Below are 48397 nucleotides of genomic sequence, written 5' to 3'. Positions count from 1 at the left end.
GAGTACTTGGCTACGAACCAAGGGGTCGTGGGTTCGAATCCTGCCAGCCGCACCAACAACAAGAAGCCCGTTGCTTGAACGAGCTGCCCAAGCCCTCAAAAGGGCCGGCAAACAAGTCGAGCAGCGGGACGCACGTAAAAACGTGATTCAACGTCAGTCAGTGATGACCGGCGTTTTCCAGATGCCCCGCCGGGTGTCGTCGCTTGCAAAAGCTCTCCGGTAAGCTTAGCAAGTTGACTAAAAAGATCGGCTTTAAGTGTTGTAAATACTAAAAAGCAGGTTATACTGGCGGGCTTGAAGCGGCTGTAGCTCAGTTGGATAGAGTACTTGGCTACGAACCAAGGGGTCGTGGGTTCGAATCCTGCCAGCCGCACCAAAACGTAAGAAAGCGGACAACCTTCACGGGTTGTCCGCTTTTTTCATGGCCGCTTCTTTTGCCATGCCCTCCCGATGGCGGATGGCGCGGGACGATAAAGGTCGCCACTCGGGCATCGCCCTTGCTGACCTGCGTTGAACGCTCAACTGCAGGAGTAATGGCGATGAAACAGGTTCAACAGGACGGCAAAGCCGGGTCGGACATCGACGGCATCTACCGGCAATTGAAAAAGGGCCTTGGACGCGAGCTGGTCAACGACGACAACGTGTTCGCGCTCATAGAGCTGGCCTCGCGCGACGGCCAGCAGGTGCTGGAGCAGGAGTTGCGGGAATGGCAGGCGCCATGCGGCACCGGCTCCGACACCAGCCCCGAAGGCCTGCACCACCTCGCCCCCAACCCCGGCTTCAACAAGGCCAACGTCAAGCACTGAAGTCCCGGCCCCGCCGAGCGCGTGCCGGCAGCCGCCGCGCGCGCTCGGGAGTGCCGGGCAAGGGACGCAAAATCGCGCCATGAGCAAGGCATTCACGAAAGAGAGCGACAGCAGCGCCGACGAGGACGACGACCTGGCGCTGCCGCCGCTGCCCGCAGGCGGGCGCAACTACATGACGCCGCAGGGCTACGCGCGGCTGCGCGCCGAGTTGCTGCAGCTCATAGACGAGGAGCGGCCCAAGACGGTGGAAGTCGTCTCCTGGGCCGCCAAGAACGGCGACCGCTCCGAGAACGGCGACTACCTCTACGGCAAGAAGCGGCTGCGCGAGATCGACCGCCGCATCCGCTTCCTGACCAAGCGGCTGGACGTGGCCGAGGTGGCCGACCCGTCCGCGCACCACGGCAGCGACCAGGTGTTCTTCGGCGCCACCGTCACCTACGCCGACGCGCAGGGCGCCGAGCACACCATCACCATCAAGGGCATAGACGAGGTGGACAACCTCAAGGGCGAAGTGAGCTGGATCGCCCCCATCGCCCGCGCGCTGCTCAAGGCCCACGAGGGCGACGAGGTGCAGTTCGTGTCCCCCGGCGGGCTGCAGGTGCTGGAGGTGCTGGAGGTGCGCTACCCGAGGCCGGGCGAGGCCGCGGCGTCCTGAGGCACGGGGGCCGCGCAGGGCGGCACGGTGCAGCGTTGGTGAGCGAGGAGCGCCGCGGGGCAGGGCGCCTCTGTTGAGGGCGCAGCCGGCGGCCCGCCGGCCACCGGCCGCGTCGCTCAGGGCTTGACGCGGTAGGCGCGCAGCACCGAGGGCGCGCGCTTGAGCGTGCGCAGCACGTCGGCCAGGTGCAGCCGGTCGCGCACGCTCAGCAGCAGCCGCATTTCGGCGCTGTCACCGCCGTGTTCCTCGCCCATGTCGATGTGGGTGATGTCGGCCTCGGCCGCGCTCACCGCGGCGGCCACGCGGGCCAGCACGCCCTTGCCGTTGCGCACCAGCACGAGCACCGCGGCCTCGAAGGGCCGCGAGATGTCCTCGGCCCACTCCACCGGCAGCCAGTGCTCGGCGTCGCGCTCGTGCAGCCGCCGCGCCACGGCGCATTCGGCGGTGTGCACGGTCAGCCCTTCGCCGCGGCCCAGGTAGCCGACGATGGAGTCGCCCGGGATGGGGCGGCAGCAGCGCGCGAGCTGCACCGAGGTGCCCTCGTTGCCGTCGATGGTCACGGTGCCGTGTTGGCCGCCGGCCTCCTCGCGGGCGGCAAAGCGGCCCATGGTCAGCGTCACGGCGTCGGGGCGCTGGCCTTGCTCGGCCATGAGCTGCGCCAGCCGCTTGGCCACGATGGTGGCGATCTTCTTGCCCAAGCCGATGTCGGTGAGCAGCTCGGCCGGGCCGCGGTTGCCGCTCCAGCGCGTGAGCGCCTGCCACAGCGCGGCGGTCTGTATGTCGGCGTCCTCGATCTGCGGCAGCTGCAGGCCTTCGGCGCGCAGCGCCTGCGCCAGCAGCTTCTCGCCCAGGGCACGCGACTCCTCCAGCTCCATGTTCTTGAGGTAGTGGCGGATCTTGGAGCGCGCGCGGCCGGTGCGCACGAAGTTCAGCCAGGCCGGATTGGGGCGCGCGCCCGGCGCGGTGACGATCTCCACCACGTCGCCGCTCTTGAGCTCGGTGCGCAGCGCCACGGGCTCGCCGTTGACGGTGGCGGCCACCGTGTGGTCGCCGACGTTGGTGTGGATGGTGTAGGCGAAGTCCACCGGGGTGGCGCCGCGCGGCAGCGCCAGGATCTTGCTCTTGGGCGTGAAGACGTAGACGGCGTCGGGGAACAGGTCGATCTTGACATGCTCCAGGAACTCGCTGGCGTCGCGCGTCTCGTCCTGGATGTCCACCAGCGACTGCAGCCACAGGGCTCCCAGGCGCTGCGCCTCGCCAAGGCCGTTGTCGTCCTTGACCTTGTACATCCAGTGCGCGGCGATGCCGGCCTCGGCCACGGCGTGCATGGGCTCGGTGCGGATCTGAAACTCCACCGCCGTGCCCAGCGGATTGACCAGCGTGGTGTGCAGCGACTGGTAGCCGTTGGCCTTGGGGATGGCGATGTAGTCCTTGAAGCGCCCGGGCACCGGCTTGTAGAGCTGGTGCAGCACGCCCAGCGCGTGGTAGCAGTCGTAAAGCTCGGGCACCACGACGCGGAAGCCGAAGATGTCGTTGACCTGCGCGAAGCCGGTGTGCTTCTCGCGCATCTTCACGTAGATGGAATAGACGGTCTTCTCGCGCCCGGTGATCAGCACCTTGAGCTTGGCCGCGGCGAAGGCCTTTTCGACGTCGCCGCGTATGCGCTCCACGAGGTCGCGCCGGTAGCCGCGCGCGCGCTGCACGGCCTTGGACAGCGCGGCGTGGCGCCAGGGGTGCAGGTACTGGAAGCTGAGCTCCTGCAGCTCGCGGTAGGTCTGGTTCAGGCCCAGGCGGTGGGCGATGGGGGCGTAGATGTCCAGCGTCTCGCGCGCGATGCGCCCGCGCTTGTGCGCGGCCATGGCCCCCATGGTGCGCATGTTGTGCAGCCGGTCGGCGAGCTTGATGAGGATGACGCGCACGTCGCGCGCCATGGCCAGCAGCATCTTGCGGAAGGACTCGGCCTGCGACTCCTCGCGCGTGTTGAACTGCAGCTTGTCGAGCTTGGTCAGCCCGTCCACCAGGTCGGCCGTGGCGGCGCCGAAGCGCTCGATGAGCTCCGGCTTGGTGATGCCGCAGTCCTCCATGGCGTCGTGCATGAGCGCGGCCATGATGGCTTGGGCGTCGAGCTTCCAGTCGGCGCACAGGCCCGCGACGGCGATGGGGTGGGTGATGTAGGGCTCGCCGCTGGCGCGGTACTGGCCCAAGTGGGCCTCGTCGGCGAACTTGTAGGCCTCGCGCACCTTCTTGACGTCGGCCTTGGCGAGGTAGCCCAGCTTGTCGGTGAGGGCGGCGAACGACGCCACCTCCGCCGGCCGCGCGGTGGCCTGAGACGGGATCGACGGAGCGCGCGTGCCCAGGTGCAGCGCGGACGGCAAGAGATCGGCGGCGAAGGAACGGATGCCCATGAGGCGAATTTAGCTTGTCGGCGCCCCCCGCATTCGCGGCAGGCCCAAATGAAAACGTGCGCCCAATGAAAACGGGCGCCTATAGCAGGCGCCCGTGTCAGGCCATGGGTGGTGAAGCCCCGGGGCCGGTCGTCAGACCGGCACCTTGCGCAGCATTTCCAGGCCGACTTCGCCGGCGGCGATTTCGCGCAGCGCCGTCACGCCCGGCTTGTTCTTGCTCTCGATGCGGGGCGCGTGGCCCTGGCTGAGCATGCGCGCACGGTAGGTGGCGGCCAGAACGAGCTGGAAGCGGTTGGGGATCCTGTGGAGGCAGTCTTCGACGGTGATGCGGGCCATGCGGGCTTCTCCTTCAGAACCTTCGGAATAAGGCTCGTGGGCTGTTCAGATGAGGTCCAGCGCGGCGAACACCTGCGACTTGCTGCGCTGCTGTGACGCGTACTTCAGGCGCTGGGAGTGGACGACGGTCTTCAGGTCGAAAAGCGCCGTCTCGAAGAGGGCGTTGATTATAACGTAGTCGAAGTGCCGGGCCTGGGCGACCTCGTGCCGGGCGTTGACCATGCGCTGCGCGATCACGTCCGGCTGGTCCTCGCCGCGGCGCTGCAGCCGCTGGCGCAGTTCCTCCCAGCTCGGCGGCAGGATGAAGATCAGCACCGCGTGCACAAAGAGCTGCTTGATCTGCAGCGCGCCCTGGTAGTCGATCTCCAGCACCACGTCCTCGCCGGCCTGCAGCCGCGTCTCGATGGCGTTGCGCGAGGTGCCGTAGCGGTTGCCGTGCACCTCGGCCCATTCGAAGAAGTCGCCGTGCTCGATCATGGCGTCGAACTGGGCGTTGCTGATGAAGTGGTACTCGCGCCCGTCCTGCTCCTGCCCGCGCGGCGCGCGCGTGGTGTGCGAGACCGAGACGGCCAGGTGCGAGTCCAGTTCCAGCAGCGCCTTGACGAGGCTGGATTTACCAGCACCGCTGGGCGCTGCGACGACGAAAAGATTGCCCGGGGTTTCCATGTTCTTGAGGCTTCCTGTACTGCCGAGCCCGCCGGCTCAGGCGCGTTTCACTCGATGTTCTGCACCTGCTCGCGCATCTGCTCGACGGCGACCTTCATCTCCACCGACACCGCCGTGAGCTCCAGCGCCGCGGACTTCGAGCCCAGCGTGTTGGCCTCGCGGTGCAGCTCCTGGATGAGGAAGTCCAGCCGCTTGCCCAGCTCGCCGCCCTTGGCGAGCAGCCGCTCGATCTCGTCGAGGTGCGCCTTCAGCCGCGACAGCTCCTCGGCCACGTCGATGCGGATGGCGTAGGCCGCCGCCTCGGTGAGCGCGCGCTCGGCCTGCGCCTCGGCGCTCACGGTCGTGCCCGCGCCGGCCGAGGCCAGCGCCTCGCGCCAGCGCTCCAGGAAGCGCTGCTGCTGGCGCTGCACCACCTGCGGCACCAGCGGCTCGGCCTGCGCGGCCAGCTCGCGCAGCCGCTGCACGCGCTCCATCAGGATGGCCACGAGGCGCCCGCCCTCGCGCTCGCGCGCCTCGCGCAGGCCCTCCACGGCGGCGCGGGCCGCCTCCATGGCGATCTCGTCGGGCTGCTCGCTCGTCCCGCCGCTGCGGCACCACTGCAGCACCTCGTGCACCGACAGCGGCGGCGCCTTGGACATCCAGCCCTGCACGGTGCTCTCCAGCCGCGACAGCAGGTGCAGCTGCTGCGGCGTGGGCTGCGGCCAGGCGCCTTCACCGTCGCGCCCGGTGGAGACACGCAACTCGATCTTGCCGCGCTTGAACGTGCCGCTGACCAGCTCGCGCAGGGCCGGCTCCAGCGAGCGCAGTTCGTCGGGCAGGCGCAGGCTCAAGTCCAGGAAACGGCCGTTGACCGAGCGCAGCTCCACGCTGACGCTGCCGCTGACGGCGCCCGATTCCGGATTCGTGGCCCCGCCGGCGCTGGCGCTGGCGTAACCGGTCATGCTGTAAACTGGCATGGCGTTTATCGCATTGCAAAATTCGATTATGTCAAAGCCCAAGCCGGCACCGCTGCCAGCCGGCACCGTGGTGGGCGGCTACCAGATCGTCAAGAGGCTGGCTGCCGGGGGCTTCGGGGTGGTGTACCTCGCCGAGGATGCCCAGCGCCATCTTGTTGCGCTGAAAGAATATTTGCCATCTTCCCTGGCCGAGCGCGCCCCCGGAGAGCTCGCCCCGCGCGTGCGTGCGGACAAGCAGGCCCTCTATCGACTCGGCCTCAAGAGTTTCTTCGAGGAAGGGCGCTCGCTCGCCCAGATCAGCCACCCCAGCGTGGTCTCGGTACTCAATTTCTTCCGGGAAAACGAGACCGTGTACATGGTGATGAACTACCTGCAGGGCGACACGCTGCAGGACTTCATCGTCACCGCGCGCGACCTGAAGCGCGACAAGGTCTTTCGCGAATCCACCATCCGCAGCCTCTTCGACGAGGTGCTGCGCGGACTGCGCATCGTCCACCAGCACAAGATGCTGCACCTGGACATCAAGCCGGCCAACATCTTCATCACCGACGACAACCGCGCCGTGCTGCTGGACTTCGGCGCCGCGCGCGAGGTGCTGGCCAAGGAGGGCGACTTCATCCGCCCCATGTACACCCCCGGCTTCGCCGCGCCGGAGATGTACCGCCGCGACGGCACCCTGGGCCCCTGGACCGACATCTACGCCATAGGCGCCTGCATCTACGCCTGCATGCAGGGCTACCCGCCCAACGACGCGCCGCAGCGCATCGAGAAGGACCGCCTCGCCCTGAGCCTTTCGCGGCTGCGCAACATCTACTCCGACAACCTCATCGAGGTCACGGAATGGTGCATGTCGCTGGACCCGCTGTCGCGCCCGCAAAGCGTTTTCGCGCTGCAAAAGGAGCTCGGCCGCGAGACCGAGCGCCGCTACACCAAGCTCTCCTTCAGCGAGCGGCTGAAGCTGCAGATCGAGAACCTCAAGACCGGGAGCAAGGTGTAAGGGGCGCCGCGCCCGCCGCCTTGCCCGCCCAGCGCCCATGAAGTTCAGCGTCTACCAGCTCAGCCGCCAGGGCGGCCGCGCGCGCAACGAGGACCGCATGGGCTACTGCTACACGCGCGAGGCCGGCCTCTTCGCCCTGGCCGACGGCATGGGCGGCCACCCCGAGGGCGAGGTCGCCGCGCAGCTCTCGCTGCAAACCCTGGCCGGCCTGTTCCAGCGCGAGGCCCAGCCCTGCCTGGCCGACCCGCAGCGCTTCCTGCAGGAGTCGCTGCTCGCGGCCCACCGGCAACTGCTGCGCTACGCCGGCGAGCGCGCGCTGGCCGACACCCCGCGCACCACCATGGTGGCCTGCGTGCTGCAGGGCCGGCATGCGTACTGGGCGCACAGCGGCGACTCCCGGCTGTACCTGCTGCGCGAGGGCCGGCTGCTCTCGCGCACCCGCGACCGCTCCTACGCCGAGCTCGCGCGCACCCTGGAGCCCGCGCGCGAGCCGCGGCGCAACCGCAACGTGCTCTTCACCTGCCTGGGCAGCCCCGGCAAGCCCGTGGTCGACGGCGGCGGCCCGCAGCGGCTGCAGCGCGGCGACCGCGTGCTGCTGTGCTCCGACGGCCTGTGGGGCTGCGTGGAAGACGCCGACATCGCCCAGGCGCTGCAGCCCTCGCAGCCGCTGTCCGAGGCCGTGCCCGCCCTGGTCGAGCGTGCCCTGGCCGTGGCCGGTGCCCGCGCCGACAACGTCACCGCGCTGGCACTGCAGTGGGATGCCGAGGAGGACCCGCTGCACCTGGCCGTGGCCGAAACCGCCGCTCCCGTGCCCTTCGCCTCCACCTTCCAGCCGCCGGACTTCAGCCCAAGCGCGGACGACGGCTTCGACGACGAGGACATCGAGCGCTCCATCCGCGAAATCAACGAAGCCATACGGCGCTCCACGCAGCGCCGCACCAAGTAACCCAACCTTTTTCCGGACCCCCATGACCGCTTTTGAACGCACGCAAGGCCGTGCCGCCGACGCCCTGCGCCCCGTGCGCATCACCCGCCGCTACACCCGCCACGCCGAGGGCAGCGTGCTCGTCGCCTTTGGCGACACGCAGGTGCTGTGCACCGCCTCCGTCGAGGAGCGCGTGCCGCCGCACAAGAAGGGCAGCGGCGAGGGCTGGGTGACGGCCGAGTACGGCATGCTGCCGCGCGCCACCCACACCCGCGGCGCCCGCGAGGCGGCCAAGGGCAAGCAAAGCGGCCGCACGCAGGAGATCCAGCGCCTCATCGGCCGCTCGCTGCGCGCGGTGTTCGACCTGGGCGCCCTGGGCGAGCGCAGCATCCTCATCGACTGCGACGTGTTGCAGGCCGACGGCGGCACCCGCACCGCCGCCATCACCGGCGCCTATGTGGCCGCCGCCGACGCCGTGGGCTGGCTGCTGGGCAAGGGCCTCATCACCCGCTCGCCGCTGCGCGACGCCGTGGCCGCCATCTCCGTGGGCCTGGTCGAAGGCACGCCGCTGCTGGACCTGGAGTACGTCGAGGACGCCGCCTGCGACACCGACATGAACATCGTCATGACCGCCAGCGGCGGCATCGTGGAAGTGCAGGGCACGGCCGAGGGCGCGCCCTTCAGCCGCGAGCAGCTCGACGCGCTGCTGGCCCTGGGCGCCAAGGGCATCGCCGAGCTGGTGGCGCTGCAGCGCCGCGCGCTGGCGGACATCACGGAAGGCGCGGCATGAAGCTCGTCCTCGCCTCCAACAACGCCAAGAAGCTCGCCGAGCTGGGCACGCTCTTCACCGGGCTGCCGGTGGCACTGGTCACGCAGGGCTCGCTGGGCATTGCCGAGGCCGAGGAGCCGCATGTGAGCTTCGTGGAGAACGCGCTGGCCAAGGCGCGCCACGCCGCGCTGGCCGCCGGCGGCCCGGCCATCGCCGACGACTCCGGCCTGTGCGTGGACGCCCTGGGCGGCGCGCCCGGCGTGATCTCCGCGCACTTCGCGCCGCTGCAATTCCCCGCCGGCCTGCCGCGCGAGGAGCAGCGCGCCCAACAGGACGCCGCCAACAACGCGCTGCTGCTGGCCAGGCTGCAAGATGAAGCCAACCGCCGCGCCCGCTTCGTCTGCACGCTGGTGGCGCTGCGCCACGCGCAGGACCCGGAGCCGCTGATCGCCTTCGGCCGCTGGGAAGGCCGCATCCTGGAGCAGCCCGCGGGCGAGGGCGGCTTCGGCTACGACCCGCTGCTCTTCATCCCCGGGCTGGGCCAGGCCGTGGCCCAGCTCGGCGCCGACGTGAAGAACGCGCACAGCCACCGCGCCCTGGCCGCGCGCCAGATGGCCGCGCTCATGCGGGAGGCCTGGCACCTTGGCTGACCAGCAGTCCCCTTCTCCCGGCGGCCCCGGCGCTCCGGCGCCTGTGGCCGTGCCCGTGCGGCTGCTGCGCCCCGGCGCCATCGCGCTGCAGGCGCTGCCGCCGCTGTCGCTGTACGTGCACCTGCCCTGGTGCCTGCGCAAGTGCCCCTACTGCGACTTCAACTCGCACGAGGTGCGCGCGGGCGAAGGCCTGTCGCAGGACACGCAGTCCGCCTACCTCGACGCGCTGATGGCCGACCTGGAGGCCTCGCTGCCGCTGATCTGGGGCCGGCGCGTCTTCAGCATCTTCATTGGCGGCGGCACGCCCAGCCTGTTCGAGCCCGCGTCCATAGACCGGCTGCTGGCCGACATCCGCGCCCGGCTGCCGCTGGAGCCCGGCTGCGAAGTCACGCTGGAGGCCAACCCCGGCACCTTCGAGAAGGACCGCTTCCGCGGTTACCGCGCCGCCGGCGTGACGCGGCTGTCCGTGGGCGTGCAGAGTTTCAGCGATGCCATGCTCCAGGCCGTGGGCCGGGTGCACGACGCCGCGCAGGCGCGCGCGGCGGTGGCGGAGGCGGCTGCCGCCTTCGACACCTTCAACATCGACCTGATGTACGCGCTGCCCGGCCAGAGCCTGGACATGCTGCGCACGGATCTGGACACGGCGCTGTCGTTTGCCCCGCCGCACCTCTCCATCTACCACCTCACGATGGAGCCCAACACGCGCTTCGCGACCAGGCCGCCTGAAGGCTTGCCCGACGACGACCTGGCCGCCGACATGCTGGACCTGCTGGCCGAGCGCACGGCCGAGGCCGGGCTGCAGCGCTACGAGGTCTCGGCCTTCGCGCGCCCCGGCCACCGCTGCGTGCACAACCTGAACTACTGGGAGTTCGGCGACTACCTGGGCATTGGCGCAGGGGCGCACGGGAAGATCAGCTTTCCCGACCGCATCCTGCGCCAGCAGCGCTGGCGCGAGCCGGCCAGCTACATGGCCAAGGCGCGCGAGGGGCAGGCCGTCTCCAACGAGCACACCGTCACGCCCAAGGAGCTGCCCTTCGAGTACGTGCTCAACGCGCTTCGGCTGAAAGAGGGCTTCGAGCTGACGCGCTACAGCGAGCGCACCGGGCAGCCGCTGCAGTCCCTGCAGCGGGCGCTGTCCGAGGGCGAGCGCCGCGGCCTGCTGGAGCGCGAAGGCGACGTGGTGCGCCCCACGGCGCGCGGCTTCGACTTCCTGAGCGATCTGCAGGGGCTGTTCTTGCCGGCGGCTTGAGCCGGCTGGCTGGGCCGCTTGGGCCTGCCCGCCGGTGCGAACGCCGCCGGCGCGGCACGGGCCCCTTGAACACGGTGTTAGACCGTCTAACGCCTGCCGTTGGACGCGGGACAGGCGCCTGGACGCACGGGAGTGGCCTCCCGGCCCGGCGCTGCCGCTTCCCCGCGGCTCGCCTTTTAAACCCGGTGCGTCGGCCCGCTGGAGGTGGCGGCGAGCTGCTCCATCAGCCGCGTGCCGATGCGCGGCAGCGGCAGCACCTCGTTGGCCGCGCCGGCGGCAATGGCCTCGCGCGGCATGCCGAAGACGACGCAGGTCGCCTCGTCCTGGCAGATGTTGTAGGCGCCCGCGTCGCGCATGAGCTTCATGGCGCGCGCGCCGTCGGCGCCCATGCCGGTGAGCATCACGCCGAAGGCGTTGGGCCCGGCCACGCGCGCGGCGGATTCGAACAGCACCTCCACCGAGGGCTTGTGGCGGTTCACCGGCTCGCCGTCGCGCACGCGCGCCACGTAGTTGGCGCCGCTGCGCTCCACGCTCAGGTGCAGCCCGCCCGGCGCCAGGTAGGCGTGGCCGGGCAGCAGGCGTTCGCCGTCGGTGGCTTCGCGCACCGTCAGCCGGCACAGCGTGTTCAGCCGCGCCGCGTAGCTCTTGGTGAAGCCCGGCGGCATGTGCTGCGTGATCAGCACCGCCGGCGAGTCCGGCGGCAGGCTCACCAGCACCTCGCGCGTGGCCTCGGTGCCGCCGGTGGAGGCGCCGATGAAAATGAGCTTTTCCGTGGACAGCCGGCCCAGCGGGCGCGACGGCGCCGCGCTCGGAGCGGGCGCCGCGGCGGCACCGGGCGCCGCCTGCACCGCGGGCTGCAGCCGGCGGTGGATGCGCGAGCGCGCGGCGGCGCGGATCTTGTCGCAGATCTCGTCGGAGAGCTGGCTCAGGCCCTCGGCCACGCCCAAGCGCGGCTTGCTCACGAAGTCCACCGCGCCCAGCTCCAGCGCGCGCATCGTCGCCTCGGCGCCACGCTCGGTCAGCGTGGACACCATCACCACCGGCGTGGGCCGCAGCTTCATCAGCCGCGACAGGAACTCCAGCCCGTCCATGCGCGGCATCTCGATGTCCAGCGTCACCACGTCCGGCGACACCTCGCGTATGAGCTCGCGTGCAGCGAAGGGGTCCGCCGCGGCGCCCACGCACTGCATGTCGGGTTGGCGGTCGATGACGGCCTTGAGCAGCGAGCGCACCAGCGCCGAGTCGTCCACCACCACCACGCGAATTGCTGCCATGTTGTTTCGTCCCTGTCAGAAGAGTTCTATGGAGCCGGCGTCGCTGGGCACCGCCTTGGCCGCCGCGGCGCGCTCCTGCGCCAGCACCTGCTCGCCCACCGCGTTGCTCGCCAGGCGCTTGACCATGGCGCGCCCGCTGTCGGGCTCGAAGCAGACCTTGCGCGGGTACACGTCCAGCACGTCCTGGCTGATCACGGGAATGCGCTCGGTCTTGAGATAGTCCAGGACGAAGCGCGTGTTGCGCTCGCCGACGTTGAGCGTGGTCATGTTGCCCAGCACCGCGCCGCCGCCGAAGACCTTGGCCTCCATCGAGCCGCGCGAGGCACCGCACTTCATCAGCTCGTTGATGAGCAGCTCCATCGCGTACAGCCCGTAGCGCCCGCCGTCGCCCGCGTCCGGCAGCATGAAGTGGTTCATGCCGCCCACGCGGCGGTCGCGGTCCCACAGGCAGGCCGCGATGCACGAGCCCAGCGTGGTCATGATCAGGATGTTCTGGTCATGCACGAAGTACTCGCCCGGCAGCACCTTCACCGCCTCGCGGCGGAAGTGCGCGTCGTAGAAGAAGAAGGAGGCCTCGCCCGGCTTGCGCCGCTGCGCGCGCAGCTCCTCCAGCCGCGCCGTGTTCTGCAGGCTGCCGGATATGGTCTTGAGAGTGCGTACTGCTTGCATCAAACCCGCTCGTAGATGGTCTTGCCGCGCAGCCGGAAGAGCGCGCGCGCGTCGCCGAAGTTCTCGGAATGGCCGACGAACAGCAGCGAGCCGGGCCTCATGGCGCGGTGCAGCCGCTGCAGCACCTGCATCTGGGTCGGGGCGTCGAAGTAAATCATCACGTTGCGGCAGAAGACCACGTCGAACGGCTCGCCCAGATCCCATGTCGGGGTCATGAGGTTGAAAGGGAAAAAGCTCACCAGCCGCGACAGCTCCGGCTTGACCTTCATGCGCCCGGAGTTGGCGCCGGTGCCGCGCAGGAAGTGGCGCTTGAGCCGCTCGGGGCTCAGGCCGCGGGCGCTGGCGTCGTACACGCCGCGCTGCGCCGTGGCCAGCACCTTGGTGTCGATGTCGCTGCAGAGAATGCGCACGCGCTGCGCGTCCGGCGCATGCTCCACCGTCGTCATCGCCAGCGAGTAGGGCTCCTCGCCCGTGGAGGCGGCGCAGCACCAGATGCGCTGGATGTTGCGCTCGCGCCGCTGGAACTCCTCGGCCAGGGCGTGGAAGTGGTGCTCCTCGCGGAAAAAGGCCGTGAGGTTGGTGGTCAGGCAGTTGATGAACTCCTGCCACTCGGACTCGCCGCCGGGCCCGCGCGCGTTCTCCAGCGTCTGCAGGTAGGACGAGAAGCTGCGGTGGCCCGTCTCGCGCAGGCGGCGCGAGAGCCGGCTGTACACCATGGCCTGCTTGCCCTCGTGCAGGCTGATGCCGGCGCGCTGGTAGATCAGCTGCCGCACGCGCTGAAAGTCGGCGCTGCCGAAATCGAATTCGCCTTCAGGCGCAATGGCGACGGGGGAGGAAGCAAGTGTCATCGCAAGGTCAAGGCAATTCCGGGTTTCGCGAGCCGTTGCATTTTGATACCGCAAACCGGCCCAAACGCCGGCCAAACGATGGCGGACTTGTCAAAAGTCAACGGAGCGCTGAATGGCGCGGCACGCGGCCGCTGCCGGCACATGCACGGAGTGCGCACCCCGTCACCGCGTTGATCGGCACAAAGCCGGGACTGTGAAGCGTGGGACGGTGCGGTGGCGCGTTCGCATTTCACGAACGCCATGCCTTGGCGAAGCAAAAACGCCCCGGGCGTGCAGGACGTCCGGGGCGTGCGCGGGAAGGGGACCGGAGGGCGGTCAGTCGCGGAAGTTGTCGAACTTCAGCGGCAGGTCGATGTCCTTGCGCAGCAGCGCCATGGCGGCCTGCAGGTCGTCGCGCTTGGCGCCGGTGACGCGCACGGTGTCGCCCTGGATGGAGGCCTGCACCTTGAGCTTGCTTTGCTTGATGAGCGACTGGATCTTCTTGGCCGTTTCGGCCTCGATGCCGGCCTTGAGCTTGACGAGCTGCTTGAGCTTGTCGCCGCCGATCTTCTCGGGCTTGGCGCTGTCGTCCAGGAAGCGCACGTCCACGGCGCGCTTGGTCAGCTTGGCCAGCAGCACGTCCTTGACCTGGCCGAGCTGGAAGTCGCTGTCGGCAAAGAGCGTGAGCTCCTTGTCCTTGCCCTTGTCGGAAAACTCCACGCGGGCGTCGGAGCCCTTGAAATCGAAGCGGGTGCCGATTTCCTTGTTGGCTTGGTCAAGGGCATTGCGCACCTCGACGATCTCGGGTTGCAGGACGGTGTCGAAACTGGGCATTGGGCTGGGAAAAAGAGGGGATCGGCGAAAATTCTGCCATGCAGCAATCCCTGTCCATTGAATGCGGTCTGAACCTGCGGCCGTACAACAGCTTCGGCCTGCCGGCTCAGGCGCGCCAGCTGGTGCGCATCCGCAGCGACGCCGACGTGCGCCGCGTGCTGGACCACCCCGAGCTCGGCCGCGCCCCAAAGCTGGTGCTGGGCGGCGGCAGCAACCTGGTGCTCACGCGCGACGTGGCCGCGCTGGTGCTCAAGGTCGAGGTGGCGGGCATACGCCTGGTCGAAGAGCGCGAGGACGCCTGGATCGTCGAAGCCGGCGCCGGCGAGAGCTGGCACGCGCTGGTGGAGTGGACGCTGGCGCACGGCCTGCCGGGCCTGGAGAACATGGCGCTCATTCCCGGCACCGTGGGCGCCTCGCCGGTGCAGAACATCGGCGCCTATGGGCTGGAGCTCAAGGACCGCTTCGAGTCGCTGGACGCGGTGGACCTCGTCACCGGCCGCAGCGTCACGCTGGGGGGGCGCGCCTGCCACTTCGGCTACCGCGACAGCGTCTTCAAGCACACCGACTTCGGCGGCCTGGCCGGCAAGAGCCTCATCACCCGCGTGCGCTTCAGGTTGCCCCGCCCCTGGCAGCCGGTGCTGGGCTACGTGGACCTGGAGCGGAAGATGGCCGAGACCGGCGTGCGCGAGCCGATGCCGCAGCAGATCTTCGAGTGGGTGTGCGCCATACGCCGCGCCAAGCTGCCGGACCCGGCCGCGCTGGGCAACGCCGGCAGCTTCTTCAAGAACCCGGTGGTCAGCGCCGAGCAGTGCCGCGACATCATCGGCCGCGACCCGCACATCGTTCACTACCCGCTGGCCGACGGCCGCGTGAAGCTGGCCGCGGGCTGGCTCATAGACGCCTGCGGCTGGAAGGGCAAGAGCATCGGCCGCGCCGGCGTGTACGAGAAGCAGGCGCTGGTGCTGGTCAACCGCGGCGGCGCCAGCGGCGCGGAAGTGCTCACCCTGGCGCGCGCCATCCAGGAAAGCGTCTACGGCCGCTTCGGCATACGGCTGGAGCCGGAGCCGGTGGTGGTGTAGGACGGGCTGCGTTGCTCCATTGAGACAAAGGCCGGCCCCGCGCGTCACGGACGGGGCGCCGCCCTCACGCCGTCACGTCCGGCGCCGCCTCCATCAGCCCGCAGTCCAGCAGCGCCTGGCGCGTGGCCGGCAGCAGGGCGCTCCAGCGCTGCAGCGCGTCCTGCAGCGTCGCGGGCTCGGCGGTGGAGGCGTTCTTCTCCACCTCCACGGCCGCCTGCGCCAGCCCCGGCAGGCCCAGGTTGAGCGCGGCGCCCTTGGCGGCATGCGCGGCCTCGCGCAGCCCCGTGCGCAGCGTCGGCGCCTGCGCGCGTATGGCGTCGGCGGCGGCCAGGTCCACGTCTTGGCCGGCGGCGGCGGCCTCGTCGGCGTCCTGCGCCTGCTGCAGCGAGCGCACCGTGGCGGCGAGCTGCGGCAACTGCACCGCCAGGTCGTCCAGGTAGCGCTGCACCAGCGAGCTGTAGTGCGCGTTGGAGAGCACCTGCGCCACGCCGCAGGCGGTGGCTTCGTCCACCAGCAGGGTGTCCGGCGTTTGGGGGGCAGCGCCGTCCGGGACGGCTTGGGCGGCAGCGCCTTCGGCCGTCGCGCCGGCGCCATTGCGCTCACGCGCCTGGCGGCGCATGACTTGGGCGAGTTGTTGCAGCGTCACGGGCTTGGTCAGTACGTCGTTCATGCCGGCGTTCAGGCAACGCTGGCGGGTTTCGGGCAAGGCGTCTGCAGTGAGCGCCACTATGGGAACCTGACCCGCCGGTGCGGGCAGGGCACGTATGGCCTGCGCGGCGCCCGCGCCATCGAGCACGGGCATGTGCAGGTCCATCAGCACCAGGTCAAAGCGCTGCTCGGCCACCGCCTGCACCGCGTCCACGCCGTTGCGCACGATGCGCGCGCGGTGGCCCAGGCGGTCCAGCAGCGCGGCCAGGTAGCGGCGGTTGATCTCGTGGTCCTCGGCCACCAGCACGCGCAGGCCCGCCACCGGCAGCCGCTCGTCGGCCTCCGGCAGCGGCGGCGCCTGCGCCTCCACCAGCGGCAGCACCAGCGTGAAGGTGCTGCCCGCGCCGGGGCTGCTTTGCACCAGCAGGTCGCCGCCCATGAGCCGCGCCAGGTGGCGGGAAATCTCCAAGCCCAGCCCCGTGCCGCCATGCCGGCGCGGGCCGCCGGCCTGCACGAAGCGCTGGAACAGCCGGCTGAGCGTGTACTCGTCCATGCCGATGCCCGTGTCCGTCACCGCGCACTCCAGCGTGCCGCTGGCGTTGCCCAGGCGCACGTTGAGCGTCACCGAGCCGCTGTCGGTGAACTGGATGGCGTTGTTCATCAGCTTGTTGAGCACCTGCTTGAGCCGCGTGCCGTCCAGCTCCAGCGCCGCGGGCAGCTCCGGCGCCACGTGCACGCGCAGCGCCAGGCCCTTGGCCATGGCGCGCGGGCGCATCACCTGCTCGACCTCCGCCACCATGGGGCGCAGCACCACGGGCTCGCTCAGCAGGGCCAGCGAGCCGGCCTCCAGCTTGGACATGTCCAGGATGTCGTTGAGTATGGACAGCAGGTGGTCCGCCGCCTCGTTGGCCGTGCGCAGGTACTCCTGCTGGCGCGGCTCCAGCGGCGTGTCGCGCAGCAGCGCCAGCATGCCCAGCAGGCCCTGGAAGGGCGTGCGTATCTCGTGGCTCATGTTGGCCAGGAAGGCGCTCTTGGCCTGGCTGGCCGACTCGGACTCCTGGCGCGCCTCGCGCAGCCGCTGCGCCAGCAGCTCCACGCCGGCGCTGCGCTGGTCGAGCTTGTGGCGCTGGCGCAGCAGCGCCAGCGCGCAGGCCAGCGTGCACAGCGCCAGCAGCAGCGTCAGCAGCATGTCCATGCGTGCGTGCTCGGCCACGCCCTCCTGGCGCTGCGCGGTCTGCGCGGCCACCTCGCGGGTGCTGTCGCGCGCCAGCATGCGGGTGGGCTCGTCCAGCGCCTCCAGCTCCTGCTGCAGCGCGCGGTGCGATTCCTCGCTCAGCCGCGCCTTGGGGTTGGCGCCCAAGTAGAGATCGGCGCGCGCCACGAAGTCGCGCACCATGCGCGCGGCGTGCTCCAGCTCGGGGTTGCGCGCCACCAGGCGCTGCGCGTGCTCGTCGTCCAGCAGCGCCACGCGCTGCCCGAAGGCCTCGTAGCGCTGCTGCAGCGAGTCGGCCTCGCGCACCGGCCCGCCGGGCGCGCGCCACTGGCTGCGCAGCTCCAGGTAGTCGCTGCGCAACTGCTGTAGGCCCAGCAGCAGGTAGTCGTCCTTGACGTCGGAGAGCGCTTCCAGGCGCCGCACCTGGCTCCACTGCACCAGGCCCACGCCCATGAGAAAGAGCAGGGCCACGGCCATCCAGCGCAGCAGCCGCGTGCGCTGCACGCTGCGCACGCCGGCGTTCATGAGAGGGCCGCCCGCGGCAGGGGCCGCGGGGCCGGGGACATCCGCCGCGCCGTCGTGGCCGCGGCGGGCAGGGGAAGGCAACTACGCTTGACGGTCAAGGCTCGGGACTCCATGCGCACCGCGCACGTGCACAAACCGGCGGATTATCACCCCCGTGCGCACCCAGCCCCTTGACCCGGCTGGCCGTCCCTGACAAGCGAGCATGCAATGTGCGCCGCGCCACCGGCCCGCCGGCCGGGCGCGGCATGGCGCGCGCTCAGTTGGCTGCTTGGGCCGGCGCGGGCTGCGCCTTGAGCACGCCGTCGGCAATGAGCTTCTTGATCACGGTTTCCTGCATGCCGAAGGCGCGCACGAAGCCTTCCAGCGGCATCACCACCTGCTGCGTGGCCGTGGTGGTGAGCTCCTGCTTGCCGTCCTGGGTGGCGGTGGGCGCCACGGTGCCCAGCTCCAGCCGCACCAGCGCGCCGGTGACGGAGATGTTGAGGATGGTGTCTGCGAAGGTCGTTTGCATGGGCGTGGATAGGCAATGGGTAGGCGCTGCCGGCGTCCGCCCTCCCGGGCGCAGCGGCCGTGCGGCGCAACCATATCGCCCTTGGGTCGCCCCCCGGCCGGCACCGGCCCGCGCGCCGTGACGCTTTGCACACCCGGCACGGGCCGGCTCAGAAGCGCGAATAGGGCTGCTGCAGGAACTCGATCTCCTCGACCGTGGACTCGCGCCCAAGCACCGCGTTGCGGTGCGGGAAGCGGCCGAAGCGCTCGATGATCACGTGGTGCTTGCGCGCCCAGAACTCGAAGTCCGCCGCCGTGGTGTCGCAGCGCGCCAGCGCTTCGAAGAGGCGCAGCCCCTGCGCCTGCGCCGCCAGATCCTCGGCGTGCTCGAAGGGCAGATAGACGAAGACGCGCTGCAGCGGCGCCAGCACCTGGTCCTGGCCCGCGTCCACCAGGGCGCGCGCGCCGGCCAGGGCCAGCGCGTCGCCGGCAAAGGCGCGCGGCGTGTCGCGAAAGACGTTGCGCGTGAACTGGTCCAGCAGCAGCAGCCGCGCCAGCGCGGCCTGGGCGTCGGACTGCCAGCCGTCGAGCTCGCCGCGCAGCGCGGCCTCGATGTAGGCGCCGAAGCGCTTGCGGATTTGCGCGTCGAAGGCGGCGTCCTTGGCGAACCAGCGCTGCTGCGCCTTGAGCGGCGGCGCGCCGAACCAGAACTGCAGGATGTCTTGGGCCGGTGGCGGCAGCGCGCTGGGGTTCATGGTCGCGGCGGGCGGGAAGCAAAGGAGGGCGCCCATTGTGGCGCCGCCCCCGCCGCGGCCAGTCGATGCTCAGGCCGTGAGCTTCACGGGCTCGATCTGCACCGAGCGCTGCCCGTCGCCCACCCAGACGATGCCGTCCTGCACCGTCACCTGCAGGCTCATGCCGCGCTGCGCCAGCGCGGCCAGCGCCTGGCTCTGGTCGGCCGGGATCTGCCACACCGTGATGTTGGACACCCGCGCGAGCTTGCCCTGCAGCGGCGCCCACCACACGGGCGTGGAGGCGGCGTAGCTGATGACCGTCACCCGGTCCGACCGCCCCGCGGCCTTGAGCAGCCGCCGCTCGTCGGGCTGGCCCAGCTCGATCCAGTGCAGCAGTTGCCCGGTGAGGTCCTTGTGCCAGAGCGCGGGCTCGTCCACGTCCGACAGGCCCTTGGTGAATTCGAGCTGGCCGTGGTGGTCGTCGGCGGCCACGTACAGCGCGAAGGCCAGCACGCGCATCATCAGCCGCTCCTCGGTCTCGGACGGGTGGCGGGCCAGCGTGAGGGCGTGGTCGGCGTAGACATGGCGGTCCATGTCGGCCAGCTGCAGCTGGGCCTTGTAGATGGTGGACTTCAGCGCCACGGGCACTCTCCGGCAGGACGGCGGGACATCGGGGAAAACCTTTTCTTCGTTTGCTTAAAGGCAGCGGGGCGGGACTGTGCCACAGCCCAAAATCGCGCACTGGAAGTACCCATGGACCACAGCAGCGCCCCGTTCACCCCCGTCGTCCCCGATGCCCGCCGCCTGGGCCGCCCCCTGGGCGGCTGGCGGCTGCGCTTCTACACCGTCATCTTCGAGGCCGACACGCCGGCCGGGCGGGCCTTCGACCTGGCCCTCATCGCCCTCATCCTGGGCAGCGTCGTCGTGGTCATGCTCGACAGCGTGCCCGCGCTGCGCGCGCGCTTCGGCCTGCTTTTCGACACGCTGGAGTGGGGCTTCACGCTGCTGTTCACGCTGGAGTACGTGGCGCGCCTGAGCTGCGTGCAGCGCCCGCTGCGCTACGCGCGCAGCTTCTTCGGCGTCATCGACCTGCTGGCCATCCTGCCGACCTACCTGTCCTTCCTCGTCCCGGGCCTGCACGCGCTCATGGACGTGCGCGTGCTGCGGCTGTTGCGGCTCTTTCGAATCCTCAAGCTCGGTGCCTACGTGGCCGAGTACGGCGCGCTTGGGCGGGCGCTCATGGCCAGCCGGCGCAAGATCCTGGTGTTCCTGTCCTTCGTGGTCATGGTGGTGGTGGTCATGGGCACGCTGATGTACGTGGTGGAGGGGCCGGCCAACGGCTTCGCCAACATTCCCGTGTCGGTGTACTGGGCCATCACGACCATGACCACCGTGGGCTTTGGCGACATCACGCCCAAGACCGAGCTTGGCCGCCTCATCGCCTCGGTGATGATGCTGCTGGGCTGGGGCACGCTGGCCGTGCCCACGGGCATCGTCAGCGCCGAGTTCACGGCGCGGCGCATCCACGGCCGCCCAAGCACGCGCACCTGCCCAAGCTGCCTGAGCGAGGGCCACGACCCCGAGGCGCGCTTTTGCAGCGACTGCGGCGCGCCGCTGCCGCCCCGCCGCCACGGCGGCTGAGGCCGCGGCGCGCGCGCCCAGGACCGCTTTGCGCCTTCTTTTTCCCGTAGTTCCTTTGTTGAGAGGTTTTCATGCTGGCCCCGCCCTTCACCGATCCCGCCCGGCTCGACGACGTCCTGTGCACGCAGGGCCACGCGGTGCTTTCCCCGCAGGCGCTGCAGGCGCTGCTGCACGTGCAAGCTGGCGCGCTGGGCGACTGGCAGCCCTTCTGGGACCGGCTGCCCCCTGACGCCTACCTGCGCGACGGCGGCCGCTACCGGCGCCGCCGCCACGCCAACTACATCGTGGCCGACGGCCAGGTGCAGCCCGTGCCGCACCGCGCGCACTGGCAGCCCGTCGAATACAACGCGCTGCACGGCGGCATAGAGCGCTGGTTCGAGCCCGTGGAGCCCGCGCTGGAGGCGCAGCCGCTGTGGCAGCCGCTGCTGCTGCTGCTGGCGCAGCGCGCCGACGCGCTGCGCGGCCCGCAGCCTTGGTACGTGGAGGCGCACGTCTTCCGCATAGACACCACCGACGGCATCGGCCGCCCAACCCCCGAGGGTGCGCACCGCGACGGCGTGGACATGGTGGCCGTGCTGCTGGTTGGGCGCGAAGGCATCAAGGGCGGCGAGACGCGCGTCTTCGACGCCAACGGCCCGCAGGGCCTGCGCTTCACCATGAGCGAGCCCGGCACGCTGCTGCTGCTCGACGACACCCGCGTCATCCACGAAACCACCCCCATCCAGCCTACCGGCGAAGCCGGCTGGCGCGACACCCTGGTGGTCACGCTGCGCAGGGGCGGCTTCCAGGGCCCGCAGGACCCGCTGCACCGCTGACCGGGCAGCGCCGGGCGCGGCCCGCCGGGCGGGCCGCGTGTCTTATCGTCACCTCCCGTTGCACGCCGATTGCTGCACTGCGGCAAAGTCGGCGCCCCCTTAGGTTGCCTGGAGCGACATGGATTCCCTCGTCACCGCCCCCTGGGCCTTGCGCCCCGACACGCTGCTGGGCGCCACGCTGGTGCTCATCCTGGCGGCGCTGTTGGGCGAGGGCCTGTGGCGGCTGCTGCACTGGCCGCGGCTCATGGGCTACATCGCCGTGGGTGCCGTGCTGGCCCTCTTCGGCGCGGGCGCGGACGGCAGCGAGACCGCGCTGCGCCTGGTGGTGGACATGGCGCTGGCGCTGCTGCTGTTCGAGGCCGGCGCGCGGCTGAACCTGCGCTGGCTGGTGCGCAACCCGGCGCTGCTGGCCACCAGCGTGCTGGAGTCGCTGCTCACGGCGCTGGCCGTCTACCTCGCCGCGCTGTGGCTGGACGTGGCGCAGCCCGTGGCCGCGGCGCTGGCGCTCATCGCGGTGAGCGTGTCGCCGGCGGTGGTGCAGCGCGTCATCGCCGAAAGCGACGCCGCCGGCCAGGTGACCGAGCGGCTGAGCACGCTCAGCGCCCTCAACACGCTCTATGCGCTGCTGCTGCTCAAGGCCTACAGCGGCGGCCTGCGGCTCTCCGACCCCGGCTGGCAGGACGCGCTGGCGCCCGTGCTGCTTGGGCTGGCCGGCTCCATCGTGCTGGGTGCGCTGCTGGGCTCGGCGCTGGGCCTGATCGCGCGGCGGCTGGACTTGCGCCAGGACAACGCCGTGGCGCTGTTGCTGGGCTGCGTGCTGCTGGCGCTGGCGCTGGCCAAGACGCTGCAGCTCTCCACGCTGCTGGTGCCGCTGCTGGCGGGCATCTGGCTGCGCAACCGCCATCCGCGGCCCTGGGTGTGGCGGCGCCAGTTCGGCAGCGCGGGCGGGGTGCTGGCGCTGGTGCTGTTCGTGGCCGCGGCCTCGGCCTGGTCGCCCGCGGCGCTGCCGGACGCCATGGGCGTCGCCGCCGCGCTGCTGCTGGCGCGCGCGCTGGCCAAGCTCGGCGCCGTGGCGCTGCTGGCCCCGGCCAGCGGCCTGAGCTGGCGCCAGGCCGGCGCGTTGGGCGCGTCGCTGCTGCCCATGTCCGGCACGGCCTGGCTGCTGGCGCTGGACTTCGCCGCGCTGCACCCGGTCAGCGCCTCGCAGCTCATGCCGCTGCTGCTGAGCATGCTGGCGCTGATCGAGCTGCCCGCGCCGCTGGTGCTGCTCTACGGGCTGCGCCTGGCCCACGAGGCCGAGGCGCACGAGCCCGCGCGCTGAGCGCCTGAACCTTCCCGCCTGGTGCACGGCTTGCCGTTGCCAGGCCGTCACTGCCTGCCGGAGACCCGCCATGAGCCTGCCCCCGTTCGCCAGCTCCGAAGCCTTCACGCTCGGCGTGGAGCTGGAGCTGCAAATCGTCAGCCGCCACGACTACGACCTCACCCCCGGCTCCGACGACCTGCTGCGCCTGGTGCAGCGCCACAAGATGGCGGCCGACGTGAAGCCCGAGATCACGAGCAGCATGATCGAGCTCTCCACCGGGGTGTGCCGCGGCTACGGGCAGGTGATGGCCGAGCTGCGCGAAGTGCGCGACGTGCTGGTGGACTGCGCGCAGCAGCAGAACCTGCGCCTGTGCGGCGGGGGCACGCACCCCTTCCAGGACTGGAGCCGCCGGCGCATCTACGACACGCCGCGCTACCGCCAGGTCTCCGAGCTCTACGGCTACCTGAGCAAGCAGTTCACCGTGTTCGGCCAGCACGTGCACATCGGCTGCCCCGGCGCCGACCAGGCGCTGTGGCTGCTGCACGCGCTGCAGCGCTACATCCCGCACGCCATCGCGCTGTCGGCCTCCTCGCCCTACGTGCAGGGCAGCGACACGGGGTTCCAGAGCGCGCGGCTGAACTCGGTGTTCGCCTTTCCGCTGTCCGGCCGCGCCCCGTGGGCGCTGACCTGGGAGGAGTTCAGCACCTACTTCGCCAAGATGCACCGCACCGGCGTGGTCGAGTCCATGAAGGATTTTTATTGGGACATCCGCCCAAAGCCGGAGTACGGAACGATCGAGGTCCGGGTGATGGACACGCCGCTGACCATCGAAAAAGCCGCCGCCATCGCCGCCTACCTGCAGTGCGTGGCGCGGCGCCTGGTGCTGCAGGAGCCCTTCCAGCCCCGCGAGGACGACTACCTCGCCTACACCTACAACCGCTTCCAGGCCTGCCGCTTCGGCCTGGACGGGGAGGTGGTGGATTCGCGCAGCGCCGAGCGGCAATCCATCCGCGCCCAGATCGCGCAGACGCTCAAGGAGATCGAACCGCACGCCGAGGATTTACAAGCCGAGCCCGCGCTGGCGCTGCTGCGCGACATGCTGGGCCGCGACGACGGCGCCGACGCCGCCTGGCTGCGCGCGGTGCAGGCGCACGAGAAATACCTGCCGGAGGTGGTGCGGCGGCAGTGCGTGCGCTTCGAGGGACGGGCGATCTGAGGCGGCGGGCAGGCGTCAGGCCGGGGGCGAGGACAGCGTCTCGCGCCGCGCCAGCGTCGGGAAGAGGCGGAACCACAGTCCCACCACCAGCAGCGTGCCCATGCCGCCCAGGACGACCGAGCCGACCGGGCCGAAGGCGGCGGCCGTGGCGCCGGACTCGAACTCGCCGAGCTGGTTGCTGGCGCCGATGAAGATGGAGTTCACCGCCGCGACGCGGCCGCGCATCTCGTCGGGCGTATCCAGTTGCACGAGGGACTGGCGGATCACCACGCTGATCATGTCCGCGCCACCGGAGACCAGCAGCGCCGCGAAGGACAGCAGGAAGTTGGTGGACCAGCCGAACACCAGCATGCACAGCCCGTAGACGCCCACCGACAGCAGCATGGTGCGGCCCACCCGGCGCTCTATGGGCGTGCGCGTGAGCACCACCGACACCAGCAGCGCGCCGATCGCGGGCGCGCCGCGCAGCAGGCCCAGGCCCCAGGGGCCGGTGTGCAGCACGTCGCGGGCGAAGATGGGCAGCAGCGCCGTGGCGCCGCCCAGCAGCACGGCGAACAGGTCCAGCGACAGCGCGCCCAGGATGGCCTGGCGCTGCCAGATGAAGCGCAGGCCGGCCAGCATGGTGTTCCAGCTTGCGGGCTCGCGGTGCGCGGGCCGCGCCACCGGCGTGATGCGCATCACCAGCACGCAGCCCAGCGCGAAGAGGGCCGCGCACACGCCGTAAACCACCGTGGCGCCGGCCGCGTAGAGAAAGCCGCCCAACGCCGGGCCGGCCACCACCGCCGCCTGCATGGCGCCGGAGCTGAAGGCCAGCGCCCGCGGCAGCACCGCGGCCGGCACCAGCGTGGGGGCCAGCGCCTGCTGCGAAGGCATCTGGAAGGCGCGCGCCACGCCCAGCAGCAGCGACAGGGCCAGGATGAGCTCGCGGCCCACCCAGCCCCCGGCCGTGCCCAGCGCCAGCGCCAGGCCCACCACGAGCTGCAGCGCCATGCAGCCGGCCAGCAGCAGCCGGCGGTCATGGCGGTCCACCACGTGGCCGGCCGGCAGCGTCAGCACCAGCGCCGGGATGAACTGCAAAAGGCCCACCAGGCCCAGGTCCCAGGCGCTGCCGGTGATCTCGTACATCTGCCAGCCCAGCGCCACCATCAGCATCTGCTGCCCGGTGGTGCCGGCCAGCCGCCCCCACCAGAAGCGCATGAAGGACGTGTAGGAGCGCAACGGCGCGTTGGGCTGCGCGGCGGCGGGGGACGTGGGTACGGCGGTCATGGGCAATGCGGCCGGCCGCCGTGGGGGCGGCGGCGGGCCGTGGAAGGCAAGGCGGGAAGGGTTGTTGCGGACGCGCACCGCCGGCGTGTCGGCCGCGATGCCTGCGCCCAAGCAGGGGCATGAGGCGTAACAGCTTACGCGAAGCCGCCCGGCCGGCTAGGGTAGGGGGCATGAAAACGATAAGCGCCGCCGACACCCCCGTGCCCTCCGATTCCGACCTTCCCAAGGCCCCGGCCGAGGCCACGGCCCGGCTGTTCATCGGCTTGTGGCCTGACGACGCGCAGCGCTGGGAAGCGCGCGCGCACCAGCAGTTGTGGCGCTGGCCGCCGCAGGCGCGGCCCACGCCGGCGTCCAAGCTGCACCTGACGCTGCACTTCATCGGCGAGGTGCCGCAGTCGCAGGTGGAGCCGCTGATGCTGGCCATGCCGGCCTCGTTCTCGGCGGCGGAGCTGACGTTCACGCACCCGGCGCTGTGGCGCGGCGGCATTGCCGTGCTGGAGCCGGCCAGCGTGCCGGCGCACCTGCAGTCGCTGCACGCGCAATTGGGGCTGCGGCTGCGGCAGTTGGGCGTGGCGCTGGAGGCCCGGCCCTGGCGTCCGCACCTGACGCTGGCCCGCCAGGCCCAGGGCGCCAAGCCGCCCGTGAACCCGCCGCCGCTGCACTGGCGCTTCGCGCAGCTCGCGCTGGTGCAGTCGGAGGCCGGGTTCTACAAGGTGCTCAGGACGGCGGAGGCGGTGTGAGCGCGCGGCCGCCGTCGGCCACCGGCTGACGGGCTGCCGCCGACGTTCAGCTCCCTCACCCTTCCCTCACATCCGCCACCGGCTGCTCGCCAAAATCCGGCCGGTCCAGGTAGGCCAGCAGCTTGGCTGCCGCCTGCTCGGGGCTGTCCAGCAGCCCCTGCGCGCGCAACTGGACGAAGCGGTCGTGGTCCGGGAAGTGCGCCGGGTCGCCGCCGCGCAACTGCACCTGCATGTCGGTATCGATCACGCCCGGCGCCAGCGACACCACGCGCGTGCCCAGCGGTTTCAGCGCCTCGTCCAGCGCCAGCGCGCGCGTGAAATGGTCCAGCCCCGCCTTGACCGCACAGTAGGGCGCGCTGGCCGCCATGGCGCGGCGGCCCAGGCCGGAGGAAATGCTGAGCACCTTGCGCGCCACGCGCCAGGGCTCGGTGGCGCGCAGGAAGGCGCGCGTGAGCAGCACCGGCGCCTCCAGGCCCACGCGCAGCGCGGCCGAGAGCGTGTCCACGTCCACCTGCTCCACCGGCCCCGGCGGCGTCAGCAGCGCGGCGTTGTTGACGAGCACGGCTTCGGAAAAGCCGCCATCGGCCTGCGCCGCCAGCCAGGATTCCAGCAATCCGGCCACGGCCACGGGCTGGCTCAAATCCTGCGCCCACTGCTCCAGCGCCGCGCCGGCCGCGCGGGGCTCGGACGCCAGCGCCTCGTCCGGCCGGCGCGAGAGCGTGAGCACGTGCGTGTGCTCGCGCTGCAGCAGCGCCACGGCCAGCGCGCGCCCCATGCCGCGCGAAGCGCCGGTGAGGACGACCAGCCGCTTCATGCGCCTGGCTCCTGGTTGAACAGGGAGTGCCCCTGCACCTGCTCGCCGCAGGTGAAGAAGCGCCCGGCGGCGATGTGGTGCAGCGTGCGCAGCGCGTCCAGGGCCGGATCGGCTTCGGCGCCGTCACGGTACTGCCAGCGTCCGCCGGCCCAGGCGCGCGAGTCGGCCTGCGCCGCCACCACCTCGCCGAGGAACAGGTCGTGCTCGGACTGCAGCGCGGGCTGCGGCAGCAGCCGGCATTCCAGCCAGGCCACGCAGCCCGCCACCAGCGGTGCCTCGACCACGTGTCCGGCAAAGCTGCCGACGTTGAACGCCTCGAACTTGTCCACCTCCTCGCCGCTGCACGTGCCCACCGTGTAGGCCAGGTCGACCTGCGCGCGGCAGGGCACGTTGAGCGCGAAGCTGCCCGCGGCCTCGATCAGCTTGCGCGTGTAGGTGCTCTTGTCCAGCACCACCGCGATCTTGGGCGGATTGAAGTCCAGCGGCATGGCCCAGGCGGCGGCCATGAGGTTGCGGCGCCCGCCATGGGCGGCGCTCACGAGCACGGTGGGACCGTGGTTGATCAGGCGATAGGCCTGCGGCAGGGGCACGTCTTGTTTCATGCCGCGATGATGCCCGCGCTCAGAAGGGCGCCGGGCTTTCAAAGCGCATGACCGTGCCGTCGCGCGGGTGCGGCAGCGCCAGCTCGGCCGCGTGCAGCAGCAGCCGCGGCGAGCGCGCGAGCACGTCCGGCGGTGCATACAGCTCGTCGCCGACGATGGGGTGGCCCAGCGAGGCCATGTGCACGCGCAACTGGTGCGAGCGGCCGGTGACGGGCTCCAGCTCCACGCGGGTGGCATCCGCCCCGTGGCCGAGCACGCGCCAGCGCGTGAGCGACGGCTTGCCCTGCACCGGGTCCACCATCTGGCGCGGGCGGTTGGGCCAGTCGCAGCGCAGCGGCAGGCTCACTTCGCCCACGCCGCCGTCCGGCGGCTGCAGGTGCCCGGCCACCACCGCCACGTAGCGCTTGTGCACGCGGCGCTCGGCAAAGGCCATGCTCAGCGCGCGCTGCGCATCGGCACCGCGCCCCATGGCGATGAGGCCGGAGGTGGCCATGTCCAGCCGGTGCACGGTCAGTGCGTCGGGAAACTGTTTTTGCGCCCGCGCCGCCAGGCAATCCGGCTCGGTGCGCCCGGGCACGGCCAATAAGCCGGCGGGTTTATCCAGGACCAGCAAAAACTCGTCAGCAAACAGCAAGGAAATAGTGTCCATCAACCGGCGAGCATAAATGTCGGGCTTTGCCCATCACGACCCGAATGGATGTGTAGAATTGTTACCACAGAATTACCAAGTCCGTTCCTGCTGGTGTGTCCCTTTCCGCCCGCGGTCATTCAACAGAATGTCTTGCGTGGCTGGCCTGGTTTGAATATCCCCCGCTGCGTCCCTTGCGTGTTTCTGTTCCCGCCCGGGTAGTACGCGGGCGGGATTTCGATGTTTTTTCACAAGGTTCAATTGCAATGAGCACTCAGCAAACCGGCATCGTCAAGTGGTTCGACGATGGCAAGGGTTTCGGTTTCATCACCCCGGACGGTGGCGGCAAGGACGTGTTTGCGCATTTCAGCGAAATCCAGTCCGACGGCTTCAAAAGCCTGAAGGAAAACCAGCGCGTGGAATTCGAGCTGCGTGAAGGCCCCAAAGGCCAGCAAGCCGCCAAGATCCGCGCGATGTAATCCGCGCCGAATATCCGGCTCATGAAAAAACGCGGCCCTGGGCCGCGTTTTTCGTTGGGGGAAGGGATGAAGTGCGCCGCTGCCGCGAGGCCTGCACCCGGCTCAGAAGCGGTCCACCAGCCCCGTCTGCTGCGCCGTCTGCGGGTTGGAGCCCGCGTCGCGCACGCGCTGCAGCGCGTCGGCCGTGGGCAGGCCCAGCGCCTTGAGCAGGCAGGCCGCGGCGCTGCCGGTGCGCCCCAGGCCGGCGGCGCAGTGCAGCAGCACCGACTCGCCGGCCAGCAGCGACTGCGCCGCCGCCGCCATGCCGGCGTGGAAGTCGTGCAGGTCCGGCGGCAGGCCGAAGTTGCGCATGGGCAGGTTCAGCCAGCGAAACGGCAGCGTGCCCTGCGCCACGGCCGAGCGGTAGGCGGGCGACAGCGTGGCCAGCTCCTCCATGGGCGCCAGGCACAGCACCAGCGACACCCGGTGCTGCCGCGCCTCGGCCAGGAAGCGCTTGAAGGGCTCGAAGCGCCCGGGCATGGCCGACAGCCAGAGCTGCCCCGGCACGCCCGCGGGCAAGGCCACGCCGCGCAGGGTCACGGCGGCCACGTTGTCCAGCGCCGCCGCCAAGGCCTGCTGCGAGGGCGCCGGCTGGGTGGAGGTAGGGGTGGCGGCTGGAGCGTTCATGGCGTCTCCCGGTGGGTTAGCGCAGCGCTCAGTGCGAGTACTGCTGGATGCCGGCGATGGCCCAATTGCGGCTGCCGTCGGCGGGGCGCACCAGGTGCCAGACCTCGTCGAAGTCCGTCGCCGGGGCGTCGCGGTCCTCGCGGATGAGGCCGCTGTAGCGCACGCTCACCACCTGGCGGTCGGCTTCCTGGGCCCAGTCCACCACCTGCGCGTCCACGCGCACCACGTCGGTGGCCTGCTGCTTGCCGGCGCGATCCTGCAGATCCAGCTTGGCCGAGGCGAACATCTCCGGCGTGGTGAAGCTGCGCAGGTCGTTGAGGTCGCCCGTGTCGTTGGCCGCCTGCATGCGGATGAAGATGGTCTTGGCCACGCGCTCGAAGGCGGCGGCGTCGAAGTCCGCCGGCAGTTGCGGCGCGGCATTCGTCACCAGGGCGCTGTCGGCCGCGGCCGCCGGGGTGTAGGCACTGCCCGGCTGCGCGGTGCTGCCGAAGCTGTCGGCCTGGCGGTTCAGGTTGGTGCCGTAGCCGGGTTGCTGGTTCCAGGGCGTGGAGGCGGCCGTGCCGCCCAGGCCGGCACCCGCGCCCGCACCGGCATAGGCCGGCTGGTTCTTCTTGCCGGCGAAGCGGCTGACCAGGAAGCGGATCAGGAAGATGGCCGCGACGGCCAGCAGCGCCATCATCACGAAGTTGGCCACCGCCTCGCCCATGCCGAAGTGGCTCAGCAGCGCGGCGATGCCCAGGCCGGCGGCCAGGCCGGCGATGGGCCCCAGCCAGTTGCGCTTGGGCGCCGCAGCGGCGGCAGCGGCCGCGCCGGCGGCCGGCGCCGTGGCCTGGCGGCCGGGCTGGGCCTGTTGCGCGGGAGCGGCCGGGCTGGTGGGCGCGGCCTGGTTGGGCGTCTGTTGCGGCGGGGGCGTCTGCGGCGTGCTGCGCGCCGGCAGGCTGCGCTGCAGGCCGGACGAGCTGCCGCCGCCCAAGCGCTTGGCTTCCGCCATCACCGGGGTGAACGACGCGGCCGCCACGGTCAGCATCAGCGCGCCCAGCAGTCCAGTCCTTGTCTTGCTCATTGCCTTGTCTCTCTTCTCGGTCTCCGGACGATGGCCCGGCCTTGCGTTCTGTGAATGATGGGGGCGGCCCAAAGTTCCCCAATAAGGGTGAATGACAATTTCGGCCATGTCCCTGTCGAAATCTCTTTCCCGTTCCCAGGCCCTGGGCTGCACCCTGGCCGCCGCGGCCTGCGCCGCCGTGGCACAGACCGCGGCGCCGCCCGGTGCGCCCCCGGTGCCGGCAAGCGGCGAGCCGGTGCAGCGTGTCGAAATCACCGGCGAGCGCAGCGGCGGCGAGGTGCGCGAGCGGCGCGAGTCCACCGCCGCCAAGACCGTCATAGGCCGCGAGGACATCGAGCGCTTCGGCGACGCCTCCTTGGGCGAGGTGCTCAAGCGCCTGCCCGGCGTGACGCTGGACGGCGCCCCGGGCCGCGGCGGCAGCCCGCGCCTGCGCGGCCTGGGCAACGGTTACACGCAAATCCTGCTGGACGGGGAACAAGTGCCGCGCGGCTTCGAGATCGACTCGCTGGCGCCCGAGCAGATCGAGCGCATCGAGATCCTGCGCGCCCCCACCGCCGAGACCGGCGCCCGCGCCGTCGCCGGCACCATCAACATCATCACCCGCGAAAATTTCAAGCGCCGCGCCAACGACCTGCGCCTGTCGCTGGGCCTGGAGGACGGCCGCTGGAGCCCCGGGCTGAACTGGAGCCGCAACGGCAGCGCCGACGCGCTGGCCTACACCTTCAACCTCAACGCGCTGAGCTCGCGCGTGCGCGCGCACACCGACACCGTGCTGGAGCGCGGGCCGTCCGGCGGCGCCCCCACGCTGTGCCGCGAGGAGACGGTGGACAGCGAGATCGAGCGCCGGCGCCTCACCTTCAATGGCCGGCTGCAGTGGCGGCTGGGGGAGGGCGAGAGCTTCACCCTCACGCCCTTTGCCATCTACGGCGAGGGCGACAGCCGCCGCCACGCCACGCTGGCGCAGCAGTCCTCCGATCCCGACAACAAAGTGCCCTGGACGCAGGCCGATCCCGTGGGCCACTCGCGCTTCACCCTGGCCCGGCTGAGCGCCCAGCGCAACCAGCGCCTGGCCGACGGCACGCGGCTGGAATGGCGCGCCAGCGCCGGCCGCTGGCTGTACGACGAGAACACGCTGCGCCCGGAAACCGGCGGCGCGGACCCCGCGCTGCGCTACGACGACGCCCACATCAGCGACCGCAGCTGGAGCGCCAGCGTGAAGGCCTCCACGCTGCTGGCCGACGCCCACAGCGGCGTGGCCGGCGTGGAGCTGGAGGGCGCGCGGCGCCGTGAGCAGCGCAGCAACCTGGCCGACGGCGTGCCGCTGCTGCCGGCCTTCGACGATGGCCTGCAGGCGCGCTCGCAGCGCGTGGCCGTCTACGCGCAGGACGAGTGGGACATCAACCCGCGCTGGGCCGCCCAAGCCGGCCTGCGCTGGGAAAGCATAGAGACGCGCAGCGAGGGCGTGGACGGCGACCGGCGCAACCGCAGCGCCGTGTGGAGCCCCGTGCTGCACACGGTGTGGAAGTTCGACGCGAAGAAACGCGACCAGTTGCGCATGAGCCTCTCGCGCAGCTACCGCGCCCTCACGCTGGGCAGCCTCGTCGGCAGCCCCGTGGTCAGCACGCAGAACTCGTCCACCAGCCCCGACCGCGCCGGCAACCCCGCGCTGCGCCCGGAGCTGGCCACGGGGCTGGATGTCACCCTGGAGCGCTACCTCGGCGGCGGCGGCGTGCTCAGCGCGGGCGTGTTCCACCGCGAGATCAGCGACCTCGTGCGCAACGAGACGCGGCAGGAGGGCGGGCGCTGGGTGAACCGGCCCTACAACGTCGGCGACGCCACGGTGCAGGGCCTGGAGCTGGAGGCCAAGTTCGCGCTGCGCGAGGTGCTGGCGCAGGCCCCGGCGCTGGACGTGCGCAGCGGCGTGAGCTTTTTCCGCTCCCGCGTGCACGACGTGCCGGGGCCGGACAACCGCGTGGACCAGCAGCCGGGCATGACGGCCAACCTGGGGGCGGACTGGAAGCCGCGCGGCACGCCGCTGACCCTGGGCGGCAACCTGCACTGGACGCCGGGCTACGTCACGCGGCTGTCGGCGATCGAAACCGCCCGCGTGGGCCGCAAGCCGGTGTTCGACGCCTACGCGCTGTGGACCTTCAACCCCTCGCTGGCGCTGCGCCTGTCGGCCACGAATTTCTCGGCGCCGGATTTCGTGCGCGGCAGCGCCTACGACAACGCCGCGCTCAACCTGCGCGAGAGCTCGCAGACGGTCAACAGGACCTATGTGGATTGGCTGCTGCGGCTGGAAATGAAGCTGTAGGGCCGGCCGCATCGTTCAGGCATCTGAACGATGGCTCTCATGCAGTGAGGGAGCGAAGTGCGTTTTCGTGAACGATGGGGCCCCTGCCGCCTCACTCGTCCACGCCTGTTTCCACTGGCGCCATGGACCCCGGCGCCAGGATGCGCACCCGCGCCCCCGCGATCGCCACCACCTGGCCCGCGCGCAGCTTGGCCGTCTTGCGCAGCTCCTGCTGCCCGTCCACTTCCACCTTGCCCGCGGCCACCAGGGCCTTGGCCGCGCCGCCGTTGTCGGCCAGCCCCGTGGCCTTCAACAAGGCGTCCAGCGGGATGAACTCGCCCCGCAGCTCGAAATCGATGTGTTGCATGCGCATCAGGCGCCTCCCTCCAAAAGATTGAATTCCTCGGCCAGCAGCGCATAGGAGCGCCGCCGCACGGCCGGGTCGAATGCCCAGGTGTTGACCACCAGCTCGTCCAGCTCCAGCGCCGCCGCCAGCGAGCGCAACTGCCGCCCAACCGTGGCCGGCGAGCCGACGAAGGCCTTGTGCCGCAGGGGGGCGAGCTGCTGCAGCTCGGCGTCCGTGAAGCCGCGCCGGGCCACCTCGTCCGGCGGCAGCAGCGGGCCCAGCACGCCGCGCGCGCGGTCCAGCCGCCAGCGCTCGCGCGACAGGGCGTGGTGGCGCGCCTGCTCGTCGGTCTCGGCCACCAGCGCCCACACGCAAATCGTGGCCTGCGGCTTGGCGTGCCGCGCGCTCGGCTGGTAGAGCGTGCGGTACAGGTGCAGCGCCTGCTCCACGCCCTGGCCGTCCATGAAGAAGTAGGCGAAGGCGTAGGGCAGGCCCAGGTGCGCTGCCAGTTGCGCGCCGTAGTCCGAGCTGCCCAGCACCCAGAGCTGCGGCGCGCGCTCCTCGCCCGCTCCCTCCGGCGGCAGCGGGTGCGCGGCGATGCCCAGGTGCCGCGCGCCGCCCACCCAGGCCTGCAGCGCCTGCACCTGCTGCGGAAAGTCCTCGGCCGAGGCCAGCGCGTTGGGGTTGAGCGCGCGCGCCGTGCGCAGGTCGCCGCCCGGGGCGCGGCCCACGCCGAGGTCCAGGCGCCCCGGCGCCAGCGCGTCCAGCACGCGGAACTGCTCGGCCACCTTGAAGGCCGAGTAGTGCGGCAGCATCACCCCGGCGCTGCCCAGCCGTATGCGCGTGGTGCGCGCCGCGATGGCCGCCAGCAGCACCTCCGGCGCGCTGCCCACGATGGTGGGCAGGTTGTGGTGCTCCGAGCACCAGAAGCGCTCGTAGCCCAGCGCCTCGCAGTGCTGGGCCAGCGCCAGGGTGTCGCGCAGGGCCGCGTCCTCGCCGGCGCCGGCCAGGGAAACGGATTGGTCGAGTACGGAAAGCTTCATGGGCAGGCCTGCATTCGGGGCGCGCAATCTACCGCAGCGCGGGCACCGGCCCGGCAAGCCCCTTGCCCAAGGGGGCGGCGCCGCTGCTTCCGGATAATCCGCCGATGACCGAATCAAGCACTGCCGCCCAAGCCGCCACGACCACCCAAGGCTTTGGGCAACTGCCGCTGCCGCCCGCGCTGCTGGCCAACCTCGAACAACTGGGCTACGCGTCCATGACGCCCATACAGGCCGCGGCGCTGCCGCTGGCCCTGGCGGGGCACGACCTCATCGCCCAGGCCCGCACCGGCAGCGGCAAGACCGCCGCCTTCGCGCTGCCGCTGCTCGCCCGCCTGGACGCCGCGCGGCTGGACGTGCAGGCCCTGGTGCTGTGCCCGACCCGCGAGCTGGCCGAGCAGGTCACGCAGCAGGTGCGCCGCCTGGCCCGCGCGGAAAGCAACGTCAAGGTGCTCAACCTCAGCGGCGGCAGCCCCATCAAGCCCCAGGCCGAAAGCCTGGCCCACGGCGCCCACGTGGTGGTGGGCACGCCCGGGCGGCTGCTGGACCACCTGGAGCGCGGCACGCTGCAGCTCGACGCCCTCTCCACCCTGGTGCTGGACGAGGCCGACCGCATGCTGGACATGGGCTTCTTCGACGACATCGCCGCCGTGGCCGCCAAGTGCCCGCGCCAGCGCCAGACGCTGCTGTTCTCGGCCACCTACCCCGAGGGCATCGCCAAGCTGGCGCAGCGCTTCCTGCGCGAGCCCAAGGAGGTGAAGGTGGCCGAGCGCCACGCGCCGGGGCGCATCGCCGAGCACTGGTTCGAGGTCACGGAGGACCAGCGGCTGCACGCCGTCTCGCAACTGCTGGCGCACTACCGGCCGCAAAGCAGCATCGCCTTCTGCAACACGCGCCAGCAGTGCCGCGACCTGGTGGACGTGCTGCGCGCGCAGGGGATAGAGGCGCTGGCGCTGCACGGCGAGCTGGAGCAGCGCGACCGCGACCAGGTGCTCATCCGCTTCGCCGGCCGAAGCTGCTCCGTGCTGGTGGCCACCGACGTGGCCGCGCGCGGCCTGGACATCGAGGGGCTGGACGCCGTCATCAACGTCGACATCTCCCAGGACACCCAGCAGCACGTGCACCGCATCGGCCGCACGGGCCGCGCCGACGCCACCGGGCTGGCCCTGAACCTGGCCTCCATGGACGAGATGGGCCGCGTGGGCCAGATCGAGCAGCAGCAGGGCCGCGAGTCGCACTGGGAAAAGCTCTCCGCGCTGCAGGCCGCCCCCGGCGGCGCGCTGCAGCCGCCCATGCACATGCTGCAGATCCTGGGCGGGCGCAAGGACAAGATCCGCCCCGGCGACGTGCTGGGCATGCTCACCGGCGAGGGCGCCCTGCAGGCCGCGCAGGTCGGCCGCATCCACGTCGGCGACTACCAGACCCACGTCGCCGTGGCGCGCGAGGTCGCCCACGCCGTGGTGGCGCGGCTGGCGCAGGGCAAGCTCAAGGGCCGGCGCGTGAAGCTGCGCCTGCTGCAGGACGCCCCCGAGGGCGCCTGAGAACACGGCACTGGAGGCACCCCCTTGATCCGATCCTTCGCCGCCTTCTTCGAGCGCCTGGTCCATCCCTACCCGGAAGATCCGCCGCCCACGCCGCCCAAGCACTTCTTCGCCTTCCTGTGGACCTGCTCGCGGGGCATGCGGCCCTGGCTGGTCGGCATGACGCTGCTCACCGCCGTCATCGGCGCCTTCGAGGCGCTGCTGTTCGGGATGATGGGCCGCATGGTGGACTGGCTCGCCGGCGTGGCGCCGGGCGAGCTGTGGGCGCGCGAGAAGTGGAGCCTGCTGGGGCTGGTGGCCATCCTGCTGTTCAGCCCGCTGGTGGTGGCGGTGCAGACCGCCTTCAAGCACCAGACGCTGGCGGGCAACTTCCCCATGCGGCTGCGCTGGGACTTCCACCGCCGCATGCTGGGCCAGAGCCTGGCCTTCTACCAGGACGAGTTCGCCGGCCGCGTGGCCACCAAGGTGATGCAGACCGCCCTGGCCGTGCGCGAGGCCTGGTTCACGCTGGGCGACATCCTGGTCTTCGTCACCATCTACTTCGTCACCATGGTGGCGGTGGTGGGCGCCTTCGACCTGCGGCTCGTCATCCCGTTCGGCGGCTGGGTGGTCTGCTATGGCGTGGCGTTGTGGTACTTCGTCCCGCGGCTGGGCAAGGTGTCCAAGGCGCAGGCCGACGCCCGCTCGCTCATGACCGGGCGCATCACCGACGCCTACACCAACATCACCACCGTCAAGCTGTTCTCGCACGCGCAGCGCGAGGCCGGCTACGTGCGCAGCGCCATGCAGGAGTTCATGGTCACGGTGCACGGCCAGATGCGGCTGGTCACGGGTTTCGAGGTCGTCAACCACACGCTGAGCATGCTGCTCATCGGCAGCACCGCGGGCGTGGCGCTGTGGCTGTGGATGCAGGGCCAGGCCACGGCCGGCGCGCTGGCCGCGGCCACCGCCATGGCGCTGCGCCTCAACGGCATCTCGCACTGGATCATGTGGGAGATGGCGGGCCTGTTCGAGCACGTCGGCACGGTGCAGGACGGCATCAACACCCTGAGCCGGTCGCGCACGGTGGTGGACCAGCCCAACGCCCCGGCGCTGCGCGTGGCGCAGGGCGACATCCGCTTCGAGCAACTGCGCTTCGCCTACGGCGGCAAGGGCAACGACGAGCCGCTGCTCGACGGCTTCAACCTGCACATCCGCGCGGGCGAGAAGATCGGCCTGGTCGGGCGCTCCGGCGCCGGCAAGAGCACGCTGGTGAACCTGCTGCTGCGCTTTTACGACGTGCAGGGCGGGCGCATCCTGATCGACGGGCAGGACATCTCGCGCGTCACGCAGGACAGCCTGCGCGCGCAGATCGGCATGGTCACGCAGGACACCTCGCTGCTGCACCGCTCGGTGCGCGACAACATCGTCTACGGCCGCCCCGACGCCAGCGACGCCGAGGTGGTGGCCGCCTCGCGCCGGGCCGAGGCGCACGGCTTCATCCAGTCGCTCTCCGACGCCTCCGGCCGCCAGGGCTACGAGGCCCACGTGGGCGAGCGCGGCGTGAAGCTGTCGGGCGGACAGCGCCAGCGCATCGCCATCGCCCGCGTGATGCTCAAGGACGCGCCCATCCTGCTGCTGGACGAGGCCACCAGCGCGCTGGACTCCGAGGTGGAGGCCGCCATCCAGGCCAGCCTCTACAAGCTGATGGAGGGCAAGACGGTGGTGGCCATCGCGCACCGCCTGTCCACCATCGCCGCCATGGACCGCCTGGTGGTGCTGGACCAGGGCCGCATCGTGGAGGAGGGCGACCACCGCAGCCTGCTGGCACGCGGCGGCATCTACGCGCGGCTGTGGGCGCACCAGAGCGGCGGCTTCATCGGCGAAGAGGACGAGGGCAGCGGCGACACCCTGCACGTGCTGCCGCGCACCGACGACAGCGAAGAGGAAGAGGAGCCGCGGCCGGCGGCGTGAAGCGGCGGCGCCATCCGCAGCGGCGACAGAGTGCCTGTAGGAGGGCCGCTTGCGGGCCGAATTGCGGCCTCCAAGGACAGCAACGCTTCAACCACATCCCGCCACACGCGTTAACACCCCGTTGCCCTCTGACGCGGTTTGTGGCTCAAGGCCGGCGGCGCCCTATCCGATGCAGCAGACGTAGCCCCCGCATGGCGCCTTGCGCGCTTCGTCCCATGTCTGCCGCACCCCCGTTCCACCTGGCCGTTCCCGCCCGCGCGGTGACCCGCACCGCGTTGCGCGGGGGGGCGGCATGAGCTCGCTGCTGGGCCGCTGGCTGCAGGGCTCCATACGCCGCCAGTTGCGCGCGGCCGTGGCGGCCACGGCCGTGCTGGCGGCGCTGCTGCTGGGCGTGGTGGAGGTCTCGCGCGGCCTCATGGACGCCCGCGAGCAGACGCGCACCGAGTCGCTGAGCCTGGCGCGGCTGCTGGTGCACCACCTGCGCGCCGCGCTGGTGCTGGACGACGTGGGGGCCGCCGCCGGCATCGTGGCCGGGCTGTCCGAGCGCCCGGAGGTCAGCGGCGCGCTGCTGCTGGACGCCGCCGGCAACGTGCTGGCCAGCTACCGCCGCAGCGGCGACGCGCAGGACCCGCGCTGGCGCGTGGCGCTGCGCGTCCAGGCCGCCGCGCTGCCGGGCACCGACTCCGCGCTGCAGCAGGGCTGGAGCGCGCAGACCAGCCGGCACGACGTCGTCATGGACGGCCGCCGCGCCGCGCAGCTCGTCATGGACGTGGACCTCGCCCGGCTGTGGGCCGACGCGGCCGAGCACCTGGCCGCCTCGCTGGCGCTGGCCGCGCTGGCGGCCTGCGGCGCGGTGCTGGTCACGGCGCGGCTGCGCAGCAAGCTCATAGACCCCGTGCAGCACCTCTCGGACGCCATGCACCGCGTCACCCGCGAGCACCGCTACGACGTGCGCGCCGAAGGCGGCGGCGACGACGAGATCGGCCGCCTGGTCCACGGCTTCAACGCCATGCTCGGCGAGATACAGCAGCGCGACGCCGCCCTGGCCCGCCACGGCGCCGAGCTGGAGGCCATGGTGCAGCAGCGCACCGCCGAGCTGCGCCAGGCCAAGGACGCCGCCGAGGCCGCCAGCCGCGCCAAGAGCGAGTTCGTGGCCAACATGAGCCACGAGCTGCGCACGCCCATGAACGGCGTGCTGGGCATGCTGGAGCTGCTCATGCACACGCCGCTGTCGCCGCGCCAGCTCGACTTCGCGCGCACGGCGCACGCCTCGGGGCAGTCGCTGCTGAGCATCCTCAACGACATCCTGGACCTGGCCAAGATCGAGGCCGGCCGCCTGGCCGTGGAGAGCGTGCCGCTGGACCTGGGCCAGGTGGTGGAGGACAGCGTCTCCCTCTTCGCCCCCACCGCCCAGGGCAAGGGCCTGGAGCTGCTGTGCGGCGTGGACCCGGCGCTGCCGGAGCGCGTGCTGGGCGACGCGCTGCGGCTGCGCCAGATCGTCTCCAACCTGGTCTCCAACGCCTTGAAATTCACCGCCCGCGGCGAAGTGGCGGTGAGCCTGCGCGCCGCGGGCGAGCATGCCTTCGAGATCGAGGTGCGCGACACCGGCCCCGGCATCGCGCCGGAGCTGCAGGCGCGGCTCTTCAAGGTCTTCACGCAGGCCGACAGCTCCACCACGCGGCGCTTTGGCGGCACCGGGCTGGGCCTGAGCATCAGCCGCCAGCTCGCGCACCTCATGGGCGGCGAGATCATGCTGCTCAGCCGGCCGGGCGAGGGGTCCACGTTCACGCTGTACCTGCCGCTGCGCCCGCTGCCCGCAGGCGAGGGCGCACGGCCGGGCGCGGAGGAGGCCGGCCTGCAGGGCCTGCGCGTGCTGCTGGTGGAGGACAACGCCACCAGCCGCGAATTCCTGTCCGCCACGCTGGCGCACTGGGGTGTCCGGACGGAGTGCGTGCCTGACGCCGCCCAGGCCCTGGCGTGGCTGAACCGCGCCGCCGAGTCCGGCGAGCGCGTGGACCTGCTGCTCACCGACCACCACGGCCCCGAGCTGGACGGCTTGACCTTGGCCCGCGCCGTGCACGCCGACCCGCTCTGGCACCGCCTGCCCGTGGCGGTGCTGAGCTCGCTGGCCGCCGACGAGGGCGTGCTCGCGCAGGACGCGCGGGTGCGCTGGCTTTCCAAGCCACTGCGCCGCCAGGCGCTGCTGGAGCTGCTGCAGTCGCTGGCCGGCGCCGGTGGCGCGGCGCCGCCGGCCAGTGCGCCGTCCATGCCCCTGGAACAAGTCAAACCCCTGCGCGTGCTGCTGGCCGAGGACAACGAGGTCAACCAGCTCCTGGCGCAGACGCACCTGGAAGCCCTGGGCTGCGAAGTGGCCCTGGCCGGCAACGGCGAGGAGGCCTTGCAGCTCTGGCAGGCCGGCGCCCACGACCTGGTGCTCATGGACTGCCAGATGCCGCGGCTCGACGGCTACCAGGCCACGCGCCGCCTGCGCGAGCTGGAGGCGGCGTTGCCCAACCGGCGGCGCACGCCCATCGTCGCGCTCACCGCCAATGCCATGGAGGGCGACCGCGAGCGCTGCCTGGCCGCCGGCATGGACGACTACCTGAGCAAGCCTTTCACGCGCGAGTCGCTGGGCGCGGTGATGCAGCGCGGCATCGCCCGCGCCCGCGCCCATGGCGGCGGTGGTGGCAAGTCGCCGCAACACCAGCCCTGGGAAGCGCCGGCCACCGAGGCCTGAGCCGGCTGCCCAGGATCAGCGGCTCCCGCCGGGGCGACTGACCTGGCCGGGCAGGCGCGCGCCGCTGCCGCGTTGGGCCGCAGCCGCAGCCACAGACACAGCCGCAGCTGCTTCAGGCCGGCACGGCTGGCGCGCCTGTTGCAAAGCCCAAGGCGCCCCGTTTGCCGCACTGCACAATACGCGGTTGGCGCGGCGCGGCCTGCCGCGCGCGGCAGCAGCGCTCAGCAGCGGGAGGAGTGGTCCATGCGGTACGTCGTGTTCAACCAGAAGGGTGGAGTCGGTAAATCCACCATCACCTGCAACCTGGCGGCCATCAGCGCGCACCAGGGGCTGCGCACGCTGGTGGTGGACTTGGACCCGCAGGGCAACTCCACACATTACCTGTTGGGGGACGCCGTGGCGGACGACGCGCCGCACCTGGGCGGCCTGTTCGACCAGGTGCTGCACTTCAGCATGCGGCCCAAGGCACCCATCGACTTCGTCCTGCCCACGCCGTTCGAGAACCTCTTCGTCCTGGCCTCGCACCCGGTGCTGGAAGAACTGCAGAGCAAGCTGGAGTCGCGCTACAAGATCTACAAGCTGCGCGAGGCGCTGGAGTCGCTGGCGCCGCACTTCGACCGCATCTACATCGACACCCCGCCGGCGCTGAACTTCTACACGCGCTCGGCGCTGATCGCCGGCGGCGGCTGCCTCATCCCGTTCGACTGCGACGCCTTCTCGCGCCGCGCGCTGGACGCGCTGCTGGAGAACATCCAGGAGATACGCGCCGACCACAACGCGCAGCTCCGCGTGGACGGCATCGTGGTCAACCAGTACCAGCCCCGCGCCAACTTGCCGCAGCAACTGGTGCAGCAACTGGTGGACGAGGGCCTGCCCGTGCTGCAGCCGTATCTCAGCGCCTCGGTGAAGATCCGCGAGTCCCACCAGCGCTCGCAGCCCATGGTGCACATGGACCCCAAGCACAAGCTCACGCAGGAGTTTCAGAAGCTGCACGAGGCGCTGCCCGCTTGAGGCGGGCGGGCGGCGGCTTTCCTGCCTTCCGTCAGCCTAGGTGCTTCGACCTCTACTTCGTCATGCCCGCGAAAGCGGGCATCCACGATCGCCGGGGTACCGGCTTCGAACTGCATCGCATCACGTCACCGTTTGCACGCCGCTATACCGGCACGCGTGGATGCCCGCTTTCGCGGGCATGACGGGTGAGGGTGCGAAGCGCCTTTGCCGCAGGGCTGACGGGGCGTAACCACTTTCCCCGCAACACGCCCATCCTCACCTCGCCCCCGTCACCCTCCACACCGCATTGCCCACGTCGTCGGCCACCAGCAGCGCACCCTTGCCGTCCACGGCCACGCCCACGGGGCGGCCCTGCGCGTCGCCGCGGTCGTTGAGAAAGCCTGAGAGCACCGTTTGCGGCGCCCCGCCGGGCCGGCCGTTGGCAAAGGGCACGAACACCACCTGGTAGCCCGCGGGCGGCTTGCGGTTCCAGCTGCCGTGCTGGCCTATAAACATGCCCTGGCGCAGGCCCTGCGGCAGCAGCGCCGCATCGCCCCCCCAGGTGAGCCCCAGCGCGGCCACGTGCGCGCCCAGCGCGTAGTCCGGCTTGATCGCCTTGGCCACCGCCTGCTCGTTCACCGGCGTCACGCGCTCGTCCACGTGCTGGCCCCAGTAGCTCCACGGCCAGCCGTAGAAGCCGCCGTCCTTCACCGAGGTCAGGTAGTCCGGCACCAGGTCGTTGCCCAGCTCATCGCGCTCGTTGGCCACCGTCCACAGCACGCCCGTGGACGGCTCCCAGGCCATGCCGTTGGGGTTGCGCAGGCCCGTGGCGAACAGCCGCTTGCGGCCGCTGGCGCGGTCGATTTCCCAGATCGCCGCGCGTCCCTCTTCCGCCTGCAGCCCGTTCTCGGCCACGTTGGAGTTGGAGCCCACCGTGGCGTAGAGCGTGCGCCCGTCGCGGCTGGCGATCACGTTCTTGGTCCAGTGGTGGTTGATGGGCCCGCCCGGCAGCTCCGTGAGCCGCTCGCCCGGCGCCGTGATCTGCGTGGCGCCCGGCGTGTAGGGGAAGCGCACGAGCGCATCGGAGTTGGCCACGTAGAGGTCGTTGCCCACCAGCGCCATGCCCAGGGGCGAGTTCAGGCCCTGGAGGAACACCGTCTTCGTCTCCGCCACGCCGTCGCCGTCCGCGTCGCGCAGCAGCGTGAGGCGGTTGGCGCTGGGGACGCCCGCGCCAGCCTTGGCCATGGCCTTCTTCATGAACCAGCCCTTGATGCCTTTGCCGTCCTCCGGCTTGGGCGGCGCGTTGCTCTCGGCCACCAGCACGTCGCCGTTGGGCAGCACGTACAGCCAGCGCGGGTGCTCCAGCCCGGTGGCGAAGGCGGCCACCTGCAGGCCCTGCGCCGCCACCGGTTTGGCGCCGGAAGGCCAGCCCACGGCCGGGGCGACGTCCATGGTGGGGATGAGCGTCTTGTGCGGCGGCGGCAGCGTGGGCTCGGGCCCGGTGATGTCCGCCACGGACAGGCGGGGCGAATCGCTGCCGCACCCCGCCAGCAAGGCGGCGGCAACGGCCAGCACGGTCAGGCGCAGGGACACGGCAAGGCTCCTTGGCAAAGCTGGGTTTGCCCGGGTGTCACGGCAAACGGCGCGCCGAGGGCCCAGTCCTTGCACCGCCTGTCCATCCCGTACATTGAACGATGTGCAACAAAATGTAGGATAAACGGCGCAGAATTTCGAGTCCTGCGCGCCGCCGGGGAGGCGGCGCGGCTGTTCATGGTTTGATAAGAAACGACGTCCATGGAAATAAAAATCCGCGCCAAGGCCGCCTCGAAGCCCATTTACGGCACCAGCGGCAACGACGTTTTTGCCGGTACGCCAAACGCTGATATTTATTATGGTCTCGGTGGCGCCGATACCCTGCAGGGCGGGGGCGGCGACGATCTCATCAATACCATCGGCTATGCCGGAAACGATTTGATCGACGGCGGGGATGGCAATGACTCGCTGTATGGCGGGCTGGGAAACGACACGATTCTGGGCGGCACGGGCAATGATGACCTGTATGGCGATGCCGGCGACAACGTCTTGCAAGGCGGCGCGGGAAATGACACTTTGAGCGTCAGCGCCAGATTGGGAAAAAATATCCTGGACGGTGGGGAAGGCAACGACTCCATTTCCGGCGGCAACGGCAATGACACCCTTTACGGGAGCATCGGCGACGACACCCTTTTCGGTGGCGCCGGCAATGACAGCCTGGACGGTGGCGCGGGCCAGGATTCACTGTATGGAGGCGCAGGCGACAATACCCTGCAGGGCGGCGCCGGCGATGACTATCTTGGCGTTTACAGGGAATACGGCCGCAGTTTTCTTGATGGCGGCCAGGGCAACGACAAACTCGATGGCGGTGGCGGGAGCGACAGCCTTTATGGCGGCGAAGGCAACGATACCCTCTATGCTGTTGCCGGCCATGACAGCCTGGACGGCGGCGCCGGCAACGACAGCCTGGATGGTGGCGACGGCAACGACACCCTGCACGGCGGCGCGGGCGTGGACACGCTGCAGGGCGGTACCGGCGACGACGTCTATTACCTCGATGACCGCCTTGACAGCGTCTGGGACGCAAGCGGCCGCGACACGGCCTACGTCTCCATCAACGGCGCCTTCGTGCCCGGCAGCATCGAATCGGTGGTTTACACCAATGGGGCGCAAGCGCTGCCCTATTTTATTTCTGGGCTGCTGTACAACAATATTCCAGATATTCCCGCCAGCGGCTCGCCAAAAACCATCAGCTACAGTTTTGCGCTGAGCCCGACGCCGGGAATGACGGGGTTTGCAACTTTCAATGGGGCGCAGCAGGCGTCAGTGCGCGCGGCACTGGCTTGTTATGCTGTCGTGTCCGGCCTGAAATTCAAGGAAGTGGCCGACAGCCCTGGCGTGAAAATGCGTTTTTTCCGCGACGATCTGGCGTCTGGGCATTACTATGATGCTTCTGGTTATGCGTCTGCAAACGGCGCCGTTCATGTCAAGGTGGATTACGCTTCCCTGATGGCGCCTGATTATGGGTATCAGGTACTGCTGCACGAGATTGGACATACTTTATATTTGAAGCATTCTTTTGAAGCTCCCGTGCTGCCCAAGGCGGAGGATGCTCAGCAGAATAGGGTCATGAGCTACAACAATTCCAGCGTGCATGCGCAAAATATTGGCATGTTTGACCTGGCCGCCATTCAATATCTTTATGGTGTCAATGCCGGCGTGCGTGCCGGCAGCAATACTTATTCGCTGCAGGACCGCTACATCTGGGACGGCGGCGGCGTGGACACCTTGTCAGCCGCCGGCGAGAGCGCTGCCGTGCACCTGAATCTGGCCGAGGGCAGTTGGAACTGGGTCGGCACCAAGGCCGGCAGCATCCTGGCCGCGGGCCAATCCTTCATCGGCTTCGGCACGCAAATCGAGAACGCCACCGGTGGCCGTGTCGGCGACGTGCTGAGCGGCAACGCCGTGGCCAACGTGCTCAGCGGCGGTGCGGGCAACGACACGGTCTCAGGCGGCGCAGGCCACGACACGCTCATCGGCGGCCCTGGGCTGGACCAGCTCAGCGGTGGCGCGGGCCAGGATGCCTTCCGCTTCGCCGACGCGCCGGGCAGCACCACCGTGGACAGCCTCACCGACTTCGTTGCCGTCGATGACCGGCTGGAGTTCGACCACACCGCCTACGCCGCGTTGGGCCCGCTGGGGGCGCTGAACGCCGGCGCTTTCGTCCTGGGCAAGGCGGCGCTGGACGCAGGCGACCGGCTCATCTACACGCCGTCCACGGGCGAGCTGCGCTTTGATGCCGACGGCACGGGCGCACGCGCGGCCGTGCTGCTGGCCAAGCTGGGCGCCAATACCGTGCTCACGGCGGCGGATCTGTTCGTGGTTTGAGGGGCAGGGCGGCTTCGCGCCGCCTGCGGCGTGCGGGCTTGCTCAGCCCCTGCGCGACGCCTCCCAGGCCTTCCGCAGCCGTGCCACGCCCTCGCGCAGCCGCTCAGGCGTCTCGGTGCTGAAGCTCAGGCGTAGCCGGTCGCGCGGCGCGGCACCGGCATAAAAAGCGTCGCCCGGGACGAAGGCCATGCCCGCGGCCAGCGCCGCTGGGAGCAGGGCACGCGTGTCCGTGCCATCGGTGAAGCGCGCCCACAGGAACATGCCGCCCTTTGGCTCGCTGAACTCCAGCGCGCCGCCGAAGGCCTCGCGCAGCGCCTGGCACAGCGCGCGGCGCCGCTCGCGGTAGGCGCCGCGCACCCGCGCCAGGTGCGCCGGCAGCCGCCCGCCGGCCAGGTAGTGCGCCGCCACCTCCTGCGCAAAGGAGGAGGTGTGCAGGTCCATGGACTGCTTCACCCGCGCCGCGGCTTCCGCCAGCGCCGTGGGCAGCACCAGCCAGCCCAGCCGCAGCCCCGGCGCCACGGCCTTGGACAACGTGGAGGTGCGCCCAACCCAGGCGCGTGCGCCCGGCACGTCCTGCGCCAGCGCCGCCAGGCTGGGCAGTTCCTGGCCTTCCGTGCGCAGCACGCCGTAGGGGTCGTCCTCCAGCACCAGCACCTCGTTGCGCGCCGCCCACTCCAGCAGCCAGCGGCGGCGGCGCAGCGACAGCGTCGCGCCGGACGGGTTCGCGAAGGGCGTCACGAGGTAGACGAGCTTGGGCTTGCGAGGAAACGCCATGGTCTCCAGGTCTTCCACCCGGGCACCTTCTTCGTCCTCGTCCAGCCCCAGGCATTGCGCGCCGGCCAAGTTGAAAGTCTGGAGGGCGGCCAGGTAGCTTGGGCGCTGCACCACCACCACGTCGCCCTCGTCCAGCAGCAGCCGCGCCACGATGTCCAGCGCCTGCTGCGAGCCCGTGGTCACCAGCAGCGCGCGACCGGCCAGGGCGATGCCCTGCTCGCGCTCGCGCGCCTGCAGCGCTTCGCGCAGGGCGGTCTGCCCCTCGGTCAGCCCGTACTGCAGCGCGGCGGCGGGGTTGGTGTCCAGGGCGGCCAGCGTGGCCGCGCGCAGGCCCTCGGTGTCGAACAGCTCGGCCGCGGGCAGGCCGCCGGCCAGGGAAATCACCTGCGCCTGCTGCGCGGCCTTGAGCAGCTCGCGCACGTCGGAGCTGCGCAGCGCGGCGGCGCGGGCGGACAGGGCATAGCGGGGTGCTGGTTGCGTGTTCTGGTCGGTGTTCTGGTCGGTGCTCATGGCGGGTCGGCGGCTGCGGCGTGGGTGAATGGGTTGAACGGGAAGGGGCTGCGTGGGCCTCAAGACTAGGCAGCACGGCGCCAACTGTCCCGGTACGGCCACCGGTACGGTCGAGCGCACTGTTTGATGGATTCACCGCAACAGTTGCACCCCGCGCCATGCTTGAATGCCGGCCTGAATTCCGGCCGAGAGCCATGTTCACCCTTGCCAAAGACACCGATGCCCCGCCGCTGACCGAGCAGATCGTGCGCCACTACGCGCAGCGCATAGACGAGGGCGCGCTGCTGCCCGGGGCGCGGCTGCCCTCGGTGCGGCAGCTCGCGGCGCGGCTGGAGGTGAGCGTGCACACCGTGCTGGTGGCGCTGGACCGGCTCTCCGGCCTGGGCTACGTGGCCTCGCGCCCCGGCGCGGGCTACTACGTGCGGCGCACGGCCGCGCAGGCCGCGGCCGCGCCGGCGGCGGCGCCGCGCGCGCAGCCGGCCACCACCACGTCCGGCTTCACGCACAGCGTGCTGTCCACCGACGCCACGCTGCTGCAGGCCGGCGCGGGCTACCTGCCCCGGCACTGGTACGAGGACGCCATCGCCCCCGCCACGCTGGCGCGCAGCCTGCGCGAGAGCGCCGAGGCCGCCGTGGTGCCGCCCGTGCAGGGGCTGCCGTCGCTGCGCGAGCAGCTTGCCGCGCGGCTGGCGCGGCGGCAGATCCCAGCGCGGCCCGAGCAGTTGCTCACCACCTTCGGCGCCTCGCAGGCGCTGCAGCTCGCCGCACGTGCCGTGGCCGTGCCGGGCGACGCGGTGCTGGTGGACGACCCCGGCTACTTCCTGCTGCACAGCCAGCTCGCCGCGCTGGGCCTGCGCGTGGTGGGCGTGCCGCGCGAGGCGCAAGGGCCGGACCTCGACGCCCTGGCCGCCCTGGTGCAGGAGCACCGCCCGCGCGCCTTCTTCACGCAGACGCTGCTGCACAACCCCACGGGCGCGAGCACCGTGCCGGCGCGCAGCCACCGCATCCTCAACCTGGCCGAGGCGTTCGATTTCGTGCTGGTGGAGGACGATGTCTATGGCGACCTCGCGGGCGATGCCGGCGTGCGCCTGGCGCAGATCGACGCGCTGCGCCGCGTGATCTACGTGGGCAGCTTCAGCAAGCTGCTGAGCCCCAGCCTGCGCGTGGGCTACCTGGCCGCCCCCCTGTCGCTCACCGAGCGCCTGGTGGACTTGAAGCTCATGGACGTGCTGTCGGGCTCCACGCTGGAGGAGGCGCTGGTGGCCGAGGTGCTGCGCAGCGGCCGCTACCACCGCCACGTGCTGCGGCTGCGCGAGCGGCTGGCGCGCTCGCGGGGCGCGGCCATCGCGGCGCTGCAGGGCTGCGGGCTGCGCTTTGACGCCGACGCGGCGCAGGCCGGCGGCGTGTTCCTGTGGGCCGGGCTGCCGCCGGGCGTGCTGGCGCCGGCGCTGGTGGAGGCCGCGCGCGAGGCCGGCATCGTCATCGCCGGCGGCCACATGTTCTCGCGCCGCGGCGTGGGCGCGGACCGCCTGCGCCTGAACGCCGCCTGGGCCACCGACGCGCGGCTGCTGGGGTTCTTGAAGGCGCAGTTGGGCGGGGCGGGATGAGCGGGCGGCGCTCATCGTTCGCTTTCACGCCCTTTGGGCCCCCATTGAATGGGCGGGATCGTTCAGATTCCTGAACGATGCGGCCGGCGAAACCCAACCTGGCTGCCGGCCCTTCAAAACGCCGCCCACTCCTCGTCGTCCGTCCCCGTGCGCGCTTGCGCCAGCGGCGTCACCGCGGCCGCTGCCATGGCCGGCGCGGCACGGCGGAAGTCTGGGCGCGTGACGTTGGTGGCGCGGTGGGGGCCGCGGCGCTCCACGCCGTCCCAGCCGCTGCCGGTGGCGGGCTGCGCCGCGGCCGGGGCCGGCGACCGCGCATCCGCCGTGGCCTGCGCCCGCGCCGCCACCGGGGCAGGGCGGCCGCTGTCGGCCTGGGCTCCCAGGCGGAACACCGCCACCGAGCCCACGAGCGCCTGTGCCTGCTCGCGCAGGCTGCCTGCGGCCGAGGCGCTTTGCTCCACCAGCGCGGCGTTCTGCTGCGTGGCCTGGTCCATGCGCGTGACGGCGTCGCCCACCAGGGACACGCCCTTGCTCTGCTCGGCGCTGGCGGCGCTGATCTCGCCCATCAGGTCCGTCACGCGGCGTATGGCGCTCACCACCTCCTCCATGGTGTGGCCGGCCTGGTCGGCCAGGGCCGAGCCCTCGCCCACGCTTTGCACGCTCTCGGTGATGAGCTGCTTGATCTCCTTGGCCGCCTCGGCGCTGCGCTGCGCCAGCGTGCGCACCTCGCCCGCCACCACGGCAAAGCC

The 48397-nt window shown here is 71.0% G+C and carries 45 protein-coding genes and 1 tRNA gene; 23 read left to right on the top strand and 23 right to left on the bottom strand.

The annotated features are described in order from the left end of the window. From ALA01S_RS34425 to greB, 4 genes are all read left to right on the top strand, one after another. Window positions 1–223, top strand: a 223-nt coding sequence (locus ALA01S_RS34425; RefSeq protein WP_218011482.1) for a hypothetical protein, incomplete at its 5' end; no start/stop codon positions are given. A 76-nt stretch (window positions 224–299) separates the two neighbouring features. Continuing rightward, window positions 300–376, top strand: a tRNA-Arg gene (locus ALA01S_RS16515). 163 nt (window positions 377–539) lie between these two features. After that, the gene (locus tag ALA01S_RS16510; RefSeq protein WP_066338263.1) at window positions 540–806 is read left to right on the top strand and encodes a hypothetical protein; all 267 of its coding nucleotides are present in this window, start codon (window positions 540–542) and stop codon (window positions 804–806) included. Between the two features lie 79 nt (window positions 807–885). Next, complete coding sequence (greB, locus tag ALA01S_RS16505) at window positions 886–1461, top strand: transcription elongation factor GreB (protein WP_066338262.1); 576 nt, start codon at window positions 886–888, stop codon at window positions 1459–1461. Between the two features lie 116 nt (window positions 1462–1577). Here greB and ALA01S_RS16500 read toward each other — a convergent pair whose 3' ends face one another. The 4 genes from ALA01S_RS16500 to ALA01S_RS16485 form a co-directional block, all read right to left on the bottom strand. Further along, window positions 1578–3866, bottom strand: a complete 2289-nt coding sequence (locus ALA01S_RS16500) for a RelA/SpoT family protein (RefSeq protein ID WP_066338260.1) — start codon at window positions 3864–3866, stop codon at window positions 1578–1580. Window positions 3867–3998: 132 nt separating this feature from the next. Continuing rightward, entirely contained in the window at window positions 3999–4202 is a 204-nt protein-coding gene (rpoZ, locus tag ALA01S_RS16495; RefSeq protein ID WP_066338251.1) for a DNA-directed RNA polymerase subunit omega, read from the bottom strand. A 45-nt stretch (window positions 4203–4247) separates the two neighbouring features. Beyond that, on the bottom strand, window positions 4248–4868 hold the full coding sequence (gene gmk / locus ALA01S_RS16490; protein ID WP_066338245.1) for a guanylate kinase: 621 nt from the start codon (window positions 4866–4868) through the stop codon (window positions 4248–4250). Window positions 4869–4915: 47 nt separating this feature from the next. Next, complete coding sequence (locus ALA01S_RS16485) at window positions 4916–5824, bottom strand: YicC/YloC family endoribonuclease (protein ID WP_084267640.1); 909 nt, start codon at window positions 5822–5824, stop codon at window positions 4916–4918. Between the two features lie 28 nt (window positions 5825–5852). Here ALA01S_RS16485 and ALA01S_RS16480 point away from each other — a divergent pair, with 28 nt between their 5' ends. The 5 genes from ALA01S_RS16480 to hemW are packed head-to-tail and all read left to right on the top strand — an operon-like array spanning window position 5853 to window position 10414. Further along, window positions 5853–6821 (top strand): serine/threonine protein kinase, encoded by a 969-nt coding sequence (locus ALA01S_RS16480; RefSeq protein ID WP_066338240.1) that lies wholly within the window; start codon window positions 5853–5855, stop codon window positions 6819–6821. Window positions 6822–6858: 37 nt separating this feature from the next. Further along, window positions 6859–7767: a PP2C family protein-serine/threonine phosphatase gene (locus ALA01S_RS16475; RefSeq protein ID WP_066338237.1), complete on the top strand. Its 909-nt coding sequence runs from the start codon at window positions 6859–6861 to the stop codon at window positions 7765–7767. A gap of 22 nt (window positions 7768–7789) precedes the next feature. Next, window positions 7790–8536, top strand: a complete 747-nt coding sequence (rph, locus tag ALA01S_RS16470) for a ribonuclease PH (protein ID WP_066338235.1) — start codon at window positions 7790–7792, stop codon at window positions 8534–8536. Next, complete coding sequence (locus ALA01S_RS16465; protein WP_066338232.1) at window positions 8533–9165, top strand: non-canonical purine NTP pyrophosphatase; 633 nt, start codon at window positions 8533–8535, stop codon at window positions 9163–9165. The genes rph and ALA01S_RS16465 overlap by 4 nt, the downstream gene beginning before the upstream one ends. Before the next feature lie 43 nt (window positions 9166–9208). Then, window positions 9209–10414 carry a radical SAM family heme chaperone HemW gene (gene hemW / locus ALA01S_RS16460; RefSeq protein WP_066338225.1) on the top strand — a complete coding sequence of 402 codons (1206 nt, stop codon included), beginning with the start codon at window positions 9209–9211 and terminating at the stop codon, window positions 10412–10414. Window positions 10415–10590: 176 nt separating this feature from the next. On the opposite strand, the gene ALA01S_RS16455 is transcribed toward hemW, so the two are convergent. From ALA01S_RS16455 to ALA01S_RS16440, 4 genes are all read right to left on the bottom strand, one after another. Continuing rightward, window positions 10591–11688 (bottom strand): protein-glutamate methylesterase/protein-glutamine glutaminase, encoded by a 1098-nt coding sequence (locus ALA01S_RS16455; protein ID WP_084267638.1) that lies wholly within the window; start codon window positions 11686–11688, stop codon window positions 10591–10593. Window positions 11689–11703: 15 nt separating this feature from the next. Then, window positions 11704–12357, bottom strand: coding sequence for a chemoreceptor glutamine deamidase CheD (cheD, locus tag ALA01S_RS16450; RefSeq protein WP_066338222.1), 654 nt, complete (start codon window positions 12355–12357; stop codon window positions 11704–11706). Beyond that, a complete protein-coding gene (locus ALA01S_RS16445; RefSeq protein WP_066338221.1) occupies window positions 12357–13205 on the bottom strand; it encodes a CheR family methyltransferase in 849 nt (282 codons plus the stop codon). The genes cheD and ALA01S_RS16445 overlap by 1 nt, the downstream gene beginning before the upstream one ends. 315 nt (window positions 13206–13520) lie before the next feature. Beyond that, window positions 13521–14018, bottom strand: a complete 498-nt coding sequence (locus ALA01S_RS16440; RefSeq protein WP_066338220.1) for a YajQ family cyclic di-GMP-binding protein — start codon at window positions 14016–14018, stop codon at window positions 13521–13523. A gap of 50 nt (window positions 14019–14068) precedes the next feature. Between ALA01S_RS16440 and murB the strand changes: the two genes are divergently transcribed. Then, the gene (gene murB / locus ALA01S_RS16435) at window positions 14069–15097 is read left to right on the top strand and encodes a UDP-N-acetylmuramate dehydrogenase (RefSeq protein ID WP_066338292.1); all 1029 of its coding nucleotides are present in this window, start codon (window positions 14069–14071) and stop codon (window positions 15095–15097) included. 64 nt (window positions 15098–15161) lie between these two features. On the opposite strand, the gene ALA01S_RS16430 is transcribed toward murB, so the two are convergent. From ALA01S_RS16430 to ALA01S_RS16415, 4 genes are all read right to left on the bottom strand, one after another. Continuing rightward, a complete protein-coding gene (locus tag ALA01S_RS16430) occupies window positions 15162–17483 on the bottom strand; it encodes an ATP-binding protein (RefSeq protein ID WP_066338217.1) in 2322 nt (773 codons plus the stop codon). 256 nt (window positions 17484–17739) lie between these two features. Continuing rightward, window positions 17740–17994, bottom strand: coding sequence for a hypothetical protein (locus ALA01S_RS16425; RefSeq protein WP_066338215.1), 255 nt, complete (start codon window positions 17992–17994; stop codon window positions 17740–17742). A gap of 148 nt (window positions 17995–18142) precedes the next feature. Beyond that, entirely contained in the window at window positions 18143–18727 is a 585-nt protein-coding gene (locus ALA01S_RS16420; RefSeq protein WP_066338288.1) for a DUF924 family protein, read from the bottom strand. Between the two features lie 69 nt (window positions 18728–18796). Then, entirely contained in the window at window positions 18797–19348 is a 552-nt protein-coding gene (locus ALA01S_RS16415; RefSeq protein WP_066338213.1) for a YaeQ family protein, read from the bottom strand. Window positions 19349–19459: 111 nt separating this feature from the next. Here ALA01S_RS16415 and ALA01S_RS16410 point away from each other — a divergent pair, with 111 nt between their 5' ends. The 4 genes from ALA01S_RS16410 (at window position 19460) to ALA01S_RS16395 (ending at window position 23681) form a co-directional block, all read left to right on the top strand. Continuing rightward, window positions 19460–20347, top strand: a complete 888-nt coding sequence (locus tag ALA01S_RS16410; RefSeq protein WP_066338211.1) for an ion transporter — start codon at window positions 19460–19462, stop codon at window positions 20345–20347. A 71-nt stretch (window positions 20348–20418) separates the two neighbouring features. After that, window positions 20419–21162, top strand: a complete 744-nt coding sequence (locus ALA01S_RS16405; protein ID WP_066338209.1) for a 2OG-Fe dioxygenase family protein — start codon at window positions 20419–20421, stop codon at window positions 21160–21162. A gap of 118 nt (window positions 21163–21280) precedes the next feature. Next, entirely contained in the window at window positions 21281–22483 is a 1203-nt protein-coding gene (locus ALA01S_RS16400) for a cation:proton antiporter domain-containing protein (RefSeq protein ID WP_066338207.1), read from the top strand. A 70-nt stretch (window positions 22484–22553) separates the two neighbouring features. Then, window positions 22554–23681, top strand: coding sequence for a YbdK family carboxylate-amine ligase (locus ALA01S_RS16395; RefSeq protein WP_066338205.1), 1128 nt, complete (start codon window positions 22554–22556; stop codon window positions 23679–23681). Window positions 23682–23696: 15 nt separating this feature from the next. Here the strand turns inward: ALA01S_RS16395 and ALA01S_RS16390 are convergent, their stop codons facing one another. Beyond that, entirely contained in the window at window positions 23697–24947 is a 1251-nt protein-coding gene (locus tag ALA01S_RS16390; protein WP_084267642.1) for an MFS transporter, read from the bottom strand. A gap of 170 nt (window positions 24948–25117) precedes the next feature. On the opposite strand from ALA01S_RS16390, the gene ALA01S_RS16385 reads away from it, so the two are divergent. Further along, window positions 25118–25687, top strand: a complete 570-nt coding sequence (locus ALA01S_RS16385) for a 2'-5' RNA ligase family protein (RefSeq protein WP_169805941.1) — start codon at window positions 25118–25120, stop codon at window positions 25685–25687. A 55-nt stretch (window positions 25688–25742) separates the two neighbouring features. Here the strand turns inward: ALA01S_RS16385 and ALA01S_RS16380 are convergent, their stop codons facing one another. Genes ALA01S_RS16380 through ALA01S_RS16370 form a run of 3 tightly spaced genes read right to left on the bottom strand, consistent with a single transcriptional unit; the run spans window position 25743 to window position 27752 of the window. Continuing rightward, the gene (locus ALA01S_RS16380) at window positions 25743–26501 is read right to left on the bottom strand and encodes an SDR family NAD(P)-dependent oxidoreductase (protein ID WP_066338201.1); all 759 of its coding nucleotides are present in this window, start codon (window positions 26499–26501) and stop codon (window positions 25743–25745) included. Then, window positions 26498–27103: a flavin reductase family protein gene (locus ALA01S_RS16375; protein WP_066338199.1), complete on the bottom strand. Its 606-nt coding sequence runs from the start codon at window positions 27101–27103 to the stop codon at window positions 26498–26500. The genes ALA01S_RS16380 and ALA01S_RS16375 overlap by 4 nt, the downstream gene beginning before the upstream one ends. A gap of 19 nt (window positions 27104–27122) precedes the next feature. Then, complete coding sequence (locus ALA01S_RS16370) at window positions 27123–27752, bottom strand: pseudouridine synthase (RefSeq protein ID WP_066338197.1); 630 nt, start codon at window positions 27750–27752, stop codon at window positions 27123–27125. Between the two features lie 245 nt (window positions 27753–27997). On the opposite strand from ALA01S_RS16370, the gene ALA01S_RS16365 reads away from it, so the two are divergent. Next, on the top strand, window positions 27998–28210 hold the full coding sequence (locus ALA01S_RS16365) for a cold-shock protein (RefSeq protein WP_066338195.1): 213 nt from the start codon (window positions 27998–28000) through the stop codon (window positions 28208–28210). Between the two features lie 102 nt (window positions 28211–28312). Here ALA01S_RS16365 and ALA01S_RS16360 read toward each other — a convergent pair whose 3' ends face one another. Further along, window positions 28313–28876: a protein-tyrosine phosphatase family protein gene (locus tag ALA01S_RS16360; RefSeq protein ID WP_084267637.1), complete on the bottom strand. Its 564-nt coding sequence runs from the start codon at window positions 28874–28876 to the stop codon at window positions 28313–28315. Between the two features lie 28 nt (window positions 28877–28904). Further along, window positions 28905–29939: a Tim44 domain-containing protein gene (locus tag ALA01S_RS16355; RefSeq protein WP_084267636.1), complete on the bottom strand. Its 1035-nt coding sequence runs from the start codon at window positions 29937–29939 to the stop codon at window positions 28905–28907. Between the two features lie 106 nt (window positions 29940–30045). Between ALA01S_RS16355 and ALA01S_RS16350 the strand changes: the two genes are divergently transcribed. Then, window positions 30046–32253 carry a TonB-dependent receptor plug domain-containing protein gene (locus ALA01S_RS16350; protein WP_066338193.1) on the top strand — a complete coding sequence of 736 codons (2208 nt, stop codon included), beginning with the start codon at window positions 30046–30048 and terminating at the stop codon, window positions 32251–32253. Window positions 32254–32344: 91 nt separating this feature from the next. Here the strand turns inward: ALA01S_RS16350 and ALA01S_RS16345 are convergent, their stop codons facing one another. Together ALA01S_RS16345 and ALA01S_RS16340 are read right to left on the bottom strand one after the other, a co-directional pair. Then, window positions 32345–32599 (bottom strand): RNA-binding S4 domain-containing protein, encoded by a 255-nt coding sequence (locus tag ALA01S_RS16345; protein WP_066338279.1) that lies wholly within the window; start codon window positions 32597–32599, stop codon window positions 32345–32347. A gap of 5 nt (window positions 32600–32604) precedes the next feature. After that, complete coding sequence (locus ALA01S_RS16340; protein WP_066338192.1) at window positions 32605–33621, bottom strand: LLM class flavin-dependent oxidoreductase; 1017 nt, start codon at window positions 33619–33621, stop codon at window positions 32605–32607. Window positions 33622–33725: 104 nt separating this feature from the next. Between ALA01S_RS16340 and dbpA the strand changes: the two genes are divergently transcribed. The 4 genes from dbpA (at window position 33726) to ALA01S_RS16320 (ending at window position 40860) form a co-directional block, all read left to right on the top strand. Beyond that, the gene (gene dbpA / locus ALA01S_RS16335) at window positions 33726–35159 is read left to right on the top strand and encodes an ATP-dependent RNA helicase DbpA (protein ID WP_066338188.1); all 1434 of its coding nucleotides are present in this window, start codon (window positions 33726–33728) and stop codon (window positions 35157–35159) included. 24 nt (window positions 35160–35183) lie between these two features. After that, entirely contained in the window at window positions 35184–37112 is a 1929-nt protein-coding gene (locus ALA01S_RS16330; RefSeq protein ID WP_238455833.1) for an ABC transporter ATP-binding protein, read from the top strand. 292 nt (window positions 37113–37404) lie between these two features. Continuing rightward, window positions 37405–39849 (top strand): response regulator, encoded by a 2445-nt coding sequence (locus tag ALA01S_RS16325; RefSeq protein ID WP_066338186.1) that lies wholly within the window; start codon window positions 37405–37407, stop codon window positions 39847–39849. 243 nt (window positions 39850–40092) lie between these two features. Then, a complete protein-coding gene (locus ALA01S_RS16320; protein ID WP_066338185.1) occupies window positions 40093–40860 on the top strand; it encodes a ParA family protein in 768 nt (255 codons plus the stop codon). Window positions 40861–41115: 255 nt separating this feature from the next. On the opposite strand, the gene ALA01S_RS16315 is transcribed toward ALA01S_RS16320, so the two are convergent. Then, on the bottom strand, window positions 41116–42450 hold the full coding sequence (locus ALA01S_RS16315) for a PQQ-dependent sugar dehydrogenase (RefSeq protein WP_218011480.1): 1335 nt from the start codon (window positions 42448–42450) through the stop codon (window positions 41116–41118). 183 nt (window positions 42451–42633) lie between these two features. Here ALA01S_RS16315 and ALA01S_RS33080 point away from each other — a divergent pair, with 183 nt between their 5' ends. Further along, complete coding sequence (locus ALA01S_RS33080) at window positions 42634–44760, top strand: calcium-binding protein (RefSeq protein ID WP_066338183.1); 2127 nt, start codon at window positions 42634–42636, stop codon at window positions 44758–44760. A 42-nt stretch (window positions 44761–44802) separates the two neighbouring features. Here ALA01S_RS33080 and ALA01S_RS16305 read toward each other — a convergent pair whose 3' ends face one another. Continuing rightward, on the bottom strand, window positions 44803–46044 hold the full coding sequence (locus ALA01S_RS16305) for an aminotransferase-like domain-containing protein (protein WP_066338181.1): 1242 nt from the start codon (window positions 46042–46044) through the stop codon (window positions 44803–44805). A 194-nt stretch (window positions 46045–46238) separates the two neighbouring features. Here ALA01S_RS16305 and ALA01S_RS16300 point away from each other — a divergent pair, with 194 nt between their 5' ends. Then, window positions 46239–47651, top strand: coding sequence for an aminotransferase-like domain-containing protein (locus tag ALA01S_RS16300; RefSeq protein ID WP_066338174.1), 1413 nt, complete (start codon window positions 46239–46241; stop codon window positions 47649–47651). Between the two features lie 113 nt (window positions 47652–47764). Here the strand turns inward: ALA01S_RS16300 and ALA01S_RS16295 are convergent. Then, window positions 47765–48397: methyl-accepting chemotaxis protein (locus ALA01S_RS16295; RefSeq protein WP_238455831.1), on the bottom strand; the 633-nt coding region annotated here is incomplete at its 5' end.

It is taken from the genome of Azohydromonas lata NBRC 102462 (assembly GCF_001571085.1).
Lineage (GTDB): Bacteria > Pseudomonadota > Gammaproteobacteria > Burkholderiales > Burkholderiaceae_C > Azohydromonas > Azohydromonas lata.
Note: the sequence above shows the minus strand (reverse complement) of the source record. Positions and strands in the feature narration are given on the sequence as shown.

Bases quoted from the DNA above. Each gene is read 5' to 3' on its own strand.
- ALA01S_RS16510 (WP_066338263.1), top strand. From the start codon at position 540: ATGAAACAGGTTCAACAGGACGGCAAAGCCGGGTCGGACATCGACGGC.
- greB (WP_066338262.1), top strand. From the start codon at position 886: ATGAGCAAGGCATTCACGAAAGAGAGCGACAGCAGCGCCGACGAGGAC.
- ALA01S_RS16500 (WP_066338260.1), bottom strand. From the start codon at position 3,866: ATGGGCATCCGTTCCTTCGCCGCCGATCTCTTGCCGTCCGCGCTGCAC.
- rpoZ (WP_066338251.1), bottom strand. From the start codon at position 4,202: ATGGCCCGCATCACCGTCGAAGACTGCCTCCACAGGATCCCCAACCGC.
- gmk (WP_066338245.1), bottom strand. From the start codon at position 4,868: ATGGAAACCCCGGGCAATCTTTTCGTCGTCGCAGCGCCCAGCGGTGCT.
- ALA01S_RS16485 (WP_084267640.1), bottom strand. From the start codon at position 5,824: ATGCCAGTTTACAGCATGACCGGTTACGCCAGCGCCAGCGCCGGCGGG.
- ALA01S_RS16480 (WP_066338240.1), top strand. From the start codon at position 5,853: ATGTCAAAGCCCAAGCCGGCACCGCTGCCAGCCGGCACCGTGGTGGGC.
- ALA01S_RS16475 (WP_066338237.1), top strand. From the start codon at position 6,859: ATGAAGTTCAGCGTCTACCAGCTCAGCCGCCAGGGCGGCCGCGCGCGC.
- rph (WP_066338235.1), top strand. From the start codon at position 7,790: ATGACCGCTTTTGAACGCACGCAAGGCCGTGCCGCCGACGCCCTGCGC.
- ALA01S_RS16465 (WP_066338232.1), top strand. From the start codon at position 8,533: ATGAAGCTCGTCCTCGCCTCCAACAACGCCAAGAAGCTCGCCGAGCTG.
- ALA01S_RS16455 (WP_084267638.1), bottom strand. From the start codon at position 11,688: ATGGCAGCAATTCGCGTGGTGGTGGTGGACGACTCGGCGCTGGTGCGC.
- cheD (WP_066338222.1), bottom strand. From the start codon at position 12,357: ATGCAAGCAGTACGCACTCTCAAGACCATATCCGGCAGCCTGCAGAAC.
- ALA01S_RS16445 (WP_066338221.1), bottom strand. From the start codon at position 13,205: ATGACACTTGCTTCCTCCCCCGTCGCCATTGCGCCTGAAGGCGAATTC.
- ALA01S_RS16440 (WP_066338220.1), bottom strand. From the start codon at position 14,018: ATGCCCAGTTTCGACACCGTCCTGCAACCCGAGATCGTCGAGGTGCGC.
- ALA01S_RS16430 (WP_066338217.1), bottom strand. From the start codon at position 17,483: ATGAACGCCGGCGTGCGCAGCGTGCAGCGCACGCGGCTGCTGCGCTGG.
- ALA01S_RS16425 (WP_066338215.1), bottom strand. From the start codon at position 17,994: ATGCAAACGACCTTCGCAGACACCATCCTCAACATCTCCGTCACCGGC.
- ALA01S_RS16420 (WP_066338288.1), bottom strand. From the start codon at position 18,727: ATGAACCCCAGCGCGCTGCCGCCACCGGCCCAAGACATCCTGCAGTTC.
- ALA01S_RS16410 (WP_066338211.1), top strand. From the start codon at position 19,460: ATGGACCACAGCAGCGCCCCGTTCACCCCCGTCGTCCCCGATGCCCGC.
- ALA01S_RS16405 (WP_066338209.1), top strand. From the start codon at position 20,419: ATGCTGGCCCCGCCCTTCACCGATCCCGCCCGGCTCGACGACGTCCTG.
- ALA01S_RS16400 (WP_066338207.1), top strand. From the start codon at position 21,281: ATGGATTCCCTCGTCACCGCCCCCTGGGCCTTGCGCCCCGACACGCTG.
- ALA01S_RS16395 (WP_066338205.1), top strand. From the start codon at position 22,554: ATGAGCCTGCCCCCGTTCGCCAGCTCCGAAGCCTTCACGCTCGGCGTG.
- ALA01S_RS16390 (WP_084267642.1), bottom strand. From the start codon at position 24,947: ATGACCGCCGTACCCACGTCCCCCGCCGCCGCGCAGCCCAACGCGCCG.
- ALA01S_RS16385 (WP_169805941.1), top strand. From the start codon at position 25,118: ATGAAAACGATAAGCGCCGCCGACACCCCCGTGCCCTCCGATTCCGAC.
- ALA01S_RS16380 (WP_066338201.1), bottom strand. From the start codon at position 26,501: ATGAAGCGGCTGGTCGTCCTCACCGGCGCTTCGCGCGGCATGGGGCGC.
- ALA01S_RS16375 (WP_066338199.1), bottom strand. From the start codon at position 27,103: ATGAAACAAGACGTGCCCCTGCCGCAGGCCTATCGCCTGATCAACCAC.
- ALA01S_RS16370 (WP_066338197.1), bottom strand. From the start codon at position 27,752: ATGGACACTATTTCCTTGCTGTTTGCTGACGAGTTTTTGCTGGTCCTG.
- ALA01S_RS16365 (WP_066338195.1), top strand. From the start codon at position 27,998: ATGAGCACTCAGCAAACCGGCATCGTCAAGTGGTTCGACGATGGCAAG.
- ALA01S_RS16360 (WP_084267637.1), bottom strand. From the start codon at position 28,876: ATGAACGCTCCAGCCGCCACCCCTACCTCCACCCAGCCGGCGCCCTCG.
- ALA01S_RS16355 (WP_084267636.1), bottom strand. From the start codon at position 29,939: ATGAGCAAGACAAGGACTGGACTGCTGGGCGCGCTGATGCTGACCGTG.
- ALA01S_RS16350 (WP_066338193.1), top strand. From the start codon at position 30,046: ATGTCCCTGTCGAAATCTCTTTCCCGTTCCCAGGCCCTGGGCTGCACC.
- ALA01S_RS16345 (WP_066338279.1), bottom strand. From the start codon at position 32,599: ATGCAACACATCGATTTCGAGCTGCGGGGCGAGTTCATCCCGCTGGAC.
- ALA01S_RS16340 (WP_066338192.1), bottom strand. From the start codon at position 33,621: ATGAAGCTTTCCGTACTCGACCAATCCGTTTCCCTGGCCGGCGCCGGC.
- dbpA (WP_066338188.1), top strand. From the start codon at position 33,726: ATGACCGAATCAAGCACTGCCGCCCAAGCCGCCACGACCACCCAAGGC.
- ALA01S_RS16325 (WP_066338186.1), top strand. From the start codon at position 37,405: ATGAGCTCGCTGCTGGGCCGCTGGCTGCAGGGCTCCATACGCCGCCAG.
- ALA01S_RS16320 (WP_066338185.1), top strand. From the start codon at position 40,093: ATGCGGTACGTCGTGTTCAACCAGAAGGGTGGAGTCGGTAAATCCACC.
- ALA01S_RS33080 (WP_066338183.1), top strand. From the start codon at position 42,634: ATGGAAATAAAAATCCGCGCCAAGGCCGCCTCGAAGCCCATTTACGGC.
- ALA01S_RS16305 (WP_066338181.1), bottom strand. From the start codon at position 46,044: ATGAGCACCGACCAGAACACCGACCAGAACACGCAACCAGCACCCCGC.
- ALA01S_RS16300 (WP_066338174.1), top strand. From the start codon at position 46,239: ATGTTCACCCTTGCCAAAGACACCGATGCCCCGCCGCTGACCGAGCAG.